54 protein-coding genes and 1 other annotated feature (3 of these 55 running past the window's edge) are annotated in these 57,671 nt (G+C 44.9%); of the genes, 33 read left to right on the top strand and 21 right to left on the bottom strand.

The window, feature by feature from the left end; translation table 11 throughout:
- The 12 genes from clpP to pyrF form a co-directional block, all read left to right on the top strand.
- Positions 1 to 240 carry the 3' end of an ATP-dependent Clp endopeptidase proteolytic subunit ClpP gene (gene clpP / locus PL85_RS10675; protein ID WP_010317461.1) on the top strand. The gene continues 387 nt to the left of window position 1, outside the view, so only the last 240 of its 627 coding nucleotides appear in the window; the start codon falls outside the window, past its left edge; the stop codon is at positions 238 to 240.
- An 83-nt stretch (positions 241 to 323) separates the two neighbouring features.
- Positions 324 to 1,604, top strand: coding sequence for an ATP-dependent protease ATP-binding subunit ClpX (clpX, locus tag PL85_RS10670; protein WP_013857185.1), 1,281 nt, complete (start codon positions 324 to 326; stop codon positions 1,602 to 1,604).
- A gap of 120 nt (positions 1,605 to 1,724) precedes the next feature.
- The gene (gene lon, locus PL85_RS10665; RefSeq protein WP_088728763.1) at positions 1,725 to 4,076 is read left to right on the top strand and encodes an endopeptidase La; all 2,352 of its coding nucleotides are present in this window, start codon (positions 1,725 to 1,727) and stop codon (positions 4,074 to 4,076) included.
- Between the two features lie 195 nt (positions 4,077 to 4,271).
- A complete protein-coding gene (locus PL85_RS10660; RefSeq protein ID WP_026027116.1) occupies positions 4,272 to 4,544 on the top strand; it encodes an HU family DNA-binding protein in 273 nt (90 codons plus the stop codon).
- Positions 4,545 to 4,701: 157 nt separating this feature from the next.
- Positions 4,702 to 6,561: a peptidylprolyl isomerase gene (ppiD, locus tag PL85_RS10655; RefSeq protein ID WP_115339674.1), complete on the top strand. Its 1,860-nt coding sequence runs from the start codon at positions 4,702 to 4,704 to the stop codon at positions 6,559 to 6,561.
- Between the two features lie 136 nt (positions 6,562 to 6,697).
- Positions 6,698 to 6,997, top strand: coding sequence for a ComEA family DNA-binding protein (locus tag PL85_RS10650; RefSeq protein WP_017047776.1), 300 nt, complete (start codon positions 6,698 to 6,700; stop codon positions 6,995 to 6,997).
- A 163-nt stretch (positions 6,998 to 7,160) separates the two neighbouring features.
- Complete coding sequence (gene cmk / locus PL85_RS10645) at positions 7,161 to 7,841, top strand: (d)CMP kinase (RefSeq protein WP_013857180.1); 681 nt, start codon at positions 7,161 to 7,163, stop codon at positions 7,839 to 7,841.
- Between the two features lie 103 nt (positions 7,842 to 7,944).
- The gene (gene rpsA, locus PL85_RS10640) at positions 7,945 to 9,615 is read left to right on the top strand and encodes a 30S ribosomal protein S1 (protein WP_013857179.1); all 1,671 of its coding nucleotides are present in this window, start codon (positions 7,945 to 7,947) and stop codon (positions 9,613 to 9,615) included.
- Between the two features lie 76 nt (positions 9,616 to 9,691).
- Positions 9,692 to 9,976, top strand: coding sequence for an integration host factor subunit beta (gene ihfB, locus PL85_RS10635; RefSeq protein ID WP_010317449.1), 285 nt, complete (start codon positions 9,692 to 9,694; stop codon positions 9,974 to 9,976).
- A 141-nt stretch (positions 9,977 to 10,117) separates the two neighbouring features.
- Entirely contained in the window at positions 10,118 to 10,393 is a 276-nt protein-coding gene (locus tag PL85_RS10630; RefSeq protein WP_017044598.1) for a LapA family protein, read from the top strand.
- A 19-nt stretch (positions 10,394 to 10,412) separates the two neighbouring features.
- A complete protein-coding gene (gene lapB, locus PL85_RS10625) occupies positions 10,413 to 11,582 on the top strand; it encodes a lipopolysaccharide assembly protein LapB (protein ID WP_026028046.1) in 1,170 nt (389 codons plus the stop codon).
- 87 nt (positions 11,583 to 11,669) lie between these two features.
- Positions 11,670 to 12,365: an orotidine-5'-phosphate decarboxylase gene (gene pyrF, locus PL85_RS10620; RefSeq protein ID WP_088732182.1), complete on the top strand. Its 696-nt coding sequence runs from the start codon at positions 11,670 to 11,672 to the stop codon at positions 12,363 to 12,365.
- An 80-nt stretch (positions 12,366 to 12,445) separates the two neighbouring features.
- On the opposite strand, the gene PL85_RS10615 is transcribed toward pyrF, so the two are convergent.
- Positions 12,446 to 13,210 carry a DNA repair protein gene (locus PL85_RS10615; protein WP_115339675.1) on the bottom strand — a complete coding sequence of 255 codons (765 nt, stop codon included), beginning with the start codon at positions 13,208 to 13,210 and terminating at the stop codon, positions 12,446 to 12,448.
- Positions 13,211 to 13,509: 299 nt separating this feature from the next.
- On the opposite strand from PL85_RS10615, the gene cysB reads away from it, so the two are divergent.
- Both cysB and PL85_RS10605 read left to right on the top strand, forming a co-directional pair.
- Entirely contained in the window at positions 13,510 to 14,484 is a 975-nt protein-coding gene (gene cysB / locus PL85_RS10610) for an HTH-type transcriptional regulator CysB (RefSeq protein WP_010317444.1), read from the top strand.
- A gap of 78 nt (positions 14,485 to 14,562) precedes the next feature.
- On the top strand, positions 14,563 to 15,759 hold the full coding sequence (locus tag PL85_RS10605; protein WP_088721120.1) for a methyltransferase: 1,197 nt from the start codon (positions 14,563 to 14,565) through the stop codon (positions 15,757 to 15,759).
- 59 nt (positions 15,760 to 15,818) lie between these two features.
- Here PL85_RS10605 and ald read toward each other — a convergent pair whose 3' ends face one another.
- A complete protein-coding gene (ald, locus tag PL85_RS10600) occupies positions 15,819 to 16,943 on the bottom strand; it encodes an alanine dehydrogenase (RefSeq protein ID WP_017041996.1) in 1,125 nt (374 codons plus the stop codon).
- A 156-nt stretch (positions 16,944 to 17,099) separates the two neighbouring features.
- Here ald and lrp point away from each other — a divergent pair, with 156 nt between their 5' ends.
- Both lrp and PL85_RS10590 read left to right on the top strand, forming a co-directional pair.
- Positions 17,100 to 17,594 carry a leucine-responsive transcriptional regulator Lrp gene (lrp, locus tag PL85_RS10595; protein ID WP_010317439.1) on the top strand — a complete coding sequence of 165 codons (495 nt, stop codon included), beginning with the start codon at positions 17,100 to 17,102 and terminating at the stop codon, positions 17,592 to 17,594.
- 187 nt (positions 17,595 to 17,781) lie between these two features.
- A complete protein-coding gene (locus tag PL85_RS10590; RefSeq protein WP_115339676.1) occupies positions 17,782 to 20,667 on the top strand; it encodes a DNA translocase FtsK in 2,886 nt (961 codons plus the stop codon).
- Positions 20,668 to 20,772: 105 nt separating this feature from the next.
- On the opposite strand, the gene PL85_RS10585 is transcribed toward PL85_RS10590, so the two are convergent.
- Complete coding sequence (locus tag PL85_RS10585) at positions 20,773 to 20,940, bottom strand: hypothetical protein (RefSeq protein WP_017041998.1); 168 nt, start codon at positions 20,938 to 20,940, stop codon at positions 20,773 to 20,775.
- Between the two features lie 306 nt (positions 20,941 to 21,246).
- On the opposite strand from PL85_RS10585, the gene htpX reads away from it, so the two are divergent.
- From htpX to PL85_RS10540, 9 genes are all read left to right on the top strand, one after another.
- On the top strand, positions 21,247 to 22,110 hold the full coding sequence (gene htpX / locus PL85_RS10580) for a protease HtpX (RefSeq protein WP_017044602.1): 864 nt from the start codon (positions 21,247 to 21,249) through the stop codon (positions 22,108 to 22,110).
- A 221-nt stretch (positions 22,111 to 22,331) separates the two neighbouring features.
- Positions 22,332 to 22,751 (top strand): nuclear transport factor 2 family protein, encoded by a 420-nt coding sequence (locus PL85_RS10575; RefSeq protein ID WP_026028585.1) that lies wholly within the window; start codon positions 22,332 to 22,334, stop codon positions 22,749 to 22,751.
- Complete coding sequence (locus PL85_RS10570; protein WP_115339677.1) at positions 22,748 to 23,470, top strand: SDR family NAD(P)-dependent oxidoreductase; 723 nt, start codon at positions 22,748 to 22,750, stop codon at positions 23,468 to 23,470. Before PL85_RS10575 ends, PL85_RS10570 begins: the two co-directional genes overlap by 4 nt.
- Before the next feature lie 30 nt (positions 23,471 to 23,500).
- The gene (locus PL85_RS10565) at positions 23,501 to 24,775 is read left to right on the top strand and encodes an NAD(P)/FAD-dependent oxidoreductase (RefSeq protein WP_174223824.1); all 1,275 of its coding nucleotides are present in this window, start codon (positions 23,501 to 23,503) and stop codon (positions 24,773 to 24,775) included.
- On the top strand, positions 24,775 to 25,515 hold the full coding sequence (locus PL85_RS10560; RefSeq protein WP_094147162.1) for a DUF1365 domain-containing protein: 741 nt from the start codon (positions 24,775 to 24,777) through the stop codon (positions 25,513 to 25,515). Before PL85_RS10565 ends, PL85_RS10560 begins: the two co-directional genes overlap by 1 nt.
- 57 nt (positions 25,516 to 25,572) lie before the next feature.
- Entirely contained in the window at positions 25,573 to 26,820 is a 1,248-nt protein-coding gene (locus PL85_RS10555) for an SAM-dependent methyltransferase (protein ID WP_115339679.1), read from the top strand.
- Positions 26,820 to 27,317, top strand: a complete 498-nt coding sequence (locus tag PL85_RS10550; protein WP_088728774.1) for a DUF2878 domain-containing protein — start codon at positions 26,820 to 26,822, stop codon at positions 27,315 to 27,317. Before PL85_RS10555 ends, PL85_RS10550 begins: the two co-directional genes overlap by 1 nt.
- Positions 27,295 to 27,873 carry a chalcone isomerase family protein gene (locus PL85_RS10545; RefSeq protein WP_019281991.1) on the top strand — a complete coding sequence of 193 codons (579 nt, stop codon included), beginning with the start codon at positions 27,295 to 27,297 and terminating at the stop codon, positions 27,871 to 27,873. Before PL85_RS10550 ends, PL85_RS10545 begins: the two co-directional genes overlap by 23 nt.
- On the top strand, positions 27,870 to 28,397 hold the full coding sequence (locus PL85_RS10540) for a DUF3833 domain-containing protein (RefSeq protein WP_115339680.1): 528 nt from the start codon (positions 27,870 to 27,872) through the stop codon (positions 28,395 to 28,397). The genes PL85_RS10545 and PL85_RS10540 overlap by 4 nt, the downstream gene beginning before the upstream one ends.
- 44 nt (positions 28,398 to 28,441) lie before the next feature.
- On the opposite strand, the gene PL85_RS10535 is transcribed toward PL85_RS10540, so the two are convergent.
- Both PL85_RS10535 and PL85_RS10530 read right to left on the bottom strand, forming a co-directional pair.
- Positions 28,442 to 30,748, bottom strand: coding sequence for a YgiQ family radical SAM protein (locus tag PL85_RS10535; RefSeq protein ID WP_115339911.1), 2,307 nt, complete (start codon positions 30,746 to 30,748; stop codon positions 28,442 to 28,444).
- A 213-nt stretch (positions 30,749 to 30,961) separates the two neighbouring features.
- A complete protein-coding gene (locus tag PL85_RS10530) occupies positions 30,962 to 32,599 on the bottom strand; it encodes a S1 family peptidase (RefSeq protein ID WP_115339681.1) in 1,638 nt (545 codons plus the stop codon).
- Positions 32,600 to 32,980: 381 nt separating this feature from the next.
- On the opposite strand from PL85_RS10530, the gene PL85_RS10525 reads away from it, so the two are divergent.
- From PL85_RS10525 to PL85_RS10515, 3 genes are all read left to right on the top strand, one after another.
- A complete protein-coding gene (locus tag PL85_RS10525) occupies positions 32,981 to 35,455 on the top strand; it encodes a sensor domain-containing phosphodiesterase (RefSeq protein ID WP_115339682.1) in 2,475 nt (824 codons plus the stop codon).
- A 70-nt stretch (positions 35,456 to 35,525) separates the two neighbouring features.
- A complete protein-coding gene (locus PL85_RS10520) occupies positions 35,526 to 36,206 on the top strand; it encodes a hypothetical protein (protein WP_013857157.1) in 681 nt (226 codons plus the stop codon).
- A 69-nt stretch (positions 36,207 to 36,275) separates the two neighbouring features.
- Positions 36,276 to 36,476 (top strand): DUF4250 domain-containing protein, encoded by a 201-nt coding sequence (locus tag PL85_RS10515; RefSeq protein WP_010316942.1) that lies wholly within the window; start codon positions 36,276 to 36,278, stop codon positions 36,474 to 36,476.
- A gap of 73 nt (positions 36,477 to 36,549) precedes the next feature.
- Here the strand turns inward: PL85_RS10515 and metR are convergent, their stop codons facing one another.
- Complete coding sequence (gene metR, locus PL85_RS10510) at positions 36,550 to 37,461, bottom strand: HTH-type transcriptional regulator MetR (RefSeq protein ID WP_038148387.1); 912 nt, start codon at positions 37,459 to 37,461, stop codon at positions 36,550 to 36,552.
- A gap of 311 nt (positions 37,462 to 37,772) precedes the next feature.
- Here metR and metE point away from each other — a divergent pair, with 311 nt between their 5' ends.
- A complete protein-coding gene (metE, locus tag PL85_RS10505) occupies positions 37,773 to 40,067 on the top strand; it encodes a 5-methyltetrahydropteroyltriglutamate--homocysteine S-methyltransferase (protein WP_115339683.1) in 2,295 nt (764 codons plus the stop codon).
- A gap of 91 nt (positions 40,068 to 40,158) precedes the next feature.
- Here metE and PL85_RS10500 read toward each other — a convergent pair whose 3' ends face one another.
- From PL85_RS10500 to PL85_RS10440, 13 genes are all read right to left on the bottom strand, one after another.
- Positions 40,159 to 40,548, bottom strand: a complete 390-nt coding sequence (locus PL85_RS10500) for a GspS/AspS pilotin family protein (RefSeq protein WP_115339684.1) — start codon at positions 40,546 to 40,548, stop codon at positions 40,159 to 40,161.
- 1 nt (position 40,549) lies between these two features.
- Complete coding sequence (locus PL85_RS10495; RefSeq protein WP_115339685.1) at positions 40,550 to 40,846, bottom strand: YciI family protein; 297 nt, start codon at positions 40,844 to 40,846, stop codon at positions 40,550 to 40,552.
- 90 nt (positions 40,847 to 40,936) lie between these two features.
- Entirely contained in the window at positions 40,937 to 41,338 is a 402-nt protein-coding gene (gene yciA / locus PL85_RS10490; protein ID WP_013857152.1) for an acyl-CoA thioester hydrolase YciA, read from the bottom strand.
- A 131-nt stretch (positions 41,339 to 41,469) separates the two neighbouring features.
- A complete protein-coding gene (locus tag PL85_RS10485) occupies positions 41,470 to 42,036 on the bottom strand; it encodes a septation protein A (protein WP_017042013.1) in 567 nt (188 codons plus the stop codon).
- A 102-nt stretch (positions 42,037 to 42,138) separates the two neighbouring features.
- Positions 42,139 to 42,390: a hypothetical protein gene (locus PL85_RS10480; protein ID WP_017044617.1), complete on the bottom strand. Its 252-nt coding sequence runs from the start codon at positions 42,388 to 42,390 to the stop codon at positions 42,139 to 42,141.
- A 228-nt stretch (positions 42,391 to 42,618) separates the two neighbouring features.
- Positions 42,619 to 43,878: a dicarboxylate/amino acid:cation symporter gene (locus PL85_RS10475; RefSeq protein ID WP_038148379.1), complete on the bottom strand. Its 1,260-nt coding sequence runs from the start codon at positions 43,876 to 43,878 to the stop codon at positions 42,619 to 42,621.
- 326 nt (positions 43,879 to 44,204) lie between these two features.
- Positions 44,205 to 45,011 carry a tryptophan synthase subunit alpha gene (gene trpA / locus PL85_RS10470; protein ID WP_115339686.1) on the bottom strand — a complete coding sequence of 269 codons (807 nt, stop codon included), beginning with the start codon at positions 45,009 to 45,011 and terminating at the stop codon, positions 44,205 to 44,207.
- Complete coding sequence (gene trpB / locus PL85_RS10465; RefSeq protein ID WP_013857145.1) at positions 45,011 to 46,201, bottom strand: tryptophan synthase subunit beta; 1,191 nt, start codon at positions 46,199 to 46,201, stop codon at positions 45,011 to 45,013. The genes trpA and trpB overlap by 1 nt, the downstream gene beginning before the upstream one ends.
- 131 nt (positions 46,202 to 46,332) lie before the next feature.
- Positions 46,333 to 47,742 (bottom strand): bifunctional indole-3-glycerol-phosphate synthase TrpC/phosphoribosylanthranilate isomerase TrpF, encoded by a 1,410-nt coding sequence (gene trpCF / locus PL85_RS10460; protein WP_115339687.1) that lies wholly within the window; start codon positions 47,740 to 47,742, stop codon positions 46,333 to 46,335.
- Between the two features lie 5 nt (positions 47,743 to 47,747).
- Entirely contained in the window at positions 47,748 to 48,746 is a 999-nt protein-coding gene (trpD, locus tag PL85_RS10455; RefSeq protein WP_115339688.1) for an anthranilate phosphoribosyltransferase, read from the bottom strand.
- Positions 48,747 to 48,766: 20 nt separating this feature from the next.
- Complete coding sequence (locus PL85_RS10450; protein ID WP_013857142.1) at positions 48,767 to 49,357, bottom strand: aminodeoxychorismate/anthranilate synthase component II; 591 nt, start codon at positions 49,355 to 49,357, stop codon at positions 48,767 to 48,769.
- 5 nt (positions 49,358 to 49,362) lie between these two features.
- The gene (locus PL85_RS10445; protein WP_088721136.1) at positions 49,363 to 50,928 is read right to left on the bottom strand and encodes an anthranilate synthase component 1; all 1,566 of its coding nucleotides are present in this window, start codon (positions 50,926 to 50,928) and stop codon (positions 49,363 to 49,365) included.
- Positions 50,929 to 51,052: 124 nt separating this feature from the next.
- Positions 51,053 to 51,155, bottom strand: a sequence feature (Trp leader region).
- The gene (locus tag PL85_RS10440; RefSeq protein WP_010318233.1) at positions 51,102 to 51,239 is read right to left on the bottom strand and encodes a hypothetical protein; all 138 of its coding nucleotides are present in this window, start codon (positions 51,237 to 51,239) and stop codon (positions 51,102 to 51,104) included. It overlaps the preceding feature by 54 nt.
- A 64-nt stretch (positions 51,240 to 51,303) precedes the next feature.
- Between PL85_RS10440 and rnm the strand changes: the two genes are divergently transcribed.
- The 4 genes from rnm (at position 51,304) to PL85_RS10420 (ending at position 55,722) form a co-directional block, all read left to right on the top strand.
- Complete coding sequence (rnm, locus tag PL85_RS10435) at positions 51,304 to 52,173, top strand: RNase RNM (protein ID WP_017042022.1); 870 nt, start codon at positions 51,304 to 51,306, stop codon at positions 52,171 to 52,173.
- Positions 52,170 to 52,790 (top strand): L-threonylcarbamoyladenylate synthase, encoded by a 621-nt coding sequence (locus PL85_RS10430; protein ID WP_013857139.1) that lies wholly within the window; start codon positions 52,170 to 52,172, stop codon positions 52,788 to 52,790. The genes rnm and PL85_RS10430 overlap by 4 nt, the downstream gene beginning before the upstream one ends.
- A gap of 121 nt (positions 52,791 to 52,911) precedes the next feature.
- A complete protein-coding gene (gene rluB, locus PL85_RS10425) occupies positions 52,912 to 53,955 on the top strand; it encodes a 23S rRNA pseudouridine(2605) synthase RluB (RefSeq protein WP_013857138.1) in 1,044 nt (347 codons plus the stop codon).
- A 276-nt stretch (positions 53,956 to 54,231) separates the two neighbouring features.
- The gene (locus PL85_RS10420) at positions 54,232 to 55,722 is read left to right on the top strand and encodes a putative bifunctional diguanylate cyclase/phosphodiesterase (RefSeq protein ID WP_115339689.1); all 1,491 of its coding nucleotides are present in this window, start codon (positions 54,232 to 54,234) and stop codon (positions 55,720 to 55,722) included.
- 230 nt (positions 55,723 to 55,952) lie between these two features.
- Here PL85_RS10420 and cydC read toward each other — a convergent pair whose 3' ends face one another.
- Positions 55,953 to 57,671 carry the 3' portion of a heme ABC transporter ATP-binding protein/permease CydC gene (cydC, locus tag PL85_RS10415; RefSeq protein ID WP_115339690.1) on the bottom strand. 3 nt of this gene lie beyond the right edge of the window, so only the last 1,719 of its 1,722 coding nucleotides appear in the window; its start codon lies beyond the right edge, outside the window; its stop codon occupies positions 55,953 to 55,955.
- Positions 57,667 to 57,671, bottom strand: partial view of a heme ABC transporter permease/ATP-binding protein CydD gene (gene cydD, locus PL85_RS10410; protein ID WP_088732223.1) — the end only. It continues 1,783 nt past the right edge of the window; only the last 5 of its 1,788 coding nucleotides appear in the window; its start codon lies beyond the right edge, outside the window — the gene reads right to left on this strand; its stop codon occupies positions 57,667 to 57,669. Before cydD ends, cydC begins: the two co-directional genes overlap by 8 nt.

Raw genomic sequence — 57,671 nt, 5'->3', positions numbered from 1 at the left:
AACTCACGCGTGATGATTCATCAGCCGTTAGGTGGTTTCCAAGGGCAAGCTTCGGATATCCAGATCCATGCTCAAGAGATCCTTACCATCAAGCAAAAACTCAACAAATTGCTTGCTGAGCATACAGGCCAACCGCTTGAAGTTATCGAGCGTGATACCGACCGTGATAACTTTATGTCTGCTGACCAAGCTGTGGAATACGGTTTAGTCGATGCAGTCTTGCGTCACCGCGGCGAATAACAGTTCTCAGAATTGTTTAACGCATTTTGGCGTAATTTGAGTTACACTCAGACGATTAAAAGTAAAGGCTAAGAGGTTAGCGAATGACAGACAAAAGCAAAGAGAGCGGTAGTAGTAAACTGTTGTATTGCTCTTTCTGTGGCAAAAGCCAGCACGAAGTTCGCAAGCTGATCGCCGGTCCTTCTGTTTACATCTGTGATGAATGCGTTGATTTATGTAACGACATCATTCGTGAAGAGATTAAGGATGTTCTGCCAAAAAAGGAATCTGAGGCGTTACCTACGCCGCATAAGATCCGTGAACATCTTGATGACTATGTGATTGGCCAGGAACATGCAAAAAAAGTGCTCGCAGTGGCCGTATATAATCACTACAAGCGTTTACGAAACGGTGATAAAACGAGCGATGGGGTTGAGTTAGGTAAGAGTAATATTCTTCTTATTGGCCCAACAGGTAGTGGTAAAACACTGCTTGCAGAAACATTAGCTCGTTTCCTAGACGTACCTTTCACAATGGCAGACGCCACCACATTAACTGAAGCAGGCTATGTTGGCGAAGATGTTGAAAACATCATCCAAAAGCTGCTGCAAAAATGTGATTATGACGTTGCAAAAGCGGAACGTGGTATCGTCTACATCGATGAAATTGATAAGATTTCTCGTAAAGCAGAAAATCCTTCAATTACCCGAGATGTCTCAGGTGAAGGGGTTCAGCAAGCGCTGTTGAAATTGGTGGAAGGCACTATCGCTTCGGTTCCGCCGCAAGGTGGCCGTAAGCATCCACAACAAGAGTTTTTACAGGTAGACACATCCAAAATCCTCTTTATCTGTGGTGGTGCATTTGCGGGCCTAGATAAAGTGATTGAACAACGTGTTGCGACAGGTTCAGGTATTGGCTTTGGTGCGGAAGTTCGCTCTAAAGATGAAACCAAAACTATCGGTGAGTTGTTCAATCAAGTAGAGCCTGAAGATTTGGTAAAATATGGGTTGATCCCTGAATTTATCGGTCGTCTTCCCGTAACGGCTACCTTGACAGAGCTGGATGAAGAAGCACTGATTCAAATCCTGTGTGAGCCGAAAAACGCGCTGACGAAACAGTACGCAGCCTTGTTTGAGTTAGAGAACGTTGACCTAGAGTTTCGTGAAGACGCATTGCGCGCCATTGCAAAAAAAGCAATGAACCGCAAAACGGGCGCACGTGGTTTACGCTCAATATTGGAAGGTGTACTACTCGAAACCATGTATGAACTGCCATCGGTAAACGATGTCAGCAAAGTGGTTATCGATGAATCAGTCATTAATGGTGAATCACAACCGCTACTAATTTACAGCGGAAATGAGAGCCAAGCGGCTGGCGCAGAGTAAATCTCAATCAGAAATATTTAAAGGAGGTAGCAAATACCTCCTTTTTTTTATTCTGTTATTGAATCCAGTGAGTTAGCCCCCATATACTCGGTAATCAGTTGAAGCGGAAGAGAGAATAATATGAACTTGGAACGTTCCGAGCGTATCGAGATCCCCGTACTACCTCTACGTGACGTGGTGGTTTATCCTCACATGGTCATTCCTTTGTTTGTTGGCAGAGAAAAATCCATCCAATGCCTTGAAGCGGCGATGGATAACAACAAGCAAGTGTTACTTGTGGCACAAAAGCAAGCGGAAACCGACGAACCGAAAATTGAAGATCTTTTTGAAGTCGGGACAGTTGCAACGATTTTACAACTTCTGAAATTACCTGACGGTACCGTGAAAGTGTTGGTTGAAGGCCAACAGCGAGCGAAAATTGATCGCTTCATCGAGCGTGAATTTTTCTCCGCAGAAGCGCAGTATCTTGTCACTCCTGAGTTGGATGATAAAGAGCAGGAAGTCGTCGTTCGCAGCGCAATCAACCAATTTGATGGTTTTATCAAACTCAACAAGAAAATCCCGCCTGAAGTATTAACGTCGTTAAATGGGATTGATGAAGCAGCGCGTTTGGCTGATACCATCGCCGCTCACATGCCATTGAAATTGATTGAAAAACAAAAAGTTCTCGAAATTGTTGATGTCAGTGAACGTTTGGAATTTTTAATGGGACAAATGGAAGCGGAGATCGATCTATTACAGGTTGAAAAACGCATTCGTGGTCGCGTTAAAAAGCAGATGGAAAAATCTCAGCGTGAGTATTACCTCAACGAGCAGATGAAAGCGATTCAGAAAGAATTAGGTGAGATGGATGACGCACCTGATGAATTTGAAATGCTGAAGAAGAAGATTGACGATTCCAAAATGCCGCAGGAAGCGCGCCAAAAAACGGAACAAGAGCTACAGAAATTAAAGATGATGTCTCCAATGTCTGCAGAAGCAACCGTTGTGCGTAGCTATATTGATTGGATGGTCAATGTTCCTTGGGCAAAACGTTCAAAAGTTAAGAAAGATTTGGCAAAAGCTGAAGAGATTTTAAATGCCGATCACTACGGTTTAGATCGTGTCAAAGAGCGTATTTTAGAATATCTCGCGGTACAAAGTCGTATCAACAAGCTGAAAGGGCCAATTTTGTGTCTTGTTGGTCCCCCGGGCGTTGGTAAAACGTCTCTTGGCCGCTCGATAGCGGCGGCAACAGGTCGACAATATACCCGTATGGCGTTAGGTGGAGTGCGTGATGAAGCAGAAATTCGTGGTCACCGCCGTACTTACATTGGTTCTCTGCCGGGTAAATTGATTCAAAAAATGGCAAAGGTTGGCGTGAAAAACCCACTTTTCCTGCTTGATGAAATCGACAAAATGTCTTCAGATATGCGTGGTGACCCATCTTCCGCATTGTTGGAAGTTCTTGATCCTGAACAAAATAGCACCTTTAACGATCACTATTTAGAGGTGGATTATGATTTGTCTGATGTCATGTTTGTTGCGACATCAAACTCAATGAACATCCCAGGCCCGCTGCTTGACCGTATGGAAGTTATCCGCCTTTCTGGATACACAGAAGACGAAAAGCTGAATATTGCGAAACGCCATCTAGTGACTAAGCAAGTTGAGCGGAACGGTTTGAAGCCTCATGAAATTGTTATCGAAGATTCAGCCATCATAGGTATTATCCGTTATTACACGCGTGAGGCGGGCGTACGAAGCTTAGAGCGAGAGATTTCAAAAATTTGCCGTAAAGCGGTTAAGAAAATCTTGTTGAATAAAGATGTAAAAACCGTGGTAGCCAACCAAGAGAATTTAAAAGAGTTTCTAGGTGTGCAACGTTGCGATTTTGGCAAAGCCGACGACAGTAACCAAATTGGCCAAGTTACGGGTTTAGCATGGACAGAAGTAGGCGGTGATTTGCTGACTATTGAAACCGAATCAATGCCTGGCAAAGGCAAGTTGACGCAAACTGGTTCTCTGGGCGAGGTGATGCAAGAATCCATTCAAGCTGCGATGACGGTGGTTCGCGCACGCGCCGAGAAATTAGGGATTAACGCTGATTTCTATGAAAAACGCGACATTCACGTTCACGTGCCAGAAGGCGCAACACCAAAAGATGGCCCAAGCGCGGGTATTGCTATGTGTACGGCGCTTGTCTCTAGCTTGACGGGTAATCCTGTGAAAGCGGAAGTCGCGATGACGGGTGAGATAACGTTGCGTGGTGAAGTATTACCTATCGGTGGTTTGAAAGAAAAACTGCTCGCAGCACATCGTGGTGGTATCACCACCGTATTGATCCCAAAAGAGAATGAGCGTGATTTGGAAGAGATCCCTGCAAATGTGATTGCTGATCTAAAAGTCATTCCCGTTCAATGGATTGATGAAGTTTTGAAGATCGCACTTGAACGAGACCCTTCTGGGGTTGAATTTGAAGCTAAAAAATAGTGATGTGCAGCAAAAATAAGTAAAAGATCACGCTGATAGGCTTAAAAAGGCTTGTCAGCGTTTTTTTTGGGCGCTAACGTAAGCCCCTATAGCTTGCAGCCCAGATGTAATAAGGCTTCAAGCTAGTTTGGGAACTTAATGGAACGAAAAGTCACCGTTAAAAAATAATAATGGGTGACGCAAAGGGGAATCACAGTGAATAAAACACAATTAGTAGAAAAAATCGCAGAAAACGCTGACATCTCTAAAGCATCGGCAGGCCGTGCTCTTGATGCATTCATCGAAGCCGTTAGTGGCACTCTTCAATCTGGCGATCAAGTAGCGCTTGTTGGCTTTGGTACATTTAGCGTTCGCACTCGTGCAGCGCGCACGGGTCGTAACCCTAAAACGGGTGAAGAGATCCAAATCGCAGAAGCAAAAGTACCTGCTTTCAAAGCAGGCAAAGCGCTTAAAGACGCTTGCAACTAATCAAAATCGTTATTTTTTGCGGCTTAAGCGCAAAATTAATTCGAACCTTTTGAAATTATGCGCATCCTACTGATGCGCATTTCTTTTTCTGATATTATCGCGCTATTCAATTTTTAGGCTGAAGTGTGAAGCTTCTTATCCGGAGAGCAGTTAGATTATGATGGATCGATTACGCGAAGGCGTGAACAGCATCGCGGTGAAAATTATTCTAGGAATGATTATCTTATCATTCGTATTCGCAGGTGTCGGTAGCTACTTGGTAAGCGGTGGCAGTAATGCTGCGGCTAAAGTTGGCAATAGTGAGATTGGCCGTGGTGAATTTGAACAAGCGTACCAGAACGAGCGCAATCGCATGCAATCCCAATTAGGGGATTATTTTGCTAACTTGCTCGCTGATCCTCAGTATGTCGAGTCATTTCGTAAGTCAGTGCTTGATCGTATGGTTAACGATTTATTGTTGGAGCAGCATGCACAATCACTAGGTTTACGAGTGAGCGATGATCAGGTTCGTAAAATGATTTTAGACATGCCTCAATTCCAGACAGGCGGTAAGTTTGACCAAGAAATCTATCAAGCGGCTCTTCGCCGTGCAGGTTTCTCTGCTGAAAGCTTTGCAGAATATCTACGTCGTGATCTTATCCGTAACCAGTTACTTAGTGCTATCCAAGGTAGTGAATTTACGTTGCAGGGTGAGGTTAATCAGCAAAGTGAACTGATCTCTCAAACCCGTGATATCCGTGCGCTCACATTGTCACTCAACGACTTTGCTAAAAATGTTGAGTTGAGTGATGAAGAAATTACTCAATATTATCAACAAAATGCAGAGCGCTATACCCGTCCAGAGCAGGTTAAAGTGGCTTATATCGAGCTTTCTGCCCAACAATTGAAAGACCAAATTGTAGTGTCTGATGAACAGGCCGAGCAGTACTACCAAGAGCATTTAGACAAATACTCCACTCAAGCACAGCGTAAAGTAAGCCATATTTTGGTTCAAGGTGATGATAAAACTAAAGCGCAGGCGATTCTCGATGAACTGAATGCTGGCGCTGATTTCGCGACTTTAGCGAAAGAAAAATCAGAAGACGTAGGAAGCGCAGAAGAGGGTGGTTCGCTAGGTTGGATTGAACATGATGTGATGGACCCAGCTTTTGAACAAGCAGCCTTTGCTATCGAACAGATAGGGGATATCACAGGGTTGGTCAAATCTGAATTTGGCTATCACATTATCCGTCTTGATGATGTTAAAGCCCCTATCGCACAGCCCTACGCACAGGTTGCCTCTGAAATCAAAGCTGAAATGGTAGACCAAAAGGCCGCAGATCAGTTTTATGAGTTGCAGACTAAGCTAGAAAAAGTGGCATTTGAATCACCTGACTCTCTGGATGAAGCAGCAAACGCTATCTCAGCTAAGATTCAGAAAACCGATTTTATTTCTCAGCAAGATGCGCCTGAAATTCTTAAAAATCCAGCTGTTCTTCAAGCTATTCTAAGCCCAGAGGTAAAAGAAGATAGGCTCAATTCTGAGGTATTAGAAGTTGCCCCAGAACACGTTATCGTTGTTCGTGTTGATGATGCTCGGGAACAAATAGTTCTTCCTTTGGCTGAAGTGAAAGAGCAAGTGGTTACTCAGCTTTCTAAAGTCAAAGGCGAACAACAAGCGATTGAGTTAGCCACAAAATTGATTGATACGCTAAAGCAAGGTGACCAATCCTTATTGGAACAGCGTGGGTTAAAATTTGCTGAGTTGGAAATGATTGATCGTAGCTCTCCATTGGCGAGTACGGTGTTTTCTCTCCCTAAACCCGCTACAGATAGTGTGGTTTACGGTCAAGCGAAAGCAATGAACGGTGATATTGTTCTTGTTGAACTACATAAGGTTGAGGCTAAAGTCACACCTCAGTACAACGATCAAATTACGGCTCAGTTAGAGCGCATCGGTAGCCAACGTGATTTGGCTGCGATACTTACAACTTTGCGTAAAAATACAGACATTGAATATTATGTTGTGAGCCAATAAAGGCTAGTAATGTAATTGATATGAAACTCAAAATGGGCTGCTTATGCAGCCCATTTCAATTTCTACCTTTTTGATTCCCTCTCATTTCCAAGCTCAATTAATATTGGTACCCATTAATAAACAAGGAAATGTTCATATGAAATTGAAAACAAAACTCGGATTGTTACTTCTAAGTATCGTATTGCCTCTTTCACCGACATTAGCAGAAGAAAAGGTGGTAGAAACGCACCAAGGCATTGAAATTACGGTTAATATAAATCAGGCTTCCGCTGAGGAAATTGCTACTTTGTTGAAAGGTATTGGACTTAAAAAAGCACAAGCGATTGTTGAATATCGTCAACAAAATGGCGATTTTAAAACCAAAGAAGATCTGAGCTTGGTGAAAGGCATTGGTGCCGTTACTGTCAGGCAAAACGCTGAGCGTATCATTTTATAAAAGTCTCTATCAAAAGCGTCGCCCCCTAAAAGCGACGCTTGTATCACTGTGAAATTTCAGTCATATCACCATTCCTTCCTAGCGCCTGTAACGGATAAGCACTATAATTTGTCGCCGACAAAAGCGAGCAAGCAAGCCGCATAAAAACTAAGTGGAGTAAATCATGTCCTCTCACACTCCGGTAATTACCGTAGATGGACCAAGTGGTGCAGGTAAAGGCACTCTTTGTATGTTGTTGGCTAAGAAATTAGGCTTTCATTTGCTCGATTCTGGAGCTATTTACCGCGTTCTTGCATTGGCGGCGATTCACCACGGTGTGGATACGGAGTCGGAAGAAGCGCTTGTTCCTCTGGCGACACATTTAGATGTCCAATTTATCGCAGAAGGCGACTTGGTTAGAGTGATTCTTGAAGGTGAGGACGTATCGAAAGAATTGCGCAAAGAAGAGACAGGAATGGCGGCATCAAAAGTAGCGGCATTGCCTAGAGTTCGTGAGGCATTATTACGTCGCCAACGAGCCTTTGCGAAAGGGCAGGGACTGGTTGCTGATGGACGTGATATGGGCACAGTTGTGTTTCCTCAAGCAGAAGTGAAAATATTCCTCGATGCCAGCGCGCAAGAGCGAGCCCAACGTCGCTTTAAGCAGTTGCAACTCAAAGGGCTAGATGTTAAATTTGACGCCCTTTTAAGCGAGATCCAAGAGCGTGACGACCGAGATCGTAACCGCCCAGTGGCCCCATTACGCCCTGCAGAGGATGCGCTATTGCTTGACTCAACCTCAATGTCTATCGACGAAGTTGTAGAAGAAGCATTACAATATGTAGAATCTAAGCTGGCAGAGTAGTTCTGCTAGGTAAGAGCGTCGGTCGCAAGGATGATGACTGGCGAATTTAATAACCCCATGCGGTAGGATACCCATGGAAGTTTAATTATTGAAGATTAAATAAATGACTGAATCTTTTGCTCAACTCTTTGAAGAGTTTTTAAACGAAACACAATTTCAACAAGGTACAATCGTTAAAGGTACTGTAGTCGCTATCGAGAATGGTTTCGTTCTTGTTGACGCTGGTCTTAAGTCTGAGTCTGCTATCCCTGCTGAACAGTTCAAGAACGCTGCTGGCGAACTTGAAGTTGAAGTTGGTTCTGAAGTAGACGTTGCTCTAGACGCTGTTGAAGATGGTTTCGGTGAAACTCAACTTTCTCGTGAGAAAGCTAAGCGTCATGAAGCTTGGATCGTTCTTGAGAAAGCTTACGAAGAAGCTGAAACTGTTATTGGTATTATCAATGGTAAAGTTAAAGGTGGCTTCACTGTTGAACTAAACGGTATCCGTGCTTTCCTTCCAGGCTCTCTTGTTGACGTGCGTCCTATCCGTGACACTACTCACCTAGAAAACAAAGAGCTAGAGTTCAAAGTTATCAAACTAGACCAGAAACGTAACAACGTTGTTGTTTCTCGTCGTGCTGTTATCGAATCAGAAAGCAGCGTTGAACGTGACGAACTTCTTGAAACTCTACAAGAAGGCACTGAAGTTAAAGGTATCGTTAAGAACCTTACTGACTACGGCGCATTCGTTGACCTTGGTGGTGTTGATGGTCTTCTACATATCACAGATATGGCTTGGAAACGCGTTAAACACCCATCAGAAATCGTTAACGTTGGTGACGAAATCCTAGTTAAAGTTCTTAAGTTTGATCGTGATCGTACTCGCGTATCACTAGGTCTTAAGCAACTTGGCGAAGATCCATGGGTAGCTATCGCTAAGCGTTACCCAGAAGGTCATAAACTATCTGGCCGTGTAACAAATCTAACTGACTACGGCTGCTTCGTTGAAATCGAAGAAGGCGTTGAAGGTCTAGTACACGTTTCTGAAATGGATTGGACTAACAAGAACATCCACCCATCTAAAGTTGTTAATGTTGGCGACGAAGTTGAGGTTATGGTTCTTGATATCGACGAAGAGCGTCGTCGTATCTCTCTAGGTCTTAAACAGTGTAAAGCTAACCCATGGCAGTCATTCGCTGAAGCGCAAGCTAAAGGCGACAAAGTTACTGGTAAGATCAAGTCTATCACTGACTTCGGTATCTTCATCGGTCTAGACGGCGGCATCGACGGTCTAGTTCACCTATCTGACATCTCTTGGAACGTTCCTGGAGAAGAAGCGGTACGTGATTACAAGAAAGGCGATGAAATCTCTGCAGTTGTTCTAGCAGTAGATGCAGAGCGTGAGCGTATTTCTCTTGGCGTTAAGCAAATGGAAAACGACCCGTTCAACGCATATGTTGCTGATAACAAAAAAGGTACTCTAGTTAACGGTACTGTTACTGCAGTTGACGCGAAAGGTGCTACAATTGAACTTGTAGACGGCGTTGAAGGTTACATCCGTGCTTCTGAAGCATCTCGTGACCGTATTGAAGATGCGTCTCTAGTCCTAAGCGTTGGTGACAGCGTTGAAGCGAAATTTACTGGTGTAGACCGTAAAAACCGCGTAATCAACCTATCTATCAAAGCTAAAGATGAAGCTGATGAGCAAGAAGCAATGGCTACTCTGAACAAAGCTGATGAAGGTGCGTTTGGTAATGCTATGGCTGATGCATTCAAGGCTGCTAAAGGCGAATAATCTAACTCGCTAAAAGGGGCCGTAAGGCTCCTTTTTTTTCAGTTAGTGCCTACTTTGATAAGTAATGAGGGAAACTATGACTAAGTCTGAATTGATAGAAAGACTCTGTGCTGAGAAAACGCACCTATCTGCTAAAGAAATTGAAGACGCTGTGAAAGATATTCTTGAACATATGGCATCAACTTTAGAAAGCGGAGAGCGAATCGAAATTCGCGGATTTGGTAGTTTCTCTTTGCACTATCGTGAGCCTAGAGTAGGTCGTAATCCTAAAACCGGTGATAAAGTGGTGTTGGATGGCAAATTCGTCCCTCATTTCAAGCCAGGTAAAGAGTTACGTGAGCGAGTTAATGAGAATATCTAAAGCGATTTAGAGAGTATTCTAAAAAACGGCATACAGTTTAAGTATGCCGTTTTTTTAAGAAAGGAATCCATAATAGACATGGTTTGTAAGGCCATTTTCCTGCATAATCAGACCAGATCAATACTGGATAGGTAGTGGCATATGAAAATTATAAAAATCGTTCTAATTCTTGCACTTTTTTTGATTGCTTTAGCATTAGGGGCTCAAAATCAAGCAGTTGTGACGTTTAACTATTTGATCGCTCAAGGCGAATTTCACCTGTCTACTTTACTTGGCACTGTCTTTGTCTCTGGTTTTTTACTTGCTTGTTTACTTGGCAGTAGCTTCTACTTCAAGTCTCAGTTGCAAGTTAGAAAGTTGAATAAGCAACTGAAAAAGCAAACAGCAGAGAACAGCTCTGTAACAAGTAAAGCGTAGTGAAATAAAGGCTGACTTGATGTTAGAAATTCTCTTCTTGCTATTACCGATTGCCGCCGCCTACGGCTGGTATATGGGAAATCGCAGTGCTCAGCAAGATAAGCAGAAACACTCTCACCAAATTTCTCGTCAGTATGTGACGGGTCTTAACTTACTGCTTTCTGATCAATCAGATAAGGCCGTTGACCATTTTATCGAGCTACTCCAAGTAGACAATGAAACGATTGACACCCACTTAGCGCTGGGCAACTTATTCCGTTCAAGAGGAGAGGTTGATCGTGCTATCCGCATCCATCAAAATCTCATATCTCGTTCAAGTCTTACTATTGACCAAAAAAATCTCGCCTTACAACAATTGGCAAAAGATTATATGGTGGCAGGTTTTCTCGACCGCGCTGAAAAAATATTTGAACAACTGATTGAAGAGCCCGAACACAAAGAAGCGGCGTTGCAACAATTGGTTTCTATTTACCAACAGACTCGAGAGTGGCATAAAGCTATCGATTACGCTTATGCGTTGGTAAAATTAGGCAGAAAAAGGATGCACAGTGTTATAGCCCATTTTTGGTGTGAACTTGCAATGCAAGAGAAGGCTGAAGGACGCGATAGCAAAGCGATTCAATATCTTAAAAAAGCGCTGTCTGAAGATCCGAAATGTGTACGCGCAACGATCTCTTTAGGTAAGCTGTATCTTGAAAATGATGACTACCGTCATACAATCCAGTATATGCAAATGGTCTTGGAGCAGGACATTGATTTTATCGGCGAGGTATTGCCTACGCTTGCTGAGTGCTATCACCATATTGGGAAAGAGGGTGAACTTGTTGAGTTTTTACGCGAGTGCATTATCAATGAAGCTGGAGTGTCAGCTGAACTGATGCTCGCACAGTTGGTGGCACAACATGATGGTGCTGGAGCAGCACAGGAACTTTTGACACGGCAATTGGTTAAAAATCCGACCATGAAGGGCTTCTACCGTTTAATTGACTACCATCTCATCGAAGCGGAGGAAGGTCGAGCGAAAGAGAGCTTGTCGACCTTGCAAAAATTGGTAGGTGAGCAACTAAAAGTAAAACCTCACTACCGATGCAGAAAGTGTGGTTTCTCAACTCATTCTCTCTACTGGCACTGCCCATCATGTAAGAATTGGGGTTCAATTAAACCTATCCGTGGTTTGGATGGTGAATAGAGTTCATGTACTGGAGTTACTGATCGACTCGAAAACTGCAGCTTATGAAAGCTGCATTTTTTTAGCTTAATTATTTTAGGAGTGAAAATGAAAGACCAGAGAGTAATTGTGGCGTTGGATTATGAGCAACAAGCGGAAGCGTTAGCTTTTGTTGATAAAATTGACCCCAGCAGCTGTCGATTAAAAGTGGGTAAGGAGATGTTTACCCTGTTTGGTCCCGATTTTGTGCGTGAGCTACACAAAAGAGGTTTTTCGGTATTCTTAGACCTAAAGTTTCATGATATTCCCAACACGTGCTCTAAAGCCGTACGTGCGGCGGCTGAGCTTGGCGTATGGATGGTGAATGTTCATGCCAGTGGTGGGGAGAGAATGATGTCGGCGTCTCGCCAGATTCTTGAACCTTATGGTAACGATAGACCACTACTTATTGCTGTCACAGTACTAACCAGTATGGAACAATCTGATCTTCGTGGTATTGGCATCGATGTTGCGCCTAAAGAGCATGTAATGCGTCTGGCTAGCCTAACTCAAAATGCAGGGTTAGATGGAGTGGTATGCTCAGCTCAAGAAGCGCACATGCTTAAGAGCCATCTTGGTCAAGAGTTTAAATTAGTTACGCCAGGGATTCGTCCTATTGGTTCTGAAACAGGAGACCAAAGACGTATTATGACTCCGAGTGAGGCCATAAAAGCTGGTTCAGATTATCTAGTCATCGGTCGCCCAATTACTCAGGCAACAAGACCGGATGAAGTCCTAAAAGCGATAAATGATACGTTAATTTAAATTAATGTTTTCTTTACGTTGTTGTATGAAAAAGGTCGCTTATGCGACCTTAAAAATACTTCCTAATCAAAAATAATGGGCTACCATTTTTTCTTTTCACCAAACAGTGCTTCCATATCACTATTTCTCTCGTTATCTTCAATTTGTTGAAGATCCGTTGCACTTTTTGTTTGGCGTCGTTTTTCTAAGTCATCATACATTGACTGAAGTTTTTCACGAGCTTGATTGGAATAAGCATCATTTTTTGAGCTCAGAACATCGATCCCTTTACGCAATAGCTGAATCGCAGTTCCGGGTTGCCCACGAACGATCGAATCATTTGCCCGCTTAACAACATTTTCAATGTTGATTCGAATTTGTATTGTTTCTAGACGCGCATTTTCAGCGACGTAAGATTGTGTTTCAAAACGTCCTTTATTGTGCTCACTACGAATCGTGTCTCTTAAACGTTTCACTAGTTTAAGCATAATCAAAGCTTGTTTATCGCTGGTGGGTACTTTAAACGTTGTACTGTCACCACTTGGGTGGTTTTCTTGTAAATGCTTAATTTGCCCTTTCATATGCTCAATGCGTTGTGCTAACTGCTTATTTTTCGGGTCAAGCTCATACATACTAAGTAGGGCATCAAGGATACGGGTATTTAAACACACTAAGAGTTCTTTACTAAACGGCATGTGGTGTGCGTTGCCGATAAGGTCTTCTGTCGCATCAATAATGGCGATATATCGAGTCGACTCCTGCTTTTTAGCTGACTCGACCTTTACTTTGTATTGAAGCATGATGTTATAGCCAAGGACTAACACCAGCAAAACTGCTACAAGAGCAATGATTAAACCTATATTCATATAATCCGTATCTTTATTAGAATTCAGTGGCTAGCAATTAAGAATACACGATCCTTAGTTATCACTACACCTTCAAATTGACTATTTTTATTATTCCTGTTTTAACCCCTAAAAACTGCCTTTTATTGCTTAGATTGGGCGATAGTTGGCAAAAATTTAGTCAGCTACGCAAAATACTTACTTTTTTCTTCGCTCTTGAATCATCAAGCTTTGAATTGAGAGTGTTAAGCGTTATAACTAATAATTATAAACTATGATTGAAAGATCTGGATCTTTGATAATGGATTACGGGGCCAATAATGAAGTTACAGCAGTTAAAATATATTGTTGAAGTGGTTAATCACAACCTGAATGTCTCAGCAACTGCGGAAAGCCTTTATACCTCTCAGCCAGGCATTAGTAAACAGGTTCGTTTACTCGAAGATGAATTGGGTATTCAAATTTTTGAGCGTAGCGGTAAGCACCTGACACAAGTCACGGGTGCAGGTGAAGATATTATTCGTATCTCACAAGAGATCCTTTCACGTGTGGAAAGCATTAAGGCCGTGGCAGGGGAGCATACGCACCCTGAGATGGGTACGCTGAATATTTCAACGACTCATACACAAGCTCGCTACGCGTTACCTGATGTAATCAAAGGATTCACTGCACGTTATCCGAAAGTGTCGTTACACATGCACCAAGGCACTCCAAGTCAGATGTCGGAAGCGGTTGCAAAAGGTACCGCTAATTTTGCGATAGCAACAGAAGCGCTTCATCTGTACCAAGATGCCATCATGCTACCTTGTTATCATTGGAACCGTTCTATTGTTGTGCCAAAAGATCATGCTCTTGCAAAAAAAGAACGGGTAACGATTGAGGATTTAGCCGCGTATCCATTGGTCACTTACGTGTTTGGTTTTACTGGTCGTTCAGAGTTAGACACTGCATTTAATCGCGTAGGGTTAACGCCGCGAGTTGTCTTCACCGCCACCGATGCGGATGTGATAAAAACTTATGTCCGAATGGGAATTGGGGTGGGTGTTATCGCAAGTATGGCGATAGATAAATCACGCGACACCGATCTTATCGCGATTGATGCCAGCCATCTTTTTGGTGCGAGCACGACTAGCATTGGGTTTCGCCGAGGTACATTCCTGCGCTCTTATATGTTTGACTTTATGGAACGTTTCGCGCCTCATCTTACTCGCCCTGTCGTCGAACGGGCTACCTCGTTAAAATCGAATATCGAAATAGAAGAGATGTTTAAAGACATTGAATTGCCAGTTCGTTAAGCAAATTTCGATCATTTAAAACGAAACACTTTCTAATTAAACCATCACCTCCTAGAATTGGCCTTTCTAGGGGGATGTATGCGCGCGCTTTTCAAACATATCGATGCTTTTTTAATTGAAAACCAACGTTTTTGGCGATTTGAGCCCTTTCATCATAGTGGCTTAGACAGTTCACCTTGGAAACATTCAGATCATAGGCTGGATCAGTGGTTGCAAACGCTATCTTTGGACAGTATCGATAGCTTAAAGTCATCGCCGCAAGCGCTCATTGAGCAACTTCATCCGTATATCGAGGGGTTAAAAGAAGCGGATATCATGATTAGGCTTCAAGATGCCCCTCGTAATACTCAGCAAGCACTCAGCCCTTACTTAGAGCAGGGGATCCCTGGCAGAAAGCTAGAACAAATTCGTTTAATGAGCGAATCACTCCTCTCTAGGCATTCAGGAACGGAATGGCTAGAGTGGTGCGCGGGTAAAGGCTTTTTAGGTCGAATTATCGCAGCGCAGTCAAAACAAAAAGTCACTAGTTTTGAATATCAGTCGCAGCTCTGCCATGCAGGACAAGCATGCGCCGATGAACATGATCTTCCGATGCAATTTATTCAAGGGGACGCTTTTGAGCCGCAAGCGTTTGGCGTTTTCAATACCAATCAGCATGCCGTCGCTTTACATGCCTGTGGTGATCTCCATGTTCGCCTACTCGAATATTCCGTTGCTCATCGCTTGCCTGCGATTACGTTTTCACCATGTTGCTACCATTTAATCAAAGCCGATAGCTACCAACCCATGTCCAGCTATGGTCGTACTTCTTCTCTTGCCTTGTCCAAAGAAGAGCTGCGTATTCCGCTGCAAGAAACCGTTACGGGGGGAGAGCGGGTTCGCCGTCATCGTTTGCAAGAAATGACGTTTCGTTTGGGTTTTGATTTGTTGCTAAGATCTGAGCTTGGGCATCATCAATATTGCCCAATTCCGAGCCTCAAAAAATCACAACTAGCCGAAGGATTTTTAGCTTTTTGTTATTGGGCGGCGGCACAAAAAGGCATCGCATTACCAGAAGTGGATTGGCCTGCTTATGAACGTAAAGGCGAGCAGCGTTTTTGGCAGATGGAAAGGATAGGCTTAGTACAACAGGCATTTCGCCGCATGATTGAGCTTTGGTTGGTATTGGATAAGGCACTTTATCTTCAAGAGCAAGGCTATGAGGTGCAGATTGAGCAGTTTTGCGCTAGGAAAGTAACGCCACGCAATATATTGGTTCACGCTTTTAAAAAATGAAAGCCAAGCGCATGACGCACTTGGCTAAGAATTGAGAGCTTTACCGCAAATTGTTATCGTTAGTTAAACAGAGCGATAGCTTCAGATGGGTCAAGATATTCAAGGTTGAAACTCTCGGCGACCTCTTTACAGGTGACTTTACCGTGTATCACGTTTAAACCTTCTAGGAATCCTTTATCCTCTAATAATGCACGTTGATAACCTTTATTGGCCAGTTTAACAATGTAAGGCAACGTAGCGTTATTCAAGGCGAAAGTTGATGTGCGAGCCACAGCGCCTGGCATGTTTGCGACGCAGTAATGAACGACGTCATCAACGATATAGGTCGGGTCATCATGAGTGGTAGCATGTGAGGTTTCAAAGCAGCCGCCTTGGTCAATTGCCACATCAACGACCGCAGAGCCAGGTTTCATTCTAGAAATCAGATCTTTAGTAACGAGTTTAGGAGCTGCTGCTCCGGGGATCAGTACTGCGCCTATTACTAAATCGGCTTCGAGGACGTATTTTTCAATCGCATCCTTTGTTGAATACACGACTTTAGCGTGACCTTGGAACTCTTCATCGAGTTTACGCAGCATATCAACACTTCGGTCGAGAATCGTCACATCTGCACGCATTCCGACGGCAATTCTGGCTGCGTTGGCACCGACGACACCACCACCAATCACCACCACTTTTGCTGGTGCGACTCCGGGTACACCACCCAGTAACAAACCACAGCCCGCGTGTGATTTTTCTAAACACTGCGCACCTGATTGAATAGACATTCGACCAGCGACTTCAGACATTGGTGCTAATAGTGGCAAGCGACCCATATTATCTGTTACAGTCTCGTAGGCTATACAGACAGCTTTGCTCTTGATTAGCTCCTCAGTTTGTGGAAAATCTGGAGCTAGATGTAAATAGGTAAATAAAATTTGGCCTTCGCGGAGCATTGCTCGTTCAGCAGCCTGAGGTTCTTTGACCTTAACAATCATTTCTGCTTTCGCAAAAATGTTAGAAGCAGTAGGAAGAATGGATGCGCCTACAGCGATGTAATCATCGTCTGAAAAGCCGATGCCGGAACCGGCATTTGTTTCAACATAAACTTGGTGACCGTGTGAGACAAGTTCGCGCACGCTTGCGGGAATCATGCCCACACGATATTCGTGGTTTTTGATTTCTTTAGGAACTCCAATGATCATCCTGACTCCTTAGGTTTTTTTGGTTGTTATAACTATATGTAGGGTTGTTGTTTCGAATTTGTGACTAGTATAGATGTGAATGTGTAAAATTTGATACTGAATATTAAAAAGTTGTAGTATATATTTTTGCAAGGAAGTAATAAGGTGGAATAAAAAATGGCAGACAACTATAAAAGGCCGTCCAAGGATTTAGACCGTATCGATCGCAATATTTTGAATGAATTGCAGAAAGATGGTCGTATTTCGAATGTAGAATTATCAAAACGAGTGGGTTTATCTCCAACCCCCTGTTTAGAGCGTGTACGTCGTTTAGAGCGTCAAGGTTTCATTACCGGTTATACCGCGTTGTTGAATCCACAATATCTTGATGCTTCGCTGTTGGTATTTGTGGAAATTACATTGAATCGCGGTGCACCTGATGTGTTTGAACAGTTTAATACTGCGGTTCAAAAACTGGATGACATTCAAGAATGCCATCTTGTTTCGGGCGATTTTGACTATCTTCTCAAAACTCGAGTATCTGACATGGGGGCGTATCGTAAATTGTTGGGTGATACGCTATTGCGTTTGCCCGGAGTCAATGACACGCGCACTTATGTTGTGATGGAAGAAGTGAAGCAAAGTAACCAGTTGGTTATCAAAACTCGATAACGCCAGATTGTCTGAATAGTGGTACTTCTTTCCACATTCTGACGTTCGCCAATTGGGTTTTTAACCTTGATGTGGTTAAATCACACAACAAACCGAGCGGCTTTTGCCGCTCGGACTGTTTTCACCCAAACCAACGCATCAAGCCGCAATAAACCTTGAGTGTTGGCGTTAATCAGAATCTAGGTTTATGTTCAAAGAGAACCAAAATAAAGTTGAGACCATTATTAAGACCAGCGAAGAGCCTCAGTCTTCACGCCTCAATGGATCGCAGCGTCTGAAAGAGTGCGGGCTTATTGTCGCTGTGCTTGCCTCTGTGCTTCTTTCCATCGCTTTATTAACATTTAGTCCCGCCGATCCTTCATGGTCGCAAACCGCATGGGGAGGCGATATTGAAAATGCAGGCGGTATTATTGGCGCATGGATTGCCGATACCTTGTTCTTTATTTTTGGATCGCTGGCCTACCCAATACCGCTCATGATTACCGTACTAGCATGGGTTTTTCTGCGTAAAAGAGAAGAGAATGAACCCCTTGATTTTGTGCTGTGGGGAACGCGTTTACTCGGCTTAACCATCTTGATTTTGACCAGTTGTGGCCTTGCGGATATCAACTTTGACGATATTTGGTATTTTTCATCTGGTGGTGTGATTGGGGATGTCTTAACCAGTTTGGCGCTGCCAACGCTTAATTTACTAGGCTCAACCCTAGTATTGCTCTTTTTATGGGGCGCTGGTTTTACGCTGCTAACGGGTATCTCCTGGCTAAGCATCGTGGAATGGTTAGGCACGATGAGTATTTCTCTTGGCGTTGCGTTGATCAATCGATTACGTGGTGAGAAAGATGAAGATATTGCGCCCGTTTTGTCGCCAATGGAGTTGTCGCCGCTTGAATCATCATCCGCAGACTTAGCCGTTGTTGAGTCTAGTTCGCCAAATGAAGAATATGTCAAATCAGCCCTCGATGCGTTTGGGGCCGAGCAATACACGCCTGCGGTAGGGGTTGAAGAAGAGCTGGAACAGACTCACTCGCCAAGACGTTTTAATATTCACATGCCAGCGGCCAAAACTCAGGCTAACACTTCTCCTGAATTCAGTGAAACTCACTCAGATGAAGCGCCATTTGATCGCAGCAAGCAGCTTAGTGCAACGATTGAAGAGTTAGAAACTGTTGCGTTGGAAGAGGATGACCTTGCTCTTTCATCGGCAGACTGGGTAGATGAAAGAGCTAATGAGCATCAAGCATTAGCCAGTGCCGACCTCGATGCCAGTCAAGAAGCTCAGCAATATGCATGGGCAGAGGACGAAGAGGTGAGCGAGCCGTCGCTTACGATGACAGAAGTTGATCTTGATGTGTCGCGTGTTGAACCGGTTATTTCCAATTTAGATGTGCTGGATGAAGATGAATCAGATCAAGCGTTGGCTGCTGATCTTGATGTGATGTCAGAAGATGACGAGCCACCGTTAGGCCAGCAAGACAGTGATGTGACGGCTTTTCAGAACATGGTGTCTTCGGCTCAGGCCAATATGGCGGCCAAGCAAAATCCATTTTTAATGCAAAAAGAAACTAACCTGCCTAAACCGACGGAGCCACTACCGACGTTAGAGCTTCTGTATCACCCAGAAAAGCGTGAACACTTTATTGACCGAGAGGCATTAGAGGAGGTTGCTCGTTTGGTTGAATCTAAACTCGCGGATTACAAAATCCAAGCGCAAGTGGTTGATATCTTTCCGGGGCCGGTTATCACTCGTTTTGAATTAGATTTAGCTCCAGGCGTAAAAGTGAGCCGTATTTCTAGCCTATCGATGGATTTGGCGCGTTCTTTATCGGCAATGGCGGTGAGGGTGGTTGAAGTGATCCCCGGTAAACCTTATGTTGGTCTTGAACTGCCAAATATGAGTCGTCAAACCGTCTATTTGTCAGATGTTATAAAAAGCCGTCAATTCCAAGAAGCGAAATCACCCACGACCATCGTTTTAGGGCAAGACATTGCTGGCGAAGCATTGGTCGCGGATTTAGCCAAAATGCCGCACGTGTTGGTGGCTGGTACAACAGGCTCAGGTAAGTCGGTTGGGGTCAACGTGATGATCCTCAGCATGCTTTATAAAGCGAGCCCAGAAGACGTTCGCTTTATTATGATTGACCCGAAAATGTTAGAGTTATCGATCTACGAGGGTATTCCTCACCTGCTAGCTGAAGTTGTGACTGACATGAAAGACGCATCAAATGCTTTACGTTGGTGTGTGGGTGAAATGGAACGTCGTTATAAATTAATGTCTGTGCTTGGTGTGCGTAACATCAAAGGCTTCAATGATAAGCTAAAAATGGCCGCTGCTGCTGGTCACCCTATCCACGATCCTTTGTGGAGAGAAGGGGACAGTATGGAGAGTGAACCGCCGCTGCTGGAAAAACTGCCTTACATTGTCGTTGTTGTTGATGAATTTGCTGATCTGATGATGGTGGTGGGTAAAAAAGTAGAAGAGTTGATCGCGCGTTTGGCACAAAAGGCTCGTGCTGCGGGTATTCACCTTATTTTGGCCACTCAGCGCCCATCGGTTGATGTGATCACCGGTTTAATCAAAGCGAATATTCCGACCCGCGTTGCGTTTACCGTTTCGACTAAAACCGACTCAAGAACTATTTTGGACCAAAGTGGTGCGGAATCACTGCTCGGTATGGGCGATATGCTCTATCTACCACCGGGTTCTAGCCACACGATCCGGGTTCACGGTGCGTTTGCCTCGGATGAAGATGTGCATGCGGTGGTAAACAACTGGAAAGCACGCGGTAAGCCGAACTACATAGAAGAGATCACTTATGGTGACCAAGGACCAGAAGCCTTGCTACCCGGTGAGAAGATGGAAAGTGATGAAGAAGTGGATCCGCTATTTGATCAAGTGGTTGAACATGTAGTGGAAACGCGTCGAGGTTCAGTTTCAGGAGTGCAACGCCGATTTAAAATCGGTTACAACCGTGCTGCAAGAATTGTAGAGCAGTTGGAAGCACAAGGTATTGTGAGCGCTCCCGGTCATAATGGTAATCGCGAAGTACTATCGCCAGCGCCGCCGCGAGATTAATCACGGTCATTGTAGGCAATACAAACAAAACAGCGCCACCCATAATGCCATGAGCGGCGCTGTTTCAATTTAGCTAGCATAAACTCTCGCCAGCCTTGCTAACGGCTATTTTTCTTGCATCAGCCCCATCAGTGCTTGTTGCGTGTCAGATATTTGTTGCTGCGCGGATGGTGTACTGCCAATTCCCAATTGTTGTTTAGCTTCATCTTCAGAGAGACCTAAGTGGCAACACAGTAAATCGATCGCCATTTGATAGTTGCTCGTTTCAGCCATGATGCTGTCCTTTGTCAGTCGAAAATGTCTGTTGCCCATGCAATGTAGTCACTTTAGCTGGGACTCTCAATACGACCAAAGTCTTATGCGTTCAATTGCCCATCACGTACTGTAAGGGTAGGTTAACCATCTTGCTGTCCAGCAACAGATTTTAGAAAACTCGGTGTCAGACATTAAATGTTTCAATTTATCGCTTAACCTTGTTTTTCAAATCTTAGACTATATGTATATGAAAAATTGTGTAGGTTCATGCTAGCGTCGCTTGCAGCCTACACTCATAATAAGCTTTTCATTCGGAGATAAGTAATGAAGCGAGTCATGTTATTTCTAGCAACCAACCTTGCGGTGGTTCTGGTTCTTAGCCTTGTATTAAATATTGTTTATGCTGTGACGGGGATGCAGCCGGGCAGTTTATCTGGCTTGCTCGTCATGGCCGCGTTGTTTGGTTTTGGCGGCTCATTTATTTCATTATTGATGTCAAAGAGCATGGCTCTGCGCTCGGTAGGTGGAATGGTGATTGAAAGTCCACGTAACGAAACTGAGCATTGGTTATTGCAAACTGTGAGTCGTCAAGCTCAGCAGGCGGGCATTGGCATGCCAACGGTGGCAATTTATGATTCACCGGACATCAACGCTTTTGCAACTGGCGCTAAGCGTGATGATTCCCTCGTCGCTGTTTCAACGGGGCTATTGCACAGCATGACGCGTGACGAGGCCGAAGCGGTATTGGCGCATGAAGTGAGCCACATTGCCAATGGCGATATGGTCACGATGACTTTAATGCAAGGAGTGGTTAACACCTTCGTTATTTTCTTATCGCGCTTTATCGCAAACATCGTGTCGTCTCGTGATTCAGAAGAGGGTGGCGGTAGCAATATGATGGTTTATTTTGGCATCTCTATGGTGTTGGAATTGGTATTTGGCTTCCTCGCGAGCTTTATTACGATGTGGTATAGCCGTCATCGCGAATTCCACGCCGACGCAGGTGCAGCAAAGCTTGTGGGTAAACACAAGATGATTGCGGCGTTAGAGCGTTTAAAAATGGGGCAAGAATCTCAATTGGAAGGTTCCATGATGGCTTTTGGTATCAACGGTAAACGTTCAATGACGGAATTATTGATGAGTCACCCACCGCTTGATAAACGCATCGCCGCTTTGCGCAATAGTTAATCTAAGCTAACTAAAAAAGAGAAGGCCAGCGAATTACGCTGGCCTTTTTGATCGTCGTAACTATTGGAATTTTAGTCTTTATTTTCTTTTTTGATCTTAATTCCTTGCAACCACGTATGCATTGAAAAGATACAAAGTTATACAAGAAATATTTTGTATAACTAAGTGACTTGTACTATTTTGTACATGTGAAGTTTTTGTATAACTTATGGAAACGTACAATGGATGTCGAATCGGTTGCTCAAGTTTATCGTCAACTCAACAAAGAGAACTTGCCTTTATTACGTCAGGTTTATCACGACAATGTCCTTTTTGAGGATGCCGCTCATCGAATAGAAGGCTGGCGTGCGCTATCGGATTATTTTGCTCGTTTGTATCAGAACGTAGAGCGTTGTGATTTTACCATCCATGATCACCAGCAAGTCGGTGACTGCGGCTTTCTCACATGGACTATGTCTTTGCAGCATCCTCGGCTAGCTCGTGGAAAACTTATACAAGTGCAAGGGATGAGCCATCTCAAGTTTCAAGACAACCAAGTCATTTATCACCGTGATTACTTCGACTTGGGAGAAATGCTCTATGAACACATTCCGCTGCTGGGAAGTGTTATTCGTTCGATCAAACAGAGGTTAGGGCAATGAAGAGTGTACTTATCACGGGAGCCACTTCTGGTATTGGTTATCAGCTAGCTGTTGATTATGCAAAAACGGGTTGGCAAGTGATTGCTTGTGGGCGTAACCAAGCCAAGCTTAATCAAATGCACCAAGAGTATCCGCAGATCTACGGTATTGCATTTGATATTACTCAGTTAGAAGAGACCAAAGCTGCGTTATTTGAGCTGCCTTTTGTTCCGGCACTATGGCTTCTTAACGCTGGCGATTGCGAATACATCGATCATGGTCAAATGGATTCACTCCGGTTTAAGCGTGTGTTTGACGTAAACGTTTTGGGTTTAGCTCATTGCATTGAGGCGATACAGCATCACTTTGTTGCTAACCACCGTGTGGCGATCGTTGGTTCCATCGCCAGTGAAATCGCGCTGCCAAGAGCAGAAGCCTATGGCGCTTCTAAAGCAGCGGTTAGTTACCTAGCACGCTCGCTCATGCAAGATTGGCGAGCGCAAGGTGTTGCTGTGACGATGATCTATCCTGGGTTTGTTGCCACGCCTTTGACTGATAAAAATAGTTTTTCGATGCCAATGATGGTCAGTACCGAGTATGCATCGCAGGCGATTCGCCGTGGGTTGGAAAAAGGCAAAACCACCCTCTATTTTCCGGCCCGTTTTACGAGCCTATTACGTTTGATTGGCAGCTTACCTTACGCATGGCAAGGCAAATTAGTTGCGGCATTACTTAAATAACGAGCTGTTTTGTAATTAAAGGAATTGAGTATGAAAATCGCCATTATTGGTAGCGGTATTTCCGGTTTAACATGCGGTTATTATTTGCATAAACATCATGATGTTACCGTGTTTGAAGCCAATCATTACATTGGTGGGCATACCGCCACCGTCGATATTGAGCTCGATGGTCAAAATCATGCGGTTGATACTGGTTTTATCGTGTACAACGACCGGACCTACCCAAATTTCATCGCAATGATGAATGAAATTGGCGTAAAAGGCATTCCGACTCAAATGAGCTTCAGTGTGCGTAATGATGCGAATGGGCTGGAATATAACGGTCATACCGCAACTACGTTGTTTGCACAAAAGCGGAACTGGTTAAACCCTGTCTTTTATCGCTTTATTTTTGAAATCATTCGCTTCAATCGGTTAGCGAAACAGCAAGCAGAACAAGCTCATCAATCAATGCAAACCTTAGGTGATTTCTTATTTGAGCACCAATTTTCTGACTATTTTTGTGAAAATTATATTTTACCGATGGGGGCGGCAATTTGGTCGTCTTCCTTGGCTGATATGCGGGTTTTTCCGTTAAGTTTCTTTTTGCGTTTCTTCCTCAACCATGGACTGCTAGAGATCACTAACCGACCACAATGGTATGTGGTTGAAGGCGGATCGCGCGCGTACATCGAACCCTTGACGCAAGGTTTTAAAGATAAGATTCATCTTGATAGCCCAGTTACACAAGTCAAACGCAGCTCGGCGGGTGTCGAGCTCATTGTTAATGGGCAATCACACCACTTTGATCATGTGATTTTTGCATGTCACAGCGATCAGGCATTAGGTATGTTAGAGCAACCGACAGAGGCTGAGCAAGAAGTGCTCGGTGTAATACACTATCAAGCTAATGAAGTCACTCTACATACCGACACATCACTGCTGCCTAAGCGAAAAGCCGCTTGGGCAGCTTGGAACTATTGGCTTGATGGCAGTCCAGATCAAGAATCGCGTTTACCAGCGCTGACCTACAATATGAATATCTTGCAGCATATTAAAGGCGCTCATACTTTTTGTGTATCGCTCAACAGCGGTGACCGCATTGCTGATGAGAAAGTTTTACGACAGTTTACTTATCACCACCCGGTATTTACCACGCAATCTATCGCGGCTCAGCAACGCAAGCCTGAAGTCAACGGTGTGAATAACACTTGGTACTGTGGCGCTTATTGGCGCAATGGTTTTCATGAAGATGGCGTGACCAGTGCGCTGGATGTGGTGACACAGCTTGAAGCGCAAGCGCAGCAGTTAAAAGGCGCGGCGTGATGGAGACGGAGCCCAACAGTTGTTTGATGGTTGGCATGGTACGTCATCGACGCTTTACTCCGATTGAACATGCGCTCAATTATCCATTGTTTATGCCGTGTATTGATCTCGATGAACTGGATCAACTGAGTGATTCAGTTTGGGGGTTTGGCGAAAAATGGTGGCACTGGGCGCGTTTTCAGCGCGCCGATTATCTTGGTGAAGGGGATTTAAAACAGTGCATACAAGATAAAGTTCATGAGCTGACGGGCGACCGCTGCTCTGGAAAGGTGATAGCAGTATGTCACCTTCGTTATTTAGGAATCTATTTCAGCCCGGTTAATTTCTACTATCTTTATGATCAACAAGGTGAATGGCAATACTTGTTGGCCGAAGTGAGTAATACACCTTGGAATCAACGGCACTACTACGCGGTGAAAGCACAAGCGGGAGAAGAGCAGCAACAGTGGCGTCATCAAAAGGCGTTTCATGTTTCTCCCTTCAATCCTATTGATCAGCGATATCATTGGAAGTTGAAGCCGCTTGGTTCGTCATTGAGTGTGCATTTGGAATGTCACAAAGAAGGTAAAGTTTTCGATGCTACTTTATCGATGAAGGCACAACCATTTAATTCAAAAAATTTACTCAAGTTATTGATCAAAACACCCGTGATGGCCGTAAAAGTGACAATAGGTATTTACTGGCATGCTTTAAAGCTGTGGCTTAAAGGAGCACCTTTCTACTCCAATCCACATTCATAAATACGCAAGATCTACACAGAGACAGTGTCTAAATAACAATAACAAGGAGAACGCTCAATGCTTAATTCACAAACTCTCGCGTTGCCCAAGCAACTGACAGGGTTGCAAAAGAGTGCAAGAAGCTTCATTTTTCGCTGTCTACAGCGTTTAGACGTCGGCACTTTAACCATCATTGAAACCTTTTCCAATGAAGGCGCGTCCAGTCAGGAGACTTTTGGCGAACTGAAAGAGCATCAACCCCATGCAACTATTGAAATACATCACCCTCATTTTTACGCTCGTTTATTAAAAGGGGGGAGTATTGCCGCGGGTGAGGCCTATATGGATGGTTGGTGGGATAGCCCGAATTTGACCAGCCTAATGGAACTGATGGCTCGTAATGTCAGTGCATTAGATGGCATTGAAGCTCGCAGTAGTGTGTTGACCAAACTTTTTTATAAAGTCAGCCACTGGCTCAACCGAAATTCAATCGATAAAGCCAAAGAGAATATTCATGCCCACTACGATCTAGGTAATGATCTCTACCACACCTTTTTAGACAGTAATATGCTCTATTCCAGCGCGTTGTTTCTGCATCCGGATGAAACGTTAGAGCAGGCGCAAATCAATAAAATGGAACGTTTGTGCCAGCAGTTGCAACTCAAAGCAAGCGACCACGTGATTGAGATCGGCACCGGTTGGGGTGCGATGGCGATTTACATGGCCAAAACTTACGGCTGTCAGGTCACGACGACGACCATTTCTGAAGAGCAGCATTACTACACCGCGCAGCAAATAGAGCGGCAGGGGCTGGGGAGTCAAATCACCTTGCTTAAGCAAGATTACCGCCTGCTACAAGGTCAGTACGATAAATTAGTCTCGATAGAGATGATCGAAGCGGTCGGTAAAGAGTACCTCGCCTCTTATATTGAACAGTGCCAGTCACTACTAAAACCTAATGGCTTAATGGCGATTCAAGCCATTACCATTGCTGATCAACGTTATGATTATTACAGCAATAATGTCGATTTCATTCAGAAATACATTTTCCCCGGCGGTTTTTTACCCTCAATTACTGCATTGACAACGGCGGCGACACAGCACAGTGATTTAGTGGTTCGCAACCTGTTTGATCTTGGTCCTGACTATGCGCATACGCTTGCTCATTGGCGTCACCGTTTTGAGCTTGCAAAACATCAGGTTTCACAACTTGGGTATGATGAGCGATTCACGCGTATGTGGCGTTACTATTTCTGCTACTGCGAGGGTGGATTTTTAGCAAAATCCATCAGCACTGTACATATGACTTTGCAAAGACCGATGTAATGAAGACGCTGTTTGCTGTCTCTCTTTGGTTTCAAGCGATCTGGTTTGTTGCTGTGTTGGGGACAGAACGTTTGCAGTGGTTGGCATTGACCATGATGTTAGCCGCATTGATGTTTTCCTTGCGGCACTTTTCCTATCCTTTGGAAAGAGTGATTGCGTTAACTATGGTGGGTATTGTTATCGATGCCCTTAATCAGTATTTCGGACTATTCCGCTTTGCTACCAATGATTTTCCCATTTGGTTAATGGTGTTGTGGGGTGCTTTTTCTTGGTATGCCGCTCATTTAGTGGTGCTGCTGAAACGTTATCCATCCAAACTCATTTGTTTGATGGTCGGCGTGTTAGGTAGTTTAAGTTATTGGGCGGCAGAACGTTTAGGCGCTGTACATTTTGATTGGCCATTGGGTTTGACTATGACTATCTTGTGGCTGCAATGGGTGATGATCGGTGCATTGATACTTAGGATATTTAGCGATGATGTTAGCAAAGAGAAATAGGCTAAGAAAATTCAACCTGTTACTGATAGTGATTGCCTTTCACAGCTTGGTGAATAACGCTTTTGCGGCGGTGGCCGACGATAAACTGACCGAGTGGCAAACTTGGCCAGTGATTGGCCAAGCGAATTTAAGCTGGTTATGGCTAGATATTTATTCCTCGCAGCTGCGTACCCCATCAGGGCAGTACGAGCAAGGAAGCGATTTATCGCCCCATCCCTTGGCGCTTGAAATTGAATATCAGCGCGACATCAGTAGTAAACAGCTGGTGGAATCGACCGCAGAGCAGTGGCAAAAACTCAAATTAGCCGAGCAACAAATTGCACCATGGTTGGTGCACCTATCGTCCATTTTTCCCAGCGTTACTGAGGGCGACCGCTTGATTTACACCTCCGATGGGCAGCAGGGCGCTTTTATTTTTCATCCTAAGAATGGTGTTCAAGCCCAGGTTGGTACAGTAGTCGACGAAGCGTTAAATGACGCCTTTCTCGCGATATGGCTGTCGCCACAGACGCAATACCCACACTTACGCAAACAATTGATAGGAATGCAACCATGAAAGCGATAGCCAGACGCAGTTATCTGTTACTTCTACTTTGGTTAGTGGGGTGCAGCGCTGATCTCACTCAATACCAATCCACGCAACCTAAGTTTGATCTATTTGAGTACTTCTCTGGTCGAACGTTAGCATGGGGGATGGTGCAAGATTATACGGGGATGCAAACGCGTCGTTTCGAGGTTGTCATCGACGGAACAGTTGAGGGGAATAAACTCACTTTGGTTGAAGACTTCAATTTTGATGATGGTGAAAAAAGCCAAAGAGTATGGGTGATTGAACGTTTTGCTGATGGAAAATATATCGGTCAAGCGGATGATGTATTAGGCCAAGCCCAAGGGGAAGAAGTGGGTAACGCTTTGCGTTGGCAATATGATTTTTCCTTACCTTATGGTGATTCTACGCTAACCGTTACCTTTGACGACTGGCTTTATCGGCAAGATGAAAAGCGGGTGTTTAACCTGACTAAAATTAAAAAATTTGGTATCGAGGTCGGTAAACTAACGCTGTTCTTTGAAAAACAATAAAGCTCCTTTCGGAGCCTTATTATGCTGATCATATGGCTTTGGAATTATCTCTGTTCTGCGCGTGGCGCTCTTGGTTTAGAGGCTTGAGCAAACGGCTTGCCTTTACTTGTCGGGCGAGAGTGTGCAGGTTTAGATGCGCCGCCTTGGTTTTTCTTACCGTTGTCTGCCGCGCTGCTAGCGCGTGGTTTGTTTGGCGATTTACTTGGTGAAGTAGCGCTCTCTTTACGCGGGTTAAGAGCATCAAAACCCGGCTGAGTTTTGGTGTGTTTGGTCGCAAAACGGTTCGCTCCGTGACGTCCCGACTTACGACGCTGCGCAGGCGTGAGTGCATCGACATCATTCGCAGGCACTAAGCAGCTAGGTTTATCACCAATCAAATGTTTTTTACCCATGTTGATCAAGGCTTCACGGATAATTGGCCAGTTTAATGGGTCATGGTAGCGTAACAGCGCTTTGTGCAGCCTGCGTTGACGCTCTCCCTTCGCGACAGTCACTTCTTCACGTTTTTTGTATTTCACACGTTTGAGCGGGTTAGTCTCTGAGTAATACATCGCGGTTGCATTACACATTGGCGATGGATAGAAGTTCTGCACCTGATCACACTCAAAATTGTTTGATTTTAGCCACAGTGCCAAATTGAGCATATCTTCATCTTCCGTACCGGGATGCGCGGAAATAAAGTACGGGATGAGGTACTGTTTCTTACCTGCTTCAGCGCTGTACTTCTCAAACATCTCTTTGAAGCGATTATAGGTGCCCATGCCCGGTTTCATCATCAGATCAAGCGGATTCTTCTCGGTATGTTCTGGGGCGATCTTGAGATAGCCTCCTACGTGATGCGTGACCAATTCACGCACATATTCAGGAGATTCAATCGCCAAGTCATAACGCACACCAGAGGCGATCATCACTTTTTTAATGCCTTTGACTTTGCGCGCTTCACGATAGAGATCAATCGTATGTTTGTGGTCGGTATTGAGCTTATGGCAAATTCCGGGGAAAACACACGATGGGCGTCGGCAGTTCATCTCAGCTTTAGGATCACTACAACCTAAACGGTACATGTTCGCCGTTGGCCCACCCAAATCCGAAATGGTTCCAGTAAAGCCGGGAACTTTATCGCGGATCTCTTCCATCTCATTCAAAATCGACTCTTTTGAACGGTTTTGGATAATGCGCCCTTCATGTTCGGTAATCGAGCAGAATGAACAACCACCAAAGCAGCCGCGCATGATATTAACCGAGGTTTTGATCATGTCGTAAGCAGGAATTTTACTTTTGCCATACATAGGGTGAGGCACGCGTGCGTAGCTCAGGCCAAACACGTAATCCATCTCTTCTGTAGTGAGTGGAATCGGAGCTTGGTTGACCCACAATTCACGGTCGCCATGACGCTGAATCAGCGCCCGGCCGGAATAGGGGTTGGTTTCTAAATGCAGTACACGGCTTGCATGCGCGTATAAAATCCGGTCATTATTGAGCTTTTCAAAAGCAGGCAAACGAACCGCTGTTGTAGCGGCATCATGGCGAGAAGGACGAATGGTGATTGGCTTTGCTTCGGCTTCTTTTTCTTGATTGGTTTCACACTGCGTTTCCACCGCGTAAGGGTTCACCGGAACAAACGCTTTACCGGGTTTCTCAATACGTGATGAGTCAATGATGGTGTAATGCTCAGGCTCAGCGGCCAGGTTTACGGCCGTGCCGCGAATATTGGTCATATCAGCGATGTTATCGCCATTAGCCAAGCGGTGCGCCACTTCAACCAACGCTCGCTCTGCGTTACCAAATAGCAGTATGTCGGCTTTGGCATCAAACAGCACAGAACGGCGCACTTTGTCTGACCAATAATCATAATGGGCAACGCGGCGTAAACTGGCTTCGATACCACCGAGCACCAGTGGCACATCTTTATAAGCCTCACGACAACGCTGCGAATAGACAAGTGTGGCGCGATCTGGACGTTTGCCACCTTCATTATTGGGTGTGTACGCATCATCATGACGCAATTTTTTGTCAGAGGTGTAGCGGTTGATCATCGAATCCATGTTGCCGGCCGTGATGCCAAAAAACAGGTTGGGTTTTCCCAGCGCCATGAAAGCGTCTTTATTTTGCCATTGCGGCTGGGCAATGATCCCAACGCGAAAGCCTTGCGCTTCGAGTAAACGGCCAATGATCGCCATACCAAAACTGGGGTGATCCACATAAGCGTCACCCGTGACGATCACGATGTCACAGCTGTCCCATCCTAGGGCATCCATCTCCTTTTTACTGGTTGGCAGGAAAGGTGCGGTTCCAAAGCACTCTGCCCAGTATTTTTTATATTGATGAATAGGAGTGACGTTGCTGTGCATATTTTGACCTCTGATTAATGAGCCGCGCATTATAACGACTTGCACTGGTAGTATCTAGCGGAACATTGGCTTTGCGTTCTCTTTATAAAGAAAATTATTAATCAAGTGAGTGGTAAGTGTGTCGGAGAGATATTAAGTGATATGTGATAAAAAGGATGCACCAATAGTAAAAAGGTCAACCAGTAATAAAACGGGTTGACCTTTAGACAAGAGTTAGTGGCTCATGTAACGACGTCGAATCAATAAGGCTGCCAACATTGACAATAAAGTCATGCCACCAGTACTACCTCCAGTACTACCGCCGCCTGAACCTCCTGAAAGTGGGGGTAAGGTAAAGGAGTAAGGCTTTTCATATTTCAAATTTTTGATGTAAGCCGCATCGGTACCACTTCCTTTATCGGATTTTTTTATGTATTCAAAGCGTATGTTGTTAAAGTCTTTGTTGAGGTAGAGTGTGTTACTGCCACTTTTTTCTCCATGTTCCATAATATATTTAACACCATTAACCTTAGCAATGAATAAGTCTCCGCTTTCTGATGATACTTGGAAATCAAAGTGTAATTTTCCTTGTGGAACATTTTCCAACTGCAGTACGGATTGTTCCGCATCGGCCATCGGTGCTGAGCGTAACCAACCACCCTCTTCTATCCAAGGATTTCTACTGACGTTAATACTAGCGTTAGGTACAGCGATTAAGCTGCTCAAGTCTTGCGAGGCTGCTTCAAAAATTGTTTTGAACTTTAATGATGAAGTCACGATTCCTAAATCTAGTGTGCTGTCAGTGTCAATCTCTAAGCGCACATCAGCAGGTGTCATTGAATCAATGGTATAAGAAACATCAACATAACATTGGCTACTCGGATCCAAGCCTAGCGAACAGTTTTGGTCTGTGATATTTGCAGAAGCTGGAGATAGTGTGACGTTGTTTGCGGTAATAGTCTCACTAGAGTTGTTTACAAAATGAAAGCGATGGGTATGAGTTCCATACTTAATCTCGTCTTTGAGTTGAGTTTGTCGGAAAGAAACATTGGACGTTCTTTTAGTCAGCCAATCATTAAAATGGTCGACTTTTGCATAAACGCCAGCTGTAGATTTAAATCCACAACCAAGTCCCCAACTGACAACGCCATATTGAATAAAATCAGTGCCTGATTTAACGAAAATAGGGCCACCGCTATCACCTTGGCAGGTATCTTGCGGGAAACTGGTCGTACAAAAAACATCATTTTCGATATTCGCATAGCTAGCAGGACCCAAATTTTTGCATCGTTCCGTATCCATTAACGACACTTCTGCTTTACGCAAGACTGAAGAGGGATTGCTGGATTGCAAAGTATCTAGGTCGTATTTCGTTGTACCAAAGCCAATAATTTGCATAGCTGAGCCCTCAACTAGTGCATCAAATAAACTAACAGTAGGCCGAGTAATTGCTTCGATGGGTAACGTGCGCTCTAATTCGAGAATGGCAATATCGTTACGGTTTAAAGTTGCGTTATAGTCTTCATGGTAATAAATTTGCTTAACTTTTACTCGATATCCGGCCGTTGAATACAGGTCGTTTGTTCCTACCGTGACTTGGATATCTTCCGCATTAGGTGCAAGGTATGCTTTTTCCTTCGTAACACAGTGAGCGGCTGTAAGCACATACTTACCACCCAAGTAGCTACCACCACAAAAGCTGTCTTTGTATTCCCCATGGTGCAGAGCAACCATAAAGGGAAACTCATGTGCTACTGTAGGGGCGCCATCGATGATTCTAGTTGATATTCCGGATTCCGTTCCAGAAGCACTGAACTGAAAAGATGTAAACAGAAGCGCTCCTAGCGCGACTGAAAAAAGGGGTTTGTTCATGAGTACCTCGGATTAGTTTTTCCAGCACCCCTTGGGTGTGGGAACGGTACCATATGGGGGCTAATGAATCTCGTCAATCAGTAATAATTATCATATCGACAAGATATATTAATCAAATAAGGCAAGTTAATGTATTTCAGTAGCTTATAAAATGAACGTATTGGTTATTTTGTGTTCATTATTTTCTTTCGATGACGATAGTTCTAGGGTACTCCTTTTGAGGTGTATTGATGTTCGGCGTTTTTTATATGGCTTGTCTGGCCTAAAATAATAAATAAGCAACTGCATTTACATCATTAGTGCTAACTCACGGCTTGTGATTAAGTTTTGCTCTATGCTGTGATCATTAATGGTCAATCATTTGAATGAGTTGGAGTCTATATGGCACAGGTGAAGTCTCAAGGGCTACGAGAAAAGGCAGTGCTTCGAGAACCGCCAGTGGCTCGATATGATGCGATTGATTGGTCGTTTAACCTGACGACCTCAGAGTTTATTTGTGATCTGAAAGCGGCGAATGCGTTACTTCATTCCCGTGTTTCGATAGCCAATATTCAAGAATTATTGCGTTATATGACGCCGAGCAAAGCTGCAGAGATGAAGCGCTGCTTCAAGTATGTGATTGAAAGTGGCAAAAGCCATGCTTTAAATTGCAACCTTGTTATTTCGGATCAGGCGTTAACTTATGTGGAGATTTTTATCGAGCGTACTTCTCTCACGCAGTTGCAAGGTACGATTCGACCGCTGCTCAAACTGGAATCATTGCAAGAGGTGGCCAAGCTTTTTGAAGGAGTGTTTGATAATACACATCATGGTTTGATCCTAACCGACGATCAAACGCGGGTTTTGGCTTGTAACCACTATTTTGAGCAGCATTCAGGTTTCAAACAAAACGAGCTACTTGGGTTAAAAGCCAACGTATTTAATGCAGGCAAGCATTCCAAAGAGTTTTTTCAATCGATGTGGCACGACATCAACACCAAAGATCATTGGAGCGGTGTCATTCTCAATCGTCGGGCATCTGGGCTGGTTGCACCACAAGAATTAACGATTCAAAAAATCGTACTGCAAGATGGCCGAGTGTTCTTTGTAGGGATGACGCTTGATTTAGCCGATAATCTTCATCGCGTAGCCGATACGGCACTTGGGGATATCGATCTTTTGACGCAACTGCCTACCGAACAAAAGTTTAAAGCCTTGCTCGAAACATATTGCGCGGAGCACCCCCAGGGTCAAACGCAAATGGTTTTGGCTTTTCAGCCTGGGTTTGAATCAGGGCTACATCATACAGAAACTTTGATGCTTTCTAGCTTTTTGGCACGCAGTAAAGAAGTAAAGCTGGTGGGCTATGTGGGAAAAGATATTTATTTGGTCAGTTTGAGCTGTTCAGAGTGCAAAAAAACTACCGACTTTCGCCTCATTCAACATGCGATCCGTCGCTTTATGAAAGAGTTAAAGAACGAATCGAGCTCGCACGCCGCGATTATTAATGGCCGAATTGGTGTGTCTGTTTTAGGGTTCGATGCAAAAACGCCAGCTCGAATGGTGACGCATGCGATGCAAGCGATGCTTGAACAGCATGCAGGGGAAGCGCGTAACATCAGTTTCTATCACAGTGAAATACATCAACAAGTGAAACGTAGAAAAAACTTGGAAGACAGAGTCGCCAAAGCGATTGCGCAGAAGGACTTGGAGATACACTACCAACCGATAGTTGATACTAAAACATGGAACATTGCGAAATTCGAAGCGTTATGCCGTTTTAAGCCTGTGCCCGATTTACCTTTTACCACGCAAGAAATGATTGGTATCGCGGAAGATCTGGATTTGATTGCCGAGCTTGATCGTTGTGTCAGTATTTTATCTTTGCAAGATTTACCCAAGATAAAAACCTTGTTTGGCCAAGGTGTTGGGGTAACGATCAACCGCTCTTTAAATACCAAAATGGATGCGACGCAGATTTTAGCCAATACCATGGAGATCATTGATCGCTACACGGATACGCCTCAGTCAGTCACCATTGAGCTAACCGAAAGCGCCTATTTTGATAGCCAATCTCATCAGGTTGATGCCCTCAATGCTCTTCGATCGCGCGGCGTAACGGTTGCGATTGATGATTTTGGTACGGGTTATTCCTCTTTTACCTACCTCAGCGATTGCAATTTTGATTATTTAAAAATAGATCGCGAGTTTGTCACGGACATTCAGGTCAACAGCAATAAATACAGTATTGTTAAAATGATCACTGAGCTATCGCACACACTCGGCGTGAAAGTGGTTGCCGAGGGAGTAGAAACAGAGCATGAGGTTTGGGTGCTTAAATCATTGGGCATTGACTACATACAAGGCTATATTTTTTCAAAACCACTACCGCTTAAGGAACTGGTTCGGGCCAAGGAGTATCGTAATCGTTTTGCGTATTCGGGCGATAAAGTAGAACAAAAGCGAAAGCCCAACTGTTTGCTCAATCTGTTCAAAGAGGGGAAACCACATTTGGATCCCAGTGAGCCAATCTCTCTTGCTTATCAGTATATTAAATCGACTAAAGTTGATGTGCTGCCAGTCGTAAATCAAGGAGAGTGTGTCGGCATCGTCGATGTGGCCTCACTCAATTTATATCTGACGCCGAACATGGGAACCGATCTTGAAACCACGCGTGAAGCGGCCGTATGGCGTAAGCCCGTGAGTCAGATCATGAAATTTCATTTCACTCAGCTTGACGCGTACACCGAGCTAAACCAAGTAGTGAATTTGATCGAAAAAGGACATGATTTTCCATGGGTACTGGTCGATAACACTCGTTATAAAGGCTTATTGACTCAAGCGGACGTGCTGAGGTATTTGGCCGAAAGTCAGTAACCTTCTCTGGGCATCCGCGCTTACTCTTTGCTATTATCGCGCCCAGATGTTTCCAGATGATGTTTAGATTATGATTCAAACCTTACTTTCTGTTTTTTCACCCATGCTGCTCGGTGCGCAAATCTTACTGACGTTAGTGCTGGTCAAAGGGGATATTTGTCCTGGACAACGTGGCCGTATTCATCGCGTCTTGCCAGCCATTGGTGTGCTTTGGTTGGCAGTGGCTTCACTAAAAATTGAAGCCTTTTTGGTCGTCTTTTCCATTTTCTATTTCTATTCACAAGTTCAAACCAAGAAAACTCGAGATGAAGGCCCGTTATGGGCACTGTATTTGGCGAATGGCCTTGCCTTGGCTTATGTCGCGATTCAGATATCAGAGCAGGGTCATTGGTCAGCTTCTATCGCCATGTTGCTGTTGGTTGGTTTGTTGGGCGCGAGTTTCTCGCACCTTCTACTAACGATAGCGCGCTCGCGTTTACAAGCTTTCCATCGAGTTCTACCCGTTGTGGGCATTCTCTGCTCGATGGGGATCGCTTTATGCGTTGTGCCGCACGCGTACGGGTTAGATGATGAAACGTTGGCTCGAGCAACATTGCCGTTACTAACGACATTCGGTTTCATGATTGCAGGTATTATCGTGTGGTGCTGGCATATCCTGTTTGCCAAAAGCGCTGAGAAAATTCAATTAACGGCAGCCTTGTTATTGATGTTGGCTGCCAGTATTTGTTTTCAAGGTTTGTTTAATCTCTAGACCTGGGTCACTCTTTAGTGCGAATTTTACCGCTAGTCTTTAGTGGTCTCTTTGCTATAGGAGTGAGCCATGGATTTGAGTAACGTCAGCCGTTTTGATAGCAATATATTACTTGGCATCGTCAATGAGAAGCTACGCTTAGAGTGTGACAGCTTCGAAGAGCTTGCCAGTATGTATGAAATGGATAGAGAAAATGTAGTCGGTAAGCTGGATGTTTTAGGCTACCAATACGACCCACTGACCAACCAATTTAAAGCGAACCAACGCTAGTGCTAAGCAGCGTGCAGTGACAGTTAACCAACCGCACTGTCATTCAAATAGCCATGTCGATACGACGAATAGTTTAAGCCATCTTGATCCCGTCAAGGTGGCTTTTGCATTGTTGGCGCGCGGTGGCAAAAAAAGCTTGTAAATAGTGGCGATCTTTTTCGCTGTGGCGTGTTGCGGCAAATAGTCGACGCCATAAACCTTTCCCTAGTGGCTTGCTGGTGATAAGCCCCTGCCTAGAGAACTCGCTGATGGCCCAATTTGGCAGTGCCGCCACACCTAATCCAGCAGAGACCATTTGTACTAGCATCAAAGTGTTGTCGGCTTGTTTCCACTTCGCGGGTTCAACACTAGCAGGTTGTAGAAAGTGTTTCACCACATCCAAACGCTGTTTTTGTACGGGGTAAGTGAGCATCGTTTGTGAGGCGAGATCCTCTGGTTCAATCACCGATTTTCCTGCAAGTGGGTGAGTTGTAGAGGTGATAAGGCGCATTTCAAAATCAAAGAGTGGTTCGTAATGTACCTCTGAGCGAGGCAAAATATCGGAAGTGATGACCAAATCAAGTTCGCCGGCCAGCAATGCGGGTAAAGGTTCAAAGCCAAAGCCGGACGAAAAATCTAACGTCACACTTGGCCAAGCAAGCTGATATTCGCGCAGCGCTGGCATCAACCATTGAAAGCAAGAGTGACATTCAATCGCCATGTGTAAGCGCCCATTGACGTCTTCTTTCAAACTGGCTAAATCATTTTCAGCTCTGGCCAGCTTTGGCAGGATCTCGTCAGCCAGTTTCAGTAGGATCTCTCCTTCTGAGGTAAATTTCACTGGGCGAGTTTTACGTAGAAACAGTGGCCCGCCAATGCGTGTCTCGAGATCTTTAATCTGATGTGAAAGGGCCGATTGCGTCAAATGGAGCGCGGTAGCTGTTGAGGTGAGTGAGCCGCTGTCCCTTAAAGAAACTAAAGTCTTCAGATGCTTAAGTTCAATCATTGCCATTATTTTCCTTCATTCCTTTGAGAGAACGGTAGTTGATACCAATATCGTGGGTCGCATCAACACGGTGACCATTCTGCTGTTCTGAGCTAAGTTACGCTTTTAATATGGAGCTGTAAACATCTAGACGTCTATTTATCTTGATGTCAATTAAAGCTCTCTGCAATCAACATGAATTTTTTTAATAAACAAGTTGAATAATTGCACCTTGTCTGTGGGTCAGTTTAGATGGATAGTCTAGCCATCCAGACATCTTTATCTTATGCGATAAAGAATCAGACACGATCAACAGCAAAAGGACTAGGGACATGACAACGACGACTCACATCTTAGGTTATCCACGCATTGGTGAAAAACGCGAACTGAAATTTGCGTTAGAAAAATATTGGCGTGGCGAAAGCGATCAAGCGCAGTTACTGCAAGTGGGGCATGACATTCGTCAGAAAAACTGGGCTGAGCAGCAACAAGCGGGTCTGAGTTTTTCAACCGTAGGCGATTTCGCTTGGTACGATCACGTACTCACAACCACATTGCTCCTTGGACACGTTCCTAAACGCCATAAAAACGGCTTTCCTGATTTAGATACACTCTTTCGCGTTGGACGTGGTCAATCACAAGCGGGTTGCGGCTGTAGCGGAAGCGCAGCTTCTGATATGACTAAATGGTTTAATACCAATTATCACTACCTTGTGCCGGAGTTCAGCCAAGACGATACGTTCGAAGTCAGCTGGCCTCAACTGTTTGAGGAAGTCAATGAAGCGTCGAAAGCAGGCCACCAAGTTAAGCCTGTACTGCTTGGCCCGCTGAGCTACCTCTACTTGGGTAAAGAGGTCGAAGAGGGATTTGATCGCCTGACCTTACTGCCTCGTTTATTGACCGCTTATCAAGCAATTTTAGCTAAGCTTGCTAAACAAGGAGTGGAATGGGTACAAATCGATGAGCCTATTTTAGCGTTAGAGCTAGAACCAAAGTGGCAAGATGCATTTAAGTTGGCTTATCAAGTGATCGCTGGTGATGTAAAACTGTTACTGACTACTTATTTTGATTCGGTGCTTGATACGCTCGATAAAATCATTGAGCTACCAGTAAATGGATTGCACATCGATCTCTCCGCTTCTGCCGATCAATTGAACGCGGTACTAGAGAAATTGCCAAAAAATTGGGTACTTTCGGCAGGTGTGGTCAATGGACGCAATGTGTGGCGCGCCGATCTTGCGACGTTATTGGCTCGTTTACAGCCAGTGAAGCAGCAACTTGGGGATCGTCTGTGGATTGCGAGCTCGTGTTCACTCTTGCATAGCCCGGTCGATTTAGATCTTGAGCAGCAGCTCAGTGATGAAGTACAAAGTTGGTTTGCATTTGCCAAACAAAAAGTGACAGAAGTTGCTTTACTTGGTAAGGCACTGGACGGTGATGACGCGGCGATTCTGGCCTGTGAAACTTATAGCCAACCGATACTTGCACGTAAAACGGCAACTCACGTTAATAAACCGCATGTACAGGCGAGAGTCAACAGCATAACGGCGGCACTCTCTGAGCGCAGTGCACCTTATTCAGAGCGCGCTCATCACCAAGCTGAAGTGTTAGGGTTGCCATTTTTGCCAACGACAACCATAGGCTCATTCCCTCAAACGAGTGAGATCCGTCATCAGCGCAGTGCTTACCGTCAAGGTAAACTGGCATACGCTGATTATATCAATGCATTGAAAGGGCACATTGCCGATGCAGTAAAACGTCAAGAGGCACTTGATCTCGATGTGTTAGTGCACGGTGAAGCTGAGCGTAACGACATGGTGGAGTACTTTGCCGAAAACTTAGCCGGTTTCCAGACTACGCAATTTGGCTGGGTGCAAAGTTACGGCTCACGCTGCGTAAAACCGGCTATCGTGGTGGCCGATATTGAACGTGAAAAACCGATAACGGTGGAGTGGTCTACTTATGCTCAATCATTGACTGCGAAGCAAATGAAAGGAATGTTGACTGGGCCTGTAACGATTTTATGCTGGACGTTTCCTCGTGAAGATGTTTCTCGTCAAACCATCACTCAGCAGTTGGCTTTTGCTTTGCGTGATGAAGTGGCAGACCTGCAGCAAGCGGGCATTAACATCATCCAAATTGATGAACCTGCGATTCGTGAAGGGTTGCCATTGAAGAAGCGTGACCATCAAGCATATCTGGCGTGGGCGGTTGAGGCATTTAAAATTGCGGCGGCGAGTGCGAAACCCGAAACGCAGATCCACACTCACATGTGTTACAGCGAATTTAATGAAATCATTGACTCAGTAGCGGCACTGGATGCCGATGTGATTACGATTGAAACTTCTCGCTCGAATATGGAACTGCTCAAAGCGTTTGAAGAGTTTAACTACCCGAATGAAATTGGCCCAGGTGTGTACGATATTCACTCGCCAAACATTCCCTCTCAAGAGTGGATTGAAGGTTTGTTGCGTAAAGCGGCGGAAAAAATTCCAGCAGAGAGATTATGGGTTAACCCTGATTGCGGCTTAAAAACGCGCAATTGGAATGAAGTGGAGGCAGCACTGACCAACTTAGTGTCAGCAGCTAAAGCGCTGCGCAAAGAGCTTAAACCCCAGCAAAGTTAAGCCACATTAATCTTGACAGAGGCCTCAAATGAAGCCTCTGTTTTTTACGAATAAAGTGGTTGATGAGTGGTCATCACTAATAAGGGGAGGACTATTGTGCCGAACAAGTTGCTTTACTAATTAATTGGTCCACAACAAGTTGGCCCCGCGTATTGCGCATTTTAATTCGATAAGTCAAGCCGAGGTCGAGGTTAGCGCGTGTGGTTGAATCTGAGCAGTAGGTATTGATGCTGGTTTTCAACACTTGATCAATCGGCTTTGCTCCTTTTTGATCCTCATTGTAAATCATCATAATTTCCACCGTACTGCCTTTAGCACTGGCACGCATCACGGACAAAGGCCCAAACTCTAAGGGTAACTCAGCACTAATCACATTCGCGCGATTACTGGCTACGGCTTCCAAATATTTTTGCTGATCACCATTCGAGCTACAACCCACCAGTACCAGCGTTGTAAACAGAGCACAGAGAATGACTTTCATCTTAAAACACTTTCTTGAAGGGTTTAACGATAACATGTTGATACACACCTACAGCAACATAAGGATCGGCATCCGCCCATGCTTGAGCTTGTCTTAACGAATCAAACTCAGCGATGACTGTTGACCCCGTAAACCCAGCTTCTGCTGGATTCTCCGAATCAATTGCTGGCATTGGCCCTGCGGTTAATAGACGACCTTCATCTTGCAAGGTTTGTAAGCGCTCTAAATGTTGTGGCCGGACACTCATGCGTTTTTCCAACGAGTTTTCTACGTCTTGAGAGAAAATAACGTACCACATATTGATATCCTTATTGTTTGATAATGAAGTCGAGGCCTTACTGTACTGAAACTGGCGCGTATTGAAAGCAACCAAACTGAATTTCTGTGATCAGTTGCTAGGCTTAATCGGTCGAGGGCGGCCATCGGTATCAATGGCGACATAATTGAAGGTTGCTTCACATACTTGGAAACGATCTCCCACGCTGTCGTATTTGATGGGTTTTACCCATACTTCAAGATTGACGGACATTGAAGTGCGGCCAATTTTGGTGCATTCACCATAACAACACACCACATCGCCTACCTTGACGGGTTTTTTAAACGTAATGCTAGAAACAGACACAGTGACAACGCGGCCAAATGAGATCTCTTTGGCTAAAATTGCGCCAGCCAAGTCGAGTTGAGACATGATCCAACCGCCAAAAATGTCACCGTTGGCGTTAGTATCTGCTGGCATGGCTAAGGTGCGTAGCAATAATTGGCCTCTTGGGGCGCTATTTTCCTGATTCATTTTTCGACATCCACAACAACAAAACAGCGACCAAAGTGGTCGCTGAAAAATAGGGACGGATTATACCAAAGACAGCCTGTTTTGCACTTAAAGAGTCCTCTGAATGAATCCTAGCGAGAAGGTTAGTGCAATCAGTGCTCGTGCGAGGAGGGTTTGCTCTCGGAAACTTGCTTCTCTTTTGGCAGGTGTTTGTAGATAAAAACACCCGTTAATAAGGTATAAACAAAAGTTGCGGCTAATAAGCCAAATACTTTGAAGTTGACCCAAACATCCAATGGCAGTTGATATGCAATGTAGATGTTTAGTACAGCGCAAACGCTGAAAAAGAAAACCCACGCCCAGTTGATTTTTGCCCATACGTGTTCAGGTAAGGTTAGCTCTTTGCCAAGCATTCCTTTAATGGCTGATTTGCCCATGATGTGGCTGATGGTCAAGCCCAAGGCAAACACAACGTAAACAATGGTGACTTTCCATTTAATGAAATTGTCATCGTGAAAGAAAATCGTCATACCACCGAAGATAGTCACCATCAAAAACGTGATGATCTGCATTTTTTCAACTTTCTTATACAGTGCGTAGGTCAGGGCAATCTGTACCGCACTGGCCACGATAAGTGCCCCTGTGGCGACATAGATGTCGTACATCTTGAAAAGGGCAAAAAAGATGATAAGTGGTATAAAATCAATAAGTTGCTTCATTCGTATTTATGCTTCCGATTTAAACGTTGCGCACAGTCTAACCAAAACCGTGTCAGAGCTAAATAGAAAGAGACAATTCGAAACAAATTAACTAGAAATGGATTAGCGTTCCCAGCCGCTGGTTTCAAGTTGTGGTATTGCTCGTTTCATATCTTCTAAATAGCCTTCGCTTTTTAAATTGGCGACGGCTATCTGCAATTCTTCATCTGTCATTGAAAAACAGGAATCTTTGCCAGTAATTAAGCCTAGATATTGGTGGTATTCAAATTCACTGAAATGGCCAATCCGATCGATAACCAATTCTCGGATCCCGTGGTGAATCAAACCATAATAAGTATCACGATGAATATCCATTACTCATACTCCAAGTCGATTCGTGCTAACGCCAAAAGTTTGCCGCTGCTATGTGGCACGAAAGAGGTGTCGTTTATTATAGCAATCGCAATGCCAACTTTATCGTCAGTCATAGGGCGCTTTAATGATTAACTTTAGTATGAGAACTGTTTTTTTTGCAAATTGCGATGCAAAAAGAAAGCCGCATAGGATGCGGCTTGTATTGGATCAATGATGCTCTGTGATGAGTTAGGCTTTTTGCTGCTTCAATGAGGCCTCAGTGGCTTCTTCTTCAATCAAAGCATCAACAATAACGGCACACGCGGCATCCCCTGTGATGTTGAGCGCGGTACGGATCATGTCGAAGATACGGTCTAGGGCGAACAGTAGTGGCAAACCTTCAATTGGAATCCCAGCCGCTAGCAAAACGGCCACTACAAGGAAAGAAGGACCAGGAACACCTGCTTGACCGACGGCGCCCAGTGTCGCTGTTACGATGATGGCAATGTAAGCGCCCATCGAGAGATCAATATTGAATAGCTGGGCGAAGAAAATCGCAACTAAACCGTAATAGATGGCGTTGCCAGACATGTTGATGGTGGCACCTAACGGCAGAACAAAGGCGGCAGTTGAGTTGCGTACGCCAAGGTCGTGCTCTACGGTATCCATAGTGACAGGGAGTGTCGCCATTGATGACGCGGTTGAAAGGGCTACGGCTTGAGGCTTTTTCATCGCAAGGATAAATTTCTTAGCCGACGTCTTGGTTAAGACCTGAATCATCAGCGGGTAAGCAATAAAGCCGAAAATTAAAATGGCCGCGACATAAACCAAAAAGAGTTTAAACACCACCATCAGTGCACCAAAACCAAACGTGCCGACGGCTTCAGCCATCAAACCGAATACACCGATAGGCGCGATGATCATCACTTTGTTGATCATCCACACCATGGCATCAACAATGGTGTTTACGCCATTGATGATCGGGTCACGTTTTTCTTTGCTTTGTTTAGAAATGGCAATGCCAAAGAACAAGCAAAAAACAAGGATTTGTAGAATGTTGGCATTATTCAGTGACTGGAAAACGTTGGTTGGGATCATACCCGTAATGGTTGCCCAAAAAGTAGGTAGTTCACCTTTTGCTGCATATTCGGCAGAAAACATACCTTCAACGCCCGAAATATCGACACCGATACCCGGTTGGAAGACTTCGCCCATTACCAGTGCCAGCGTCACGGCGAGTGCGGAAGTGACCGCAAAAAAGCTGAGTGTGACAAAACCGACTTTACCCGCCGCGTGGCTATTACCAAGGCCCGCAGCACCGGAAATAAGCGCAACGGCCACCAGTGGGATCACCAGCATCTTAATTAGGTTGATAAAAATGACACCTAGTGGCGAAAAGACGGCCGCATCGTGTCCCATCATGGCACCAACGGCAGTACCAATGATCATTGCAATGACGACTTGCACGCCAATGTTGCTTAACAAACTCTTTTTGTTTAACACTTCCATAACCTCTGTGCTAATTAATTGTAAATTCCTAGTGTTACCCACTACATAAATATCAATCGGTGGATAAATATCTCGACTAGCTTTTTACACGGATATTTTACATTTAGCAATATGGTAACAAGGTAAATTGACAAGATTGTTGATAGTTTATTGACATGAAACGTGGTTTTTTCAAAAAGAAAACGTTTGCTATTTTTTTTGTCAATTCAATGAGTGGTTGATTTGTGTTTTATGAATGAATTTGGCGAGGCGTAAATGTTAAAAAAAAGATCGATTTCTTGGTTTGACTCAGAAATCGATCGGGTTGGTTTTTGCTGTAAACCAATTTATTTCAACGTCGCTGCTTTCATGCTGGAAACGAAATGGCTGAGAGTCGTTAACATTTCATCTGGCTGATTAAGTCGTTGTTCAATAATTTTCACCACTGCGGATCCCGATATTGCGCCAGCGGCACCGGCGGTGATGGCCTGTTTGACTTGCTCAGGTTCTGATATGCCAAACCCAAGCAATGCGGGTGGGGCATCAAATTGGCTCAGTCTTTCCAACAAGGCATGTACTGGCATATTGGCTTTTGTTTCTGCTCCTGTCACACCAGATCGAGACAGTAGATAAGTATAGCCACGGCCAAGTTTGGCGACCGCGGCTAGGGTCTCATCACTGGCGGTGGGTGGTGCGATGAAAATGGGTTGAATCCCGTATTTGTCTGCCGCCGCGACAAATTCACGGCTTTCATTAGTCGGAACATCGGCGATCAATACTGAATCTACACCCGCATTTTTACAGCGTTGGTAGAAGTTGTCGATGCCACGTGAATAAACGAGGTTGGCATACATGAGTAGTCCGATAGGCAGGTCAGGATATTGCGCGCGAATTTTGGTGATCAACTCAAAGCAGATATCTGGAGTCGTCCCTGCATCCAGTGCACGAATATTCGCCCCTTGGATGGTTGGGCCATCAGCGAGCGGATCAGAGAAAGGGATACCGAGTTCTAATGCGTCTGCTCCTGCTTCCACTAGCGTTTGCATGATGCGCAGTGATTGCTCTGGATCTGGGTCCCCGATGGTCACAAATGGAACAAACGCACCTTGATTGTTGTCAGCTAAACGCTGAAATAGGGTTTGATAGCGATCCATTACAGCGCTCCTTTCTCTTCTAATAGTTTATGGACGGTGAAAATATCTTTATCGCCGCGACCGGATAGATTCACGACCAATAACTGCTCTTTTTCTGGCTCGGCATACGCCATCTTCACGGCGTAAGCAACCGCATGTGATGATTCCAGCGCGGGAATAATACCTTCGTTACGTGCGATCGATTGGAAAGCATCGAGTGCTTCGTCATCGGTAATGCTTTCGTACTCAGCGCGGCCTGTCGCATAAAGATGAGCGTGCTGAGGGCCAACAGAAGGGAAATCAAGCCCAGCGGACACCGAGTAAGACTCTTCCACTTGCCCGTTTTCATCTTGCATCAAAGGTGATTTCATGCCGAAGAAAATACCTGTCTTGCCGTGCTTTAATGGCGCGCCATGCTGGTGGGTATGAATGCCTTTTCCTGCTGGCTCAATGCCAATCAAACGGACATTCTTTTCTTCAATAAAGTCAGCAAACATGCCAATCGCGTTCGAACCGCCGCCGACACAAGCAAGCACCGCATCTGGTAAACGACCTTCGCGAGCCAAAATTTGCAGTTTCGTTTCTTCGCCAATCATGCGTTGAAATTCACGGACTATGGTTGGAAATGGGTGAGGCCCCGCTGCAGTACCTAATAAATAGTGGGTGGTTTCATAGGTGGCAGACCAGTCACGTAGCGCTTCATTGCACGCATCTTTAAGTGTTGCTGATCCTGAATGAACGGGGATCACTTCTGCGCCCATTAGCTTCATACGAAACACGTTGGGGCTTTGGCGTTCAACATCTTTTGCACCCATATAAACGCGACATTTTAGCCCCAGTAGTGCGCAGGCCAACGCCGTTGCAACACCATGTTGCCCTGCGCCTGTTTCGGCAATAATTTCATGTTTACCCATACGCTTAGCAAGCAGTGCCTGACCAAGTACTTGGTTAGTTTTGTGTGCGCCACCGTGCAATAAGTCTTCACGTTTTAAGTACAATTTGGTTTTTGTGCCTTTCGTGAGGTTTCGCGTCAAAGTTAGCGCCGTTGGCCGACCTGCATACTCTTGTAGTAACGTCATGAATTCAGCACGAAATTCAGGATCTTCCTGCGCATCAATAAAAGCTTGTTCCAATTGGTCAAGCGCTGGTACTAAAATTTGTGGAACGTATTGACCACCGTATTCGCCAAAATAGGCATCGAGTTTTGCCATGATTCGTATCCTTAGTCTCTGTGTTACTGCTGAGTGATTCAGCGGTAATGAATCTGTTGTTATCCCTTGCTACTTGACCTTGCGGCTGGGTGAGTCACTCGCTTTTCAAGCCAATGGGAATCGATTTAGTGTTAGTACTGCCGAATAGCGTCGAACGCTAGGGTTAGCTTGTGTAAGTCTTTTTTCCCCGGTTCGCTCTCAACACCTGAATTGAGATCGAGCCCTAAACAACCGATGTTTGCTGCTTTCTGAGCATTTTCAGGGGATAAGCCACCCGCCAACATGATATCGTTTACCTCGGTTAGTAATTGCCAGTCAAACCGTTGGCCAGTGCCGCCAGATTGCGTTCCTACTTTGGCATCGAATAAATGACGGTCAATGTGGCGCTCAAGTTTGGTCGGCAGGCAGTCGCTCACGCCATAAGCTTTCCAGATTTCAATCTGGCTAGGTAAGTGAGCTCTCAATTGGTCAACATAGGCTTGATCTTCTTCGCCATGCAGTTGCACCGCAAAGAGTTTTAACGTCGTAGCAATCTGCGTAATGGCTTCAATAGTGTGATTTTGAAACACGCCCACGTAGCGCAGCGGCGCGCCGCTCATCGTCAAACGTGCATTGTCCAAGTCGACATAGCGTTTGGATTGCGGCACAAAAATTAAGCCACCAAACACGGCTCCAGCTTGATAGGCTTTGGCCGCATCGTCAGCATGAGTTAAGCCGCACACTTTGTTTTCGCCGAGCGTCACTTTGCGTACCGCTAGCTCTAAATTTTCTTCGGCCATTAACGAGCTGCCGATTAAAAATCCGTTGGCGTATTGCGAAAGTTCACGCACTTGTTGGTGAGTATAAATGCCAGACTCAGAGATGATCACGGTTCCTTCTGGGAGTAAAGGTGCCAGCTGTTTAGTGCGATTTAGATCGGTTGAGAGATCGCGCAAGTTGCGGTTATTAATGCCAATAACTTTCGCTTGCAGGGCGACTGCCCGATGCAGCTCTTCCTCATTGCTCACTTCGGTTAAAATACCCATACCCAGTTGGTGAGCCACATTGGCTAGCGTTTGATAGTGTTGATCATCAAGGACGGACAGCATCAATAAAATGGCATCTGCACTGTAATGACGAGCCAAATAAACCTGATAAACATCAACCATAAAGTCTTTGCAAATCACAGGTTGGCTTACTTGCGCGCGAACGCGTGGCAGAAATTCGAGGTTGCCTTGGAAATATTTTTCATCAGTCAAAACTGAAATGGCGTCTGCATATTGATGGTAAACCGAGGCGATATAATCCAAATCAAAATCCTGGCGAATGAGCCCTTTGGAAGGTGACGCTTTTTTACATTCCAAAATAAAAGCGGTTTTACCCGTATTTAACGCATCATAAAATGAGCGATCCGATGCGGTTAATAAATGTTCGAAGCTGCCCAAGGGTTGCTGCGCTTTACGCTGCTCGACCCATTCATATTTGTCATTGACGATTTTGGCCAACACTTCAGCCATTTGAGTATGCTGGGTTGAAATGTGGTCAGAAAGTTGCTCAGGCATGGGGCTTAACCTCTTTGTGCCAGTTGTTGGACAAGCTGGTAGGCTTTGCCCGAGTTCATTACACTAATGGCCTGTTGCGTATTGGCTTTGAGATCTTCTTGGCCAAAAAGACGCAGCAGCAGCGCCACATTGACAGCGACGGCAGCCAGTTGTGCTGGCGTGCCTTTCCCTGTCAGCAGGTTGGTAATAATGGCGCGATTCTCCGCAGGCTCACCACCCTGAATGGCTTCAAGTGGATAGCTTTCAACACCAAAATCTTTAGGTGTTAAGGTGTATTCGATGATGTGTCCATCACGAATTTCAGCCACTAATGTTTCACCATGAATCGCCACTTCATCTAAACCACTGCCATGAACGACCGCTGCACGTTTCAATCCCATTTGTAACATGGTTTGGGCAATAGGCAGAACCAGTTCTTTACTGTAAACACCCATCAGTTCAATGTTGGGGCGAGCAGGGTTAACCAGCGGCCCTAATATATTGAAGATAGTGCGCGTTTTCATGGTTTGGCGCACGGGCATCGCATGACGTACGCCACCATGATATTGCGGCGCAAATAGGAAAGCGACGCCCAAATCATCGATGGCTTGGCGAGTATTTTCAGCGCTCATCGCAAGGTTAATACCAAATGAATCCAGTAGATCAGAAGAGCCTGATTTGCTCGATACTCCACGATTACCATGTTTGGCAATTTTTACGCCACAGGCAGCAGCAACAAATGCTGCGGTGGTTGAAATATTAAAAGTATTTGAGCCATCACCACCAGTGCCGACTATGTCTGCAAAATCATAGTCTGGCCTTGGAAACGGGGCCGCGTTAGCCAATAATGCTTTGGCTGCGCCAGCAATTTCATCGGGTGTTTCACCTTTAATTTTCAGTGCCGTCAATACCGCTGCCATCAAAATAGAGTCGAGTTCACCACGGATGATGACATCAAACAGTTGCTGGCTTTCTGCTTGCGAGAGCGACTGCTGCGCGTAAAGTTTATTAATGATGTTTTCCATAAAATATCCCTATAAATCCGTTAGTGGGTGCTTTTTTCTAAAGCCCAATCGATCGCATTGGCAAGCAATGCTGCGCCATGAGTAGTCATGATGGACTCTGGATGAAATTGAAAGCCGCACACTTTATCTTGCTCTTGCACCACGGACATCACGAGCCCATCAACCTCAGCCGTGATGGTTAAACTATCTGGAACCTCAGTAGCCACTAGGGAATGATAACGAGCAATGGCTAGTGGTGACGGTAGCTGTTGGTAAATACGGTGATGTTGGTGTTCCATCATCGAGATTTTTCCATGGATAATTTCGCCAGCACCCGCGACGGTGCCGCCGTAAGCTTCAACAATCGCTTGGTGACCTAAACAGATGCCAATGATCGGCACTTTGCCCTTAAGGCGTTGGATTAATTGTGGCATGCATCCCGCGTCTGCGGGCGCGCCCGGTCCGGGGGAGAGTAGCAGCAGCGGTTCATCCAATTGAAAGACCGCTTGTTCAATGCTCTGTGCGGCGATGTTGTTGCGATAAACTGTCACCGTATGGCCGAGTGAGCGGAATTGATCAACAAGGTTGTAGGTAAAGGAATCAAAGTTATCGATAAAAATAATGTTGGCCATGTCTGCTACTCCTGATGCGCGGCTTGAATTGCAGAGATCACGGCTTGTGCTTTACCACGTGTCTCGTCGGCTTCCGATTGAGGGTCTGAATCATAAACGACCCCAGCGCCCGCTTGAACTTGCGCAATACCCTGTTCGACATAAGCCGAGCGGATCACAATGCAAGTATCTAAATCGCCTTCCCCGGTAAGATAGCCTACCGCGCCACCGTAACTGCCACGGCGGGCTTTTTCCACGTTACGGATAAGCTGCATGGCGCGAATCTTCGGCGCACCAGTGAGTGTGCCCATATTCATGCACGCTTGGTAAGCGTGCAGTGCATCGAGATCGCTTCGGAGTTGACCCACCACGCGAGAAACCAAATGCATAACGTGACTGTAGCGATCCACTTTCAATAAATCAGCGACGTGGCGCGTTCCTGCTTGTGCAATACGCGCGACATCGTTGCGCGCAAGGTCGACCAACATCATGTGTTCAGCGTTCTCTTTTTTGTCGCAACGTAGTTCAAGTTCAATGCGGCTATCTAAATCAAAATCAATTGAACCATCGGCGCGTTTACCACGGCGGCGAGTCCCTGCGATAGGGTAAATCTCAATCTGGTTGGTTTCGGTGGCGTATTTCAATGCGCTTTCAGGAGAAGCGCCAAACAGAGTAAAGCGTTCGTCTTGCATATAAAACATGTAAGGGCTTGGATTGCTCTCTTTCAGTTTTTTATAAGCAGCAAGTGGTGAAGGGCAAGGCAGGGTAAATCGGCGAGAAGGGACCACCTGAAAAACATCGCCTTTCACGACAAATTCTTTTAACGCTTGAACGGTCTTGCAAAACTCTTGGTCAGAAATATTCGTTGTCACGCTTACGTTAGCTACGGTTTTGGCTTGCGGTAGTAATTTGGGTGCGGCACATTGCTGCGCGATCTCTTGTAAACGAGTAATTAATGTTTCGCGCATTGTTGGCGTGGGGTTAAAAACACTGGCTTGCAACTGACAATGCTCAGTTTTATGGTCAATCACCAACAAGGTTTCTGCGATATAAAAAACGTAGTCTGGACACTGATTAGTCGTATCGGCATTTCCTAGCGGTTCGAAGTTGGCCACCAAATCGTAGGCAAATAAACCGCCTAGAAAGAGGGCATGTTTATCGTGATGACGAAGATCGAAACTGTGCTGCACGAGGCGTAGTGCATCAAAAGAAGAGGCTTCGCGTAGGCGAGAATCTTCGTCTAGCGTGTCGCATGGTGCTTGAAATTGAAGCGTTAAGGTATTTTGTTGTAACTGATGTTCAATATCCGCTTTAATATTACGCTGTAGATGTTCGATGAGCTGTTGACCATTGTCTGTCAATGCGTGAAAAGTGACAACGTGACCAAAGCAGGTGATGCGCACGGCAGCATCAACCAATAATAGACTTTTGAGATCCTGTTTTGAGTCGATCTCGGCGGATTCTAATAGCAAACAATCTGTTTTTGACTCACATAGCGTATGAAATAGACGTGTTGGATCTTGGGTATAAGGCACGGACATATTGATTACGTCAATTTGGCCTAAGTTTTTAATTTCAATGGTCTTATTCACAAGACCTCCTTGATGAATTTTAATGTTCCTGTCGTCCATACTCGCATAATCCTCTTAGAGACCCAATCATCACTTTGGGGGGGGCGCTGTTTTATTGCGCAATGTAATGTGAGCTATTCGACAAAATAAAAAGCCCGCTCATTGAGGCGGGCTTTGTGAATTCGTGTTCTATTTTAAAAGTACACGGTTGCCCACCAAGAACTTGTCCAAGTGTGCCACCAATTGAGCTCAGATGAAGCTGCGCTTAAATTGTGATTATGGTTTTGGTTAAATTCTTGTAACATGGTCAACCTCAAATACGTGCCTTGCATTTGCGTACTAGTTAACTAGTGCGAGAGTAAAAAGTCAAGCCTAAAAGATGGCCAAAATAAAATTATGAGAATTGATCTACATAGCCACACCACTTCTTCAGATGGCAGGTTATCGCCGCAAGCGTTAATCGATAGGGCGCTAAGCTTTGATATTGAGGTATTGGCGATCACTGATCACGATACGACTGATGCATTAACTATTGCTCATGACTATATTAATCAGCAACAATTACCCATCACCTTGATCGATGGCATCGAGATTTCCACGGTTTGGCAAAATAAAGATATTCATATTGTTGGGCTCAACATCGACTCAAACGCTCAAGCTCTGCAGCAGTTAATTGAGCAGCAAAAGGCACATCGTGTGCAGCGCGCACAATTGATTGCACAACGATTGCAAAAAGTGACACGTGAAGGGGTGTTAGAAGAGGTGCAAGCCATCGCCGGAGAAGCACCGATTACTCGTGCGCATTTCGCAAAATGGCTGGTTGAACAGGGTTTTGCGAAGAACATGCAGCAGGTGTTCAAAAAGTTTCTCACCCGCGATAATCCCGGGTATGTACCACCAAGTTGGTGCTCGATGACCGATGCCGTTGAAGCAATACACGCCGCTGGTGGCCAAGCGGTATTAGCGCATCCTGGACGATATGACTTGACGACCAAGTGGCTCAAGCGCTTAATAACGGCGTTTGTAGAAGCGGGTGGTGACGCTATGGAAGTGGCACAGCCACAACAAGCGCCACAAGAAAGACGTAATTTAGCCGATTATGCCATACAATACAATCTATTAGCTTCTCAAGGTAGTGACTTTCATTACCCCTCACCTTGGATGGAACTGGGGCGAAATCTTTGGTTGCCTTCTGGCGTCGATCCTGTCTGGAAAGATTGGGGTTTAAGCCCCGTAGATAGACTCAATAATGAGGAATTACAATGAGCCAGTTTTTTTACGTTCATCCAGAAAACCCGCAGACTCGCTTGATTACTCAAGCGGTTGCTATTATCCGCAATGGCGGAGTTGTTGTGTACCCAACGGATTCTGGTTATGCACTAGGCTGCCAACTAGAAAATAAACAAGCACTAGAGCGTATTTGCCAAATTCGCCGCCTTGATGATAAGCATAATTTTACCTTGCTGTGCCGTGATTTGTCAGAGCTCTCTTTTTATGCGCGTGTGGATAATACCGCTTTTCGCTTGCTAAAGAATAATACACCTGGCCCTTATACGTTTATTTTTAAAGGGACCAAAGAAGTGCCACGTCGGTTGATGAATGCGAAGCGTAAGACGATTGGTATCCGCGTGCCTAATAACCGTATTGCACTTGATTTACTTGAAGCGTTAGGTGAACCGCTAATGTCCACCTCACTTATTTTGCCCGGCAACACCCATACAGAATCGGATCCAGAAGAGATTCGGGATCGCCTTGAACACGCCGTGGATGTCATTTTAAACGGGGGTTATTTAGGTGAACAGCCGACGACAGTGATTGATTTCAGTGAAGATGAGATGGTGGTTGCTCGCGTGGGAGCGGGCGATCCAACACCTTTTGAATAGCTTTTGAGTAGGCCATCAAAACGAGTGCTTTTTGGCGTAGAATTTGAGATACTATGCGGCCGCGATTTTGGGGTCGCATTTTTTCATTCGACGTCTGTGAAGACGACACATAGGTAGATAAATGAGCGAAAAGTTACAAAAAGTTTTAGCACGAGCTGGTCATGGTTCTCGTCGTGAGTTAGAAGCTTTGATTAGAGCAGGACGTGTCAGTGTTAATGGCAAGGTAGCTATGTTGGGCGAGCGTCTAGAAGATGATAACGCAGTTGTGCGTATTGATGGACATGCTGTTTCCGTTAAAGCGCCAGAAGAGGTTATTTGTCGAGTGCTTGCTTACTACAAACCGGAAGGTGAGCTTTGTACCCGTCATGATCCAGAAGGTCGTCGGACGGTATTTGATCGTCTACCTAAAATTCGTGGTTCGCGTTGGATTTCAGTTGGCCGCTTAGATGCCAACACCTCAGGCTTACTTCTCTTTACTACCGATGGTGAATTGGCTAATCGCCTTATGCACCCAAGCCGTCAAGTAGAACGCGAATATTTAGTGCGTGTTTTTGGCGAAGTGAACGAGCAGAAAGTGCGTAACCTCGTTAAAGGGGTTGAGCTAGAAGATGGCTTGGCACGCTTTGAAGATATCGTTTACGCTGGTGGTGAAGGTATGAACCATACTTTCTACGTCGCGATTAACGAGGGCCGTAATCGTGAAGTTCGTCGTCTTTGGGAATCTCAAGATACCACAGTGAGCCGTTTGAAACGCGTTCGTTATGGCGAGATCTATTTGGACAAAAAACTGCCACGCGGCGGTTGGATGGAACTGGATCTTAAAGATGTAAACTATTTACGTGAATTGGTTGAACTGCGTCCTGAGAAAGAGACGATGCTAGATTTGAGCAAAGACAACACTTCACGTACTCGTGAGCGTGCGCGTAGCCAAAAAATTCGCCGTGCCGTTAAGCGCCATGAAGAGCGCGTAACGACGACAGGCAAGCCTAAAAGTCGTACGACCAATGGTACAACGACGAATGGTAAAAAAACTAACGGTACGACAACCAATGGCACAACTACTGGCCGTCGCAAGCCTGCTTCAAGTACCCGTAACAGTGGTGCAGATGGTAGCCGCGGCACTGGTCGGCCTCAAACTGGTAAAGCGAAAGCGCCACGTCGATAAGCGAAACTTTCTCGTTGCCTGTTAATTGATATTTAAATCCCGAGCTAAGCTCGGGATTTTTTCGTTTAAGAGATTGATAATAAACTAAAAATTAAAACAATAGAGTTGGTATTGAGCACTTGTACATGATTGACATCCATATGTTCCATATTTTCCGGTATTAAGTGTGTAGAGTGAAGAAACAGGCTACATGTGGCATGTATGGTATGGTTGACTAAATTTTAGTGATGCTACAATGTTACGATCATAAGCGGGTAGATTTGGAGTTAGTTAAACATGGATAGAGCAGGCATCTCAGCCGTTAAAGTGACACTTATCTACGCAACATTTGCCGTGCTCTGGATATTATTCTCGGATATGACAGTCGAATTATTGATAGATAACGCCCAGTTGCGCGCTCTCGCTCAAACCTATAAGGGGTTGATGTTTGTCAGTATTACCGCCTTACTTTTGCTCATGTTGGTGCTTAGAGGTAACCGCTTACTAGAAAAGGCCAATGATATGGACAGCCTCACTGGGCTGCACAGCCTTAGTATGTTTGTGCGCACTCTCAATATAACGATCAAGAAATTAAAGTCTAATGAGCGATTTATTCTTTGTTACCTCGATGTCGACGATTTTAAAAGTATCAACGAAACTCTGGGGTTTGAGCGTGCAGATGCATTTTTGCAGGATTTAGCTCACGATATTAACGAAATGACTTTGCCCGGCTCATTAGTATCGCGCTTACATGCCGATCAGTTTGCCAGTTTTGTAAAGTTGAGTGACGCTGTAGATATGGATTCTCATGTTCGGAGCGTCCAACGTCTGTATACCCATCGGGCCAAGCAACACAATATTGAAACAACTTGCTGCATAGGTGTTGCCATTTACCCAGCCGATGGTATCAGTGCCAGAGAACTGATGGTTTCCGCGACTGAGGCTCTTAATGTTGCAAAGAAACAAAAGAATGCCATTCAGTATCATGACAAAACATTAACAGAAAAAGCGATGCAGCGCCGGCAAATGGTCCTCGACCTGCGCTTAGCGATCGACGACGATAGCTTAACGGTTGTATATCAACCTAAATATGACCTAAAAACATTAACAGTCAACGGTGTCGAAGTACTGATTCGTTGGAACCATCCTGTTAAAGGCGCTATCCCGCCGGATGTTTTTATCCCATTAGCCGAGGACAATGGCTTGACGGGCGCTATCTCCAAATTTGTGGTTGGAAAAGTATCACAGGAGCTGGGGCGTTCAGGAATATTGGGGACACAAATTAAACACGTTGCTGTTAATGTCTCCGCGACTGAGTTCAATAATGCTGATGAGATGTATGAACTCACGCGATTTATTCAGCAGCATGAGAATTTGAACTCATTCATACGCATTGAAATTACGGAAACAGCAACGCTTACCGATATGAAAAAGAGTGTTGAAATTATTTCTAATCTGCAATCTAACGGGATTACTTTTTCCATCGATGATTTTGGCACGGGTTATACGTCACTTGCCATGCTCAAAGATCTTACTGTAGATGAAATCAAAATTGACCGCAGTTTCGTCTCTGAAGTAGAACATGATGATCGCTCAAGAACGATAGTGAATGCCATTATTGCTATGGCGCAAAGTTTTGACATCAATATTGTGGCAGAAGGCGTAGAGACAGCCAACCAATTGAAAATTTTGCAGACAATGGGCTGTCAACAAGTGCAGGGCTACTACCTAGGACACCCAATGCCAGTGGAAGATCTTATTAACCATCTATCTTTGAATATTAATTAAAAATCTCACCTATAAAATGAGTAGTACGCTCAGTACTTATTAAGCTGATGAGGTATGTATTTAGCTAGTTTGGTTGACTGCCGCTTCTTTGCAAGGCCGCTTCTTCACCCTCATGCACTGACTCTCAAAGCAAGAGGGCGAAGATTTTTCATACCAAGCTTCAGTTACCTAATTCAGCATAGTGTTCCTAAAAAAGATAAGTCTCATAACGAGCAAATGACAAACGATGGCTACAAGGTTTGCTGTAGTTGGAAATAGCGGCCTTGTTTGGCCAATAACGTTTGGTGGCTACCGTATTCCACTATTTCACCTTGTTCAATCAGGCAAATAGCATCCATTGTTTCTAACTCGACCAAGCGGTGAGTAATAAAGAGGACCGTTTTATGCGCAAAATGCTGTTGAAATAGAGCCAGAATTTGCTGCTCTGTTTGTTTATCCAAGCCTTCCGTGGGTTCATCGAGTAATAAAATGGAACCGTTATGCAGCAGTGCGCGCGCGATACCGATGCGGCGTTTCTCTCCACCAGAGAGCTGACGGCCGCCGTCACCCAGCCATGCGTCCAAACCTAGATCGTCCAATAGAGTATGTAAACCGACTTGCGTTAAGGCGTGAGCTAACTGTTGATCGTTTGCGCTTGGATTGGCCATCGCGAGGTTGTCTCGCAGCGTGCCATTGAGTACATCTACACGTTGGCTAACCACACTGATGGTTTGGCGAAGTTCGTTCTCATTCCACGCTGTTAAGTGGGTACCTGCAATAGAGACGCTACCTTGCTGTGGATCCCAATAGCGTGACAGCAATTGCATTAAGGTTGATTTGCCCGAGCCTGTTTGCCCCACTATCGCAACGCGATGCCCTGCGGGAATATGGAGATTAACACCGCGTAACACATCTTGGCTGCTGTCAGGATAGTGAAAGGTTACGTCTGAAAATTCAATATCGAATTGACCTGAGTGCTGAGTTAAAGCGGTAGGAAATTGAACTTCAGGCTCAGCCAGAATAATATCGTTGAGGCGGCGAGCAGAAGTGAGTGTTTGCCCTAAATGTTGAAATGCACCAGCAATCGGCATCAGCAGCTCAAAACTTGCCATAGTTGCAAAAGCCACCAGTGCAATCATCGGGTCGGGTTGATTACCTGCCACACCATCGGCGGCAAGCCAGATCACTAACACAAGCGTCCAGCCATTAGCGAGCATGAGCAGTGCTTGTGCAAGGCCAGAAAAATGAGCGTTAGCCAATTGATTGACCAGCAATTTTTGCTGCGCTCTAAGAATCGCTTCACGGTAACGGTTTTCTGCACCAAACAGGGTCAGTTCACTGTAGCCTTGCAACCAGTCAAGCGTTGCAATACGCAAATCCGCCTTGTGCTGGGTGAGCTCGGCACCATTACGCTGACCCAGTTTATAAAAGAGGACAGGCCACACGAGCAGTAGCGTCAGAAGAATTGCACCAAGGGTTAAGCCAATGGCAGGGTCGAACCAACATAAGAATGCCGTTAACGCACTAATGCCCAGTACACCCACGGTTACTGGGCTGATTAAGCGTAAATAGACGTGATCCATAGCATCGATATCTGCCACTAGACGGTTGAGTAAATCAGCGTCTCTGAGGTTTGACACACGACCTGGGATCAGTGGCGCGAGTTTTTGGAAGAAGAAAATACGCAGATCCGTCAGCAGCTTGAATGTAGCATTATGGCTGACAACACGCTCACCCCAACGTCCTGCAGTGCGTCCCATGGCAAACCCACGTACAAACGCGCCCGGTAGCATGTAGTTGAATGTTTCACGAGCAATGGTTAAGCCAGCAATGGCCGCTGCGGATAAAAACCAGCCGGATAAGGTCAGTAGGCCAATCGAGGCAAACAGGGTTAAAAAGGCCAGCAGCATGCCGAGAGATAAACCAAACCAGTGCTTTTTATACAATTTAAGGTAAGGGATGAGATCACG

The organism is Vibrio anguillarum (assembly GCF_001989995.2).
Taxonomy (GTDB): domain Bacteria; phylum Pseudomonadota; class Gammaproteobacteria; order Enterobacterales; family Vibrionaceae; genus Vibrio; species Vibrio anguillarum.
This window is presented reverse-complemented; position numbering and strand designations above follow the sequence as displayed.

Excerpts from the sequence above, each read along its gene's own strand:
- PL85_RS10440 (WP_010318233.1), bottom strand. The coding sequence starts at position 51,239 with ATGCAAGGCACGTATTTGAGGTTGACCATGTTACAAGAATTTAACCAA.
- PL85_RS10590 (WP_115339676.1), top strand. The coding sequence starts at position 17,782 with ATGTTCAAAGAGAACCAAAATAAAGTTGAGACCATTATTAAGACCAGC.
- lrp (WP_010317439.1), top strand. The coding sequence starts at position 17,100 with ATGGCAGACAACTATAAAAGGCCGTCCAAGGATTTAGACCGTATCGAT.
- PL85_RS10495 (WP_115339685.1), bottom strand. The coding sequence starts at position 40,846 with ATGTGGTACGTTATTTTCTCTCAAGACGTAGAAAACTCGTTGGAAAAA.
- PL85_RS10545 (WP_019281991.1), top strand. The coding sequence starts at position 27,295 with ATGATGTTAGCAAAGAGAAATAGGCTAAGAAAATTCAACCTGTTACTG.
- PL85_RS10520 (WP_013857157.1), top strand. The coding sequence starts at position 35,526 with ATGATTCAAACCTTACTTTCTGTTTTTTCACCCATGCTGCTCGGTGCG.
- lon (WP_088728763.1), top strand. The coding sequence starts at position 1,725 with ATGAACTTGGAACGTTCCGAGCGTATCGAGATCCCCGTACTACCTCTA.
- cmk (WP_013857180.1), top strand. The coding sequence starts at position 7,161 with ATGTCCTCTCACACTCCGGTAATTACCGTAGATGGACCAAGTGGTGCA.
- rluB (WP_013857138.1), top strand. The coding sequence starts at position 52,912 with ATGAGCGAAAAGTTACAAAAAGTTTTAGCACGAGCTGGTCATGGTTCT.
- PL85_RS10570 (WP_115339677.1), top strand. The coding sequence starts at position 22,748 with ATGAAGAGTGTACTTATCACGGGAGCCACTTCTGGTATTGGTTATCAG.
- PL85_RS10485 (WP_017042013.1), bottom strand. The coding sequence starts at position 42,036 with ATGAAGCAACTTATTGATTTTATACCACTTATCATCTTTTTTGCCCTT.
- PL85_RS10475 (WP_038148379.1), bottom strand. The coding sequence starts at position 43,878 with ATGGAAGTGTTAAACAAAAAGAGTTTGTTAAGCAACATTGGCGTGCAA.
- PL85_RS10420 (WP_115339689.1), top strand. The coding sequence starts at position 54,232 with ATGGATAGAGCAGGCATCTCAGCCGTTAAAGTGACACTTATCTACGCA.
- pyrF (WP_088732182.1), top strand. The coding sequence starts at position 11,670 with ATGAAAGACCAGAGAGTAATTGTGGCGTTGGATTATGAGCAACAAGCG.
- PL85_RS10500 (WP_115339684.1), bottom strand. The coding sequence starts at position 40,548 with ATGAAAGTCATTCTCTGTGCTCTGTTTACAACGCTGGTACTGGTGGGT.
- PL85_RS10650 (WP_017047776.1), top strand. The coding sequence starts at position 6,698 with ATGAAATTGAAAACAAAACTCGGATTGTTACTTCTAAGTATCGTATTG.
- metR (WP_038148387.1), bottom strand. The coding sequence starts at position 37,461 with ATGATTGAACTTAAGCATCTGAAGACTTTAGTTTCTTTAAGGGACAGC.
- rnm (WP_017042022.1), top strand. The coding sequence starts at position 51,304 with ATGAGAATTGATCTACATAGCCACACCACTTCTTCAGATGGCAGGTTA.
- clpX (WP_013857185.1), top strand. The coding sequence starts at position 324 with ATGACAGACAAAAGCAAAGAGAGCGGTAGTAGTAAACTGTTGTATTGC.
- PL85_RS10555 (WP_115339679.1), top strand. The coding sequence starts at position 25,573 with ATGCTTAATTCACAAACTCTCGCGTTGCCCAAGCAACTGACAGGGTTG.
- metE (WP_115339683.1), top strand. The coding sequence starts at position 37,773 with ATGACAACGACGACTCACATCTTAGGTTATCCACGCATTGGTGAAAAA.
- ald (WP_017041996.1), bottom strand. The coding sequence starts at position 16,943 with ATGATCATTGGAGTTCCTAAAGAAATCAAAAACCACGAATATCGTGTG.
- PL85_RS10535 (WP_115339911.1), bottom strand. The coding sequence starts at position 30,748 with ATGCACAGCAACGTCACTCCTATTCATCAATATAAAAAATACTGGGCA.
- PL85_RS10450 (WP_013857142.1), bottom strand. The coding sequence starts at position 49,357 with ATGGCCAACATTATTTTTATCGATAACTTTGATTCCTTTACCTACAAC.
- PL85_RS10615 (WP_115339675.1), bottom strand. The coding sequence starts at position 13,210 with ATGAATATAGGTTTAATCATTGCTCTTGTAGCAGTTTTGCTGGTGTTA.
- PL85_RS10540 (WP_115339680.1), top strand. The coding sequence starts at position 27,870 with ATGAAAGCGATAGCCAGACGCAGTTATCTGTTACTTCTACTTTGGTTA.
- PL85_RS10565 (WP_174223824.1), top strand. The coding sequence starts at position 23,501 with ATGAAAATCGCCATTATTGGTAGCGGTATTTCCGGTTTAACATGCGGT.
- PL85_RS10525 (WP_115339682.1), top strand. The coding sequence starts at position 32,981 with ATGGCACAGGTGAAGTCTCAAGGGCTACGAGAAAAGGCAGTGCTTCGA.
- trpD (WP_115339688.1), bottom strand. The coding sequence starts at position 48,746 with ATGGAAAACATCATTAATAAACTTTACGCGCAGCAGTCGCTCTCGCAA.
- ppiD (WP_115339674.1), top strand. The coding sequence starts at position 4,702 with ATGATGGATCGATTACGCGAAGGCGTGAACAGCATCGCGGTGAAAATT.
- yciA (WP_013857152.1), bottom strand. The coding sequence starts at position 41,338 with ATGAATCAGGAAAATAGCGCCCCAAGAGGCCAATTATTGCTACGCACC.
- PL85_RS10480 (WP_017044617.1), bottom strand. The coding sequence starts at position 42,390 with ATGGATATTCATCGTGATACTTATTATGGTTTGATTCACCACGGGATC.
- PL85_RS10630 (WP_017044598.1), top strand. The coding sequence starts at position 10,118 with ATGAAAATTATAAAAATCGTTCTAATTCTTGCACTTTTTTTGATTGCT.
- trpB (WP_013857145.1), bottom strand. The coding sequence starts at position 46,201 with ATGGCAAAACTCGATGCCTATTTTGGCGAATACGGTGGTCAATACGTT.
- PL85_RS10530 (WP_115339681.1), bottom strand. The coding sequence starts at position 32,599 with ATGAACAAACCCCTTTTTTCAGTCGCGCTAGGAGCGCTTCTGTTTACA.
- cysB (WP_010317444.1), top strand. The coding sequence starts at position 13,510 with ATGAAGTTACAGCAGTTAAAATATATTGTTGAAGTGGTTAATCACAAC.
- PL85_RS10605 (WP_088721120.1), top strand. The coding sequence starts at position 14,563 with ATGCGCGCGCTTTTCAAACATATCGATGCTTTTTTAATTGAAAACCAA.
- trpCF (WP_115339687.1), bottom strand. The coding sequence starts at position 47,742 with ATGCCTGAGCAACTTTCTGACCACATTTCAACCCAGCATACTCAAATG.
- htpX (WP_017044602.1), top strand. The coding sequence starts at position 21,247 with ATGAAGCGAGTCATGTTATTTCTAGCAACCAACCTTGCGGTGGTTCTG.
- trpA (WP_115339686.1), bottom strand. The coding sequence starts at position 45,011 with ATGGATCGCTATCAAACCCTATTTCAGCGTTTAGCTGACAACAATCAA.
- PL85_RS10550 (WP_088728774.1), top strand. The coding sequence starts at position 26,820 with ATGAAGACGCTGTTTGCTGTCTCTCTTTGGTTTCAAGCGATCTGGTTT.
- rpsA (WP_013857179.1), top strand. The coding sequence starts at position 7,945 with ATGACTGAATCTTTTGCTCAACTCTTTGAAGAGTTTTTAAACGAAACA.
- lapB (WP_026028046.1), top strand. The coding sequence starts at position 10,413 with ATGTTAGAAATTCTCTTCTTGCTATTACCGATTGCCGCCGCCTACGGC.
- ihfB (WP_010317449.1), top strand. The coding sequence starts at position 9,692 with ATGACTAAGTCTGAATTGATAGAAAGACTCTGTGCTGAGAAAACGCAC.
- PL85_RS10515 (WP_010316942.1), top strand. The coding sequence starts at position 36,276 with ATGGATTTGAGTAACGTCAGCCGTTTTGATAGCAATATATTACTTGGC.
- PL85_RS10560 (WP_094147162.1), top strand. The coding sequence starts at position 24,775 with ATGGAGACGGAGCCCAACAGTTGTTTGATGGTTGGCATGGTACGTCAT.
- PL85_RS10430 (WP_013857139.1), top strand. The coding sequence starts at position 52,170 with ATGAGCCAGTTTTTTTACGTTCATCCAGAAAACCCGCAGACTCGCTTG.
- PL85_RS10575 (WP_026028585.1), top strand. The coding sequence starts at position 22,332 with ATGGATGTCGAATCGGTTGCTCAAGTTTATCGTCAACTCAACAAAGAG.
- PL85_RS10585 (WP_017041998.1), bottom strand. The coding sequence starts at position 20,940 with ATGGCTGAAACGAGCAACTATCAAATGGCGATCGATTTACTGTGTTGC.